At 59.9% G+C, this 56,728-nt stretch carries 57 protein-coding genes (2 of these 57 only partly in view); 24 read left to right on the forward strand and 33 right to left on the reverse strand.

The features are described from left to right. The 4 genes from ISN74_RS13425 to ISN74_RS13440 form a co-directional block, all read right to left on the reverse strand. Positions 1-936 carry the 5' portion of an aminopeptidase gene (locus ISN74_RS13425; RefSeq protein WP_229679276.1) on the reverse strand. It extends 162 nt beyond the left edge of the window, so 936 of the gene's 1,098 nt are visible here — the first part of the coding sequence; it begins with the start codon at positions 934-936; the stop codon falls past the left edge of the window. A 34-nt stretch (positions 937-970) separates the two neighbouring features. Then, complete coding sequence (locus tag ISN74_RS13430; RefSeq protein WP_188799718.1) at positions 971-1,363, reverse strand: hypothetical protein; 393 nt, start codon at positions 1,361-1,363, stop codon at positions 971-973. A 126-nt stretch (positions 1,364-1,489) separates the two neighbouring features. Further along, entirely contained in the window at positions 1,490-2,221 is a 732-nt protein-coding gene (locus tag ISN74_RS13435) for a histone (RefSeq protein WP_188799719.1), read from the reverse strand. A gap of 79 nt (positions 2,222-2,300) precedes the next feature. Then, the gene (locus ISN74_RS13440; RefSeq protein ID WP_188799720.1) at positions 2,301-2,909 is read right to left on the reverse strand and encodes a rhomboid family intramembrane serine protease; all 609 of its coding nucleotides are present in this window, start codon (positions 2,907-2,909) and stop codon (positions 2,301-2,303) included. 110 nt (positions 2,910-3,019) lie between these two features. Between ISN74_RS13440 and ISN74_RS13445 the strand changes: the two genes are divergently transcribed. Beyond that, positions 3,020-3,901 carry a PhzF family phenazine biosynthesis protein gene (locus ISN74_RS13445; protein WP_188799721.1) on the forward strand — a complete coding sequence of 294 codons (882 nt, stop codon included), beginning with the start codon at positions 3,020-3,022 and terminating at the stop codon, positions 3,899-3,901. Further along, positions 3,898-4,368, forward strand: coding sequence for a YaiI/YqxD family protein (locus tag ISN74_RS13450; protein WP_188799722.1), 471 nt, complete (start codon positions 3,898-3,900; stop codon positions 4,366-4,368). The genes ISN74_RS13445 and ISN74_RS13450 overlap by 4 nt, the downstream gene beginning before the upstream one ends. Here the strand turns inward: ISN74_RS13450 and ISN74_RS13455 are convergent. Further along, a complete protein-coding gene (locus tag ISN74_RS13455) occupies positions 4,365-5,333 on the reverse strand; it encodes an NAD(P)-dependent oxidoreductase (RefSeq protein WP_188799723.1) in 969 nt (322 codons plus the stop codon). The genes ISN74_RS13450 and ISN74_RS13455 overlap by 4 nt on opposite strands. A gap of 191 nt (positions 5,334-5,524) precedes the next feature. After that, positions 5,525-6,703, reverse strand: coding sequence for a BaiN/RdsA family NAD(P)/FAD-dependent oxidoreductase (locus ISN74_RS13460; protein ID WP_229679280.1), 1,179 nt, complete (start codon positions 6,701-6,703; stop codon positions 5,525-5,527). A gap of 95 nt (positions 6,704-6,798) precedes the next feature. On the opposite strand from ISN74_RS13460, the gene ISN74_RS13465 reads away from it, so the two are divergent. Continuing rightward, the gene (locus ISN74_RS13465) at positions 6,799-7,281 is read left to right on the forward strand and encodes a YajQ family cyclic di-GMP-binding protein (protein WP_188799725.1); all 483 of its coding nucleotides are present in this window, start codon (positions 6,799-6,801) and stop codon (positions 7,279-7,281) included. A gap of 86 nt (positions 7,282-7,367) precedes the next feature. Here ISN74_RS13465 and ISN74_RS13470 read toward each other — a convergent pair whose 3' ends face one another. The 3 genes from ISN74_RS13470 to ISN74_RS13480 form a co-directional block, all read right to left on the reverse strand. Then, positions 7,368-8,057: a DUF1345 domain-containing protein gene (locus tag ISN74_RS13470; RefSeq protein ID WP_188799726.1), complete on the reverse strand. Its 690-nt coding sequence runs from the start codon at positions 8,055-8,057 to the stop codon at positions 7,368-7,370. Positions 8,058-8,087: 30 nt separating this feature from the next. Continuing rightward, on the reverse strand, positions 8,088-8,363 hold the full coding sequence (locus ISN74_RS13475) for a GNAT family N-acetyltransferase (protein ID WP_188799727.1): 276 nt from the start codon (positions 8,361-8,363) through the stop codon (positions 8,088-8,090). Positions 8,364-8,441: 78 nt separating this feature from the next. Then, positions 8,442-9,518, reverse strand: a complete 1,077-nt coding sequence (locus tag ISN74_RS13480) for a 3-deoxy-7-phosphoheptulonate synthase (RefSeq protein WP_188799728.1) — start codon at positions 9,516-9,518, stop codon at positions 8,442-8,444. 271 nt (positions 9,519-9,789) lie between these two features. Between ISN74_RS13480 and ISN74_RS13485 the strand changes: the two genes are divergently transcribed. Both ISN74_RS13485 and ISN74_RS13490 read left to right on the forward strand, forming a co-directional pair. After that, positions 9,790-10,218, forward strand: a complete 429-nt coding sequence (locus ISN74_RS13485; RefSeq protein WP_188799729.1) for an FKBP-type peptidyl-prolyl cis-trans isomerase — start codon at positions 9,790-9,792, stop codon at positions 10,216-10,218. Positions 10,219-10,321: 103 nt separating this feature from the next. After that, on the forward strand, positions 10,322-11,089 hold the full coding sequence (locus tag ISN74_RS13490) for an SH3 domain-containing protein (protein ID WP_188799730.1): 768 nt from the start codon (positions 10,322-10,324) through the stop codon (positions 11,087-11,089). Positions 11,090-11,164: 75 nt separating this feature from the next. Here the strand turns inward: ISN74_RS13490 and ISN74_RS13495 are convergent, their stop codons facing one another. Next, entirely contained in the window at positions 11,165-12,724 is a 1,560-nt protein-coding gene (locus ISN74_RS13495) for a protein adenylyltransferase SelO (protein WP_425488855.1), read from the reverse strand. 152 nt (positions 12,725-12,876) lie between these two features. Between ISN74_RS13495 and ISN74_RS13500 the strand changes: the two genes are divergently transcribed. Continuing rightward, positions 12,877-13,083 (forward strand): hypothetical protein, encoded by a 207-nt coding sequence (locus ISN74_RS13500; protein WP_188799732.1) that lies wholly within the window; start codon positions 12,877-12,879, stop codon positions 13,081-13,083. A 15-nt stretch (positions 13,084-13,098) separates the two neighbouring features. Here the strand turns inward: ISN74_RS13500 and ISN74_RS13505 are convergent, their stop codons facing one another. From ISN74_RS13505 to ISN74_RS13520, 4 genes are all read right to left on the reverse strand, one after another. Beyond that, positions 13,099-13,818: a pseudouridine synthase gene (locus ISN74_RS13505; RefSeq protein WP_188799733.1), complete on the reverse strand. Its 720-nt coding sequence runs from the start codon at positions 13,816-13,818 to the stop codon at positions 13,099-13,101. Beyond that, complete coding sequence (locus ISN74_RS13510) at positions 13,815-14,879, reverse strand: class I SAM-dependent methyltransferase (protein WP_188800626.1); 1,065 nt, start codon at positions 14,877-14,879, stop codon at positions 13,815-13,817. Before ISN74_RS13510 ends, ISN74_RS13505 begins: the two co-directional genes overlap by 4 nt. 336 nt (positions 14,880-15,215) lie before the next feature. Next, a complete protein-coding gene (locus ISN74_RS13515; RefSeq protein ID WP_188799734.1) occupies positions 15,216-17,216 on the reverse strand; it encodes an OPT family oligopeptide transporter in 2,001 nt (666 codons plus the stop codon). Positions 17,217-17,334: 118 nt separating this feature from the next. Beyond that, a complete protein-coding gene (locus ISN74_RS13520; protein ID WP_188799735.1) occupies positions 17,335-17,865 on the reverse strand; it encodes a hypothetical protein in 531 nt (176 codons plus the stop codon). Between the two features lie 198 nt (positions 17,866-18,063). Here ISN74_RS13520 and ISN74_RS13525 point away from each other — a divergent pair, with 198 nt between their 5' ends. Continuing rightward, the gene (locus ISN74_RS13525; RefSeq protein WP_188799736.1) at positions 18,064-19,566 is read left to right on the forward strand and encodes a S10 family peptidase; all 1,503 of its coding nucleotides are present in this window, start codon (positions 18,064-18,066) and stop codon (positions 19,564-19,566) included. A gap of 164 nt (positions 19,567-19,730) precedes the next feature. Here ISN74_RS13525 and ISN74_RS13530 read toward each other — a convergent pair whose 3' ends face one another. Next, positions 19,731-19,931: an oxidoreductase-like domain-containing protein gene (locus ISN74_RS13530; RefSeq protein WP_188799737.1), complete on the reverse strand. Its 201-nt coding sequence runs from the start codon at positions 19,929-19,931 to the stop codon at positions 19,731-19,733. Positions 19,932-20,029: 98 nt separating this feature from the next. Here ISN74_RS13530 and ISN74_RS13535 point away from each other — a divergent pair, with 98 nt between their 5' ends. Then, a complete protein-coding gene (locus ISN74_RS13535; RefSeq protein ID WP_188799738.1) occupies positions 20,030-21,178 on the forward strand; it encodes a glycoside hydrolase family 18 protein in 1,149 nt (382 codons plus the stop codon). 113 nt (positions 21,179-21,291) lie between these two features. Here the strand turns inward: ISN74_RS13535 and ISN74_RS13540 are convergent, their stop codons facing one another. Both ISN74_RS13540 and thpR read right to left on the reverse strand, forming a co-directional pair. After that, positions 21,292-22,074: a class I SAM-dependent methyltransferase gene (locus tag ISN74_RS13540; protein ID WP_188799739.1), complete on the reverse strand. Its 783-nt coding sequence runs from the start codon at positions 22,072-22,074 to the stop codon at positions 21,292-21,294. Positions 22,075-22,165: 91 nt separating this feature from the next. Next, the gene (thpR, locus tag ISN74_RS13545) at positions 22,166-22,768 is read right to left on the reverse strand and encodes an RNA 2',3'-cyclic phosphodiesterase (RefSeq protein ID WP_188799740.1); all 603 of its coding nucleotides are present in this window, start codon (positions 22,766-22,768) and stop codon (positions 22,166-22,168) included. Positions 22,769-22,841: 73 nt separating this feature from the next. Between thpR and ISN74_RS13550 the strand changes: the two genes are divergently transcribed. Further along, the gene (locus ISN74_RS13550; RefSeq protein ID WP_188800628.1) at positions 22,842-23,642 is read left to right on the forward strand and encodes an SDR family oxidoreductase; all 801 of its coding nucleotides are present in this window, start codon (positions 22,842-22,844) and stop codon (positions 23,640-23,642) included. A 37-nt stretch (positions 23,643-23,679) separates the two neighbouring features. On the opposite strand, the gene ISN74_RS13555 is transcribed toward ISN74_RS13550, so the two are convergent. Beyond that, positions 23,680-24,180, reverse strand: a complete 501-nt coding sequence (locus ISN74_RS13555) for a DinB family protein (protein ID WP_203546613.1) — start codon at positions 24,178-24,180, stop codon at positions 23,680-23,682. A gap of 289 nt (positions 24,181-24,469) precedes the next feature. Here ISN74_RS13555 and ISN74_RS13560 point away from each other — a divergent pair, with 289 nt between their 5' ends. Then, positions 24,470-25,645, forward strand: a complete 1,176-nt coding sequence (locus ISN74_RS13560) for a YXWGXW repeat-containing protein (RefSeq protein ID WP_203546614.1) — start codon at positions 24,470-24,472, stop codon at positions 25,643-25,645. A gap of 172 nt (positions 25,646-25,817) precedes the next feature. On the opposite strand, the gene ISN74_RS13565 is transcribed toward ISN74_RS13560, so the two are convergent. The 4 genes from ISN74_RS13565 to ISN74_RS13580 all read right to left on the reverse strand — a co-directional run bounded on the left by ISN74_RS13565 (position 25,818) and on the right by ISN74_RS13580 (position 31,615). Beyond that, a complete protein-coding gene (locus tag ISN74_RS13565; protein WP_229679282.1) occupies positions 25,818-26,675 on the reverse strand; it encodes a DUF3014 domain-containing protein in 858 nt (285 codons plus the stop codon). 143 nt (positions 26,676-26,818) lie between these two features. Next, on the reverse strand, positions 26,819-27,796 hold the full coding sequence (locus ISN74_RS13570; RefSeq protein WP_188799741.1) for a sulfotransferase family protein: 978 nt from the start codon (positions 27,794-27,796) through the stop codon (positions 26,819-26,821). Positions 27,797-28,233: 437 nt separating this feature from the next. Then, positions 28,234-29,796, reverse strand: a complete 1,563-nt coding sequence (locus ISN74_RS13575) for a carbohydrate-binding protein (protein ID WP_188799742.1) — start codon at positions 29,794-29,796, stop codon at positions 28,234-28,236. Positions 29,797-30,241: 445 nt separating this feature from the next. Then, on the reverse strand, positions 30,242-31,615 hold the full coding sequence (locus ISN74_RS13580; protein ID WP_188799743.1) for a carbohydrate-binding protein: 1,374 nt from the start codon (positions 31,613-31,615) through the stop codon (positions 30,242-30,244). A 589-nt stretch (positions 31,616-32,204) separates the two neighbouring features. On the opposite strand from ISN74_RS13580, the gene ISN74_RS13585 reads away from it, so the two are divergent. The 5 genes from ISN74_RS13585 (at position 32,205) to ISN74_RS13605 (ending at position 38,452) form a co-directional block, all read left to right on the forward strand. Next, positions 32,205-32,705, forward strand: coding sequence for a VOC family protein (locus ISN74_RS13585; protein WP_188799744.1), 501 nt, complete (start codon positions 32,205-32,207; stop codon positions 32,703-32,705). Positions 32,706-32,768: 63 nt separating this feature from the next. Beyond that, the gene (locus ISN74_RS13590; RefSeq protein WP_188799745.1) at positions 32,769-33,422 is read left to right on the forward strand and encodes a glutathione S-transferase family protein; all 654 of its coding nucleotides are present in this window, start codon (positions 32,769-32,771) and stop codon (positions 33,420-33,422) included. A 134-nt stretch (positions 33,423-33,556) separates the two neighbouring features. Beyond that, entirely contained in the window at positions 33,557-34,792 is a 1,236-nt protein-coding gene (locus tag ISN74_RS13595) for an MFS transporter (RefSeq protein ID WP_188800635.1), read from the forward strand. A gap of 175 nt (positions 34,793-34,967) precedes the next feature. Continuing rightward, on the forward strand, positions 34,968-36,641 hold the full coding sequence (locus ISN74_RS13600) for a methyl-accepting chemotaxis protein (protein WP_188799746.1): 1,674 nt from the start codon (positions 34,968-34,970) through the stop codon (positions 36,639-36,641). An 8-nt stretch (positions 36,642-36,649) separates the two neighbouring features. Further along, entirely contained in the window at positions 36,650-38,452 is a 1,803-nt protein-coding gene (locus tag ISN74_RS13605; RefSeq protein ID WP_188799747.1) for a GGDEF domain-containing protein, read from the forward strand. A gap of 13 nt (positions 38,453-38,465) precedes the next feature. Here ISN74_RS13605 and ISN74_RS13610 read toward each other — a convergent pair whose 3' ends face one another. Further along, positions 38,466-38,840, reverse strand: a complete 375-nt coding sequence (locus ISN74_RS13610) for a hypothetical protein (protein WP_188799748.1) — start codon at positions 38,838-38,840, stop codon at positions 38,466-38,468. A 560-nt stretch (positions 38,841-39,400) separates the two neighbouring features. Here ISN74_RS13610 and ISN74_RS13615 point away from each other — a divergent pair. Beyond that, positions 39,401-40,090 carry a restriction endonuclease gene (locus ISN74_RS13615; RefSeq protein ID WP_188799749.1) on the forward strand — a complete coding sequence of 230 codons (690 nt, stop codon included), beginning with the start codon at positions 39,401-39,403 and terminating at the stop codon, positions 40,088-40,090. Between the two features lie 55 nt (positions 40,091-40,145). On the opposite strand, the gene ISN74_RS13620 is transcribed toward ISN74_RS13615, so the two are convergent. The 4 genes from ISN74_RS13620 to ISN74_RS13635 form a co-directional block, all read right to left on the reverse strand. Continuing rightward, positions 40,146-40,874, reverse strand: coding sequence for a 2OG-Fe(II) oxygenase (locus ISN74_RS13620; protein WP_188799750.1), 729 nt, complete (start codon positions 40,872-40,874; stop codon positions 40,146-40,148). Between the two features lie 96 nt (positions 40,875-40,970). After that, a complete protein-coding gene (locus ISN74_RS13625; protein WP_188799751.1) occupies positions 40,971-41,384 on the reverse strand; it encodes a TIGR02594 family protein in 414 nt (137 codons plus the stop codon). A 32-nt stretch (positions 41,385-41,416) separates the two neighbouring features. After that, positions 41,417-42,691, reverse strand: coding sequence for an MFS transporter (locus ISN74_RS13630; RefSeq protein ID WP_188799752.1), 1,275 nt, complete (start codon positions 42,689-42,691; stop codon positions 41,417-41,419). A 151-nt stretch (positions 42,692-42,842) separates the two neighbouring features. Beyond that, the gene (locus ISN74_RS13635) at positions 42,843-43,553 is read right to left on the reverse strand and encodes a transposase (protein WP_188799753.1); all 711 of its coding nucleotides are present in this window, start codon (positions 43,551-43,553) and stop codon (positions 42,843-42,845) included. Positions 43,554-44,693: 1,140 nt separating this feature from the next. Between ISN74_RS13635 and ISN74_RS13640 the strand changes: the two genes are divergently transcribed. Next, positions 44,694-45,806, forward strand: a complete 1,113-nt coding sequence (locus ISN74_RS13640) for a calcium:cation antiporter (protein ID WP_203546615.1) — start codon at positions 44,694-44,696, stop codon at positions 45,804-45,806. On the opposite strand, the gene ISN74_RS13645 is transcribed toward ISN74_RS13640, so the two are convergent. The 3 genes from ISN74_RS13645 to ISN74_RS13655 form a co-directional block, all read right to left on the reverse strand. Further along, positions 45,803-47,026 carry an SGNH/GDSL hydrolase family protein gene (locus ISN74_RS13645; RefSeq protein ID WP_203546616.1) on the reverse strand — a complete coding sequence of 408 codons (1,224 nt, stop codon included), beginning with the start codon at positions 47,024-47,026 and terminating at the stop codon, positions 45,803-45,805. The two genes, ISN74_RS13640 and ISN74_RS13645, sit on opposite strands and share 4 nt — an antisense overlap. Before the next feature lie 150 nt (positions 47,027-47,176). Further along, positions 47,177-47,635, reverse strand: coding sequence for a DUF3455 domain-containing protein (locus tag ISN74_RS13650; protein WP_188799755.1), 459 nt, complete (start codon positions 47,633-47,635; stop codon positions 47,177-47,179). Positions 47,636-47,752: 117 nt separating this feature from the next. Continuing rightward, positions 47,753-49,057 carry an alpha/beta hydrolase family protein gene (locus ISN74_RS13655; protein ID WP_188799756.1) on the reverse strand — a complete coding sequence of 435 codons (1,305 nt, stop codon included), beginning with the start codon at positions 49,055-49,057 and terminating at the stop codon, positions 47,753-47,755. A 365-nt stretch (positions 49,058-49,422) separates the two neighbouring features. Here ISN74_RS13655 and ISN74_RS13660 point away from each other — a divergent pair, with 365 nt between their 5' ends. From ISN74_RS13660 to ISN74_RS13675, 4 genes are all read left to right on the forward strand, one after another. After that, on the forward strand, positions 49,423-49,770 hold the full coding sequence (locus ISN74_RS13660) for a hypothetical protein (RefSeq protein ID WP_188799757.1): 348 nt from the start codon (positions 49,423-49,425) through the stop codon (positions 49,768-49,770). A 78-nt stretch (positions 49,771-49,848) separates the two neighbouring features. Then, the gene (locus ISN74_RS13665) at positions 49,849-50,391 is read left to right on the forward strand and encodes a Spy/CpxP family protein refolding chaperone (protein ID WP_188799758.1); all 543 of its coding nucleotides are present in this window, start codon (positions 49,849-49,851) and stop codon (positions 50,389-50,391) included. A 170-nt stretch (positions 50,392-50,561) separates the two neighbouring features. Further along, on the forward strand, positions 50,562-51,422 hold the full coding sequence (locus ISN74_RS13670; protein WP_188799759.1) for an alpha/beta fold hydrolase: 861 nt from the start codon (positions 50,562-50,564) through the stop codon (positions 51,420-51,422). A gap of 137 nt (positions 51,423-51,559) precedes the next feature. Further along, complete coding sequence (locus ISN74_RS13675; protein WP_188799760.1) at positions 51,560-51,961, forward strand: ExbD/TolR family protein; 402 nt, start codon at positions 51,560-51,562, stop codon at positions 51,959-51,961. Positions 51,962-52,001: 40 nt separating this feature from the next. Here the strand turns inward: ISN74_RS13675 and ISN74_RS13680 are convergent, their stop codons facing one another. Further along, positions 52,002-52,595: a class I SAM-dependent methyltransferase gene (locus ISN74_RS13680; RefSeq protein WP_188799761.1), complete on the reverse strand. Its 594-nt coding sequence runs from the start codon at positions 52,593-52,595 to the stop codon at positions 52,002-52,004. Between the two features lie 132 nt (positions 52,596-52,727). Here ISN74_RS13680 and ISN74_RS13685 point away from each other — a divergent pair, with 132 nt between their 5' ends. From ISN74_RS13685 to ISN74_RS13695, 3 genes are all read left to right on the forward strand, one after another. Continuing rightward, a complete protein-coding gene (locus ISN74_RS13685; protein WP_188799762.1) occupies positions 52,728-53,462 on the forward strand; it encodes a 2OG-Fe dioxygenase family protein in 735 nt (244 codons plus the stop codon). Positions 53,463-53,628: 166 nt separating this feature from the next. After that, positions 53,629-53,772, forward strand: coding sequence for a hypothetical protein (locus tag ISN74_RS13690; protein WP_188799763.1), 144 nt, complete (start codon positions 53,629-53,631; stop codon positions 53,770-53,772). Then, positions 53,769-54,641 carry an alpha/beta fold hydrolase gene (locus tag ISN74_RS13695; protein ID WP_188799764.1) on the forward strand — a complete coding sequence of 291 codons (873 nt, stop codon included), beginning with the start codon at positions 53,769-53,771 and terminating at the stop codon, positions 54,639-54,641. Before ISN74_RS13690 ends, ISN74_RS13695 begins: the two co-directional genes overlap by 4 nt. A gap of 76 nt (positions 54,642-54,717) precedes the next feature. On the opposite strand, the gene ISN74_RS13700 is transcribed toward ISN74_RS13695, so the two are convergent. Both ISN74_RS13700 and ISN74_RS13705 read right to left on the reverse strand, forming a co-directional pair. Beyond that, positions 54,718-56,310: a SulP family inorganic anion transporter gene (locus ISN74_RS13700; RefSeq protein ID WP_188799765.1), complete on the reverse strand. Its 1,593-nt coding sequence runs from the start codon at positions 56,308-56,310 to the stop codon at positions 54,718-54,720. Between the two features lie 109 nt (positions 56,311-56,419). Then, positions 56,420-56,728, reverse strand: partial view of a DUF3574 domain-containing protein gene (locus ISN74_RS13705; protein ID WP_188799766.1) — the 3' portion only. 144 nt of this gene lie beyond the right edge of the window; only the last 309 of its 453 coding nucleotides appear in the window; its start codon lies off the right edge, out of view; its stop codon occupies positions 56,420-56,422.

Consider the following 56,728-nt stretch of genomic DNA (forward strand, 5'->3'; position numbering starts at 1 on the left):
CACCCACTGGTCGTACAGGCCGAAAGGCAGCAGCGTTGCGTTATTGATGGGGCGCGCCACCCAGCCGTCGTAGCGATGATCGCCCGGCCAGTACTTGTCGCGCCAAACGGCGTAGCGCTCGCGGAAATCGGCAATGTCGTGCGCCTTATCCTCGGCCATGGCCTGTTCGCCCTCACCGCTGGCGTAGAGCGTCTTCAAGCGATCACGCAGGTCGAGCACCAATTGGGTAAAACCATCGTCCATCGCTTGCGCATGGTCGTCACCCACCGGCTCGCCTCGCGAGCGATGCCACTCTTTGAGCCCCTCACCCTGCACGAACATCGCATAGCTTTCATTGAAAGCCGTATCACCTTTCACGTAGATCAGCTGATGCGCGAGTTCGTGGAAGATGGTGCCGACCAGGTCGTCATCATCCCAGCGCATCATGCTGCTGAGGATCGGATCGGCAAACCAGCCCAGGGTGGAATACGCAGGCACGCCGCCGATATAGACATCATTGCCTTGCGCCTTCAGCTTCTCTGCGCTCTCTGTGGCTTTCTTTTCATCGAACCAGCCGCGATATGCCACGCAGCCGGCAATCGGAAAACACTGCAATACCGCATCGACCGAGAAGCGTGGCGTGGCAAAGACGTTCCACACCACATAAGGGCGGTGCAGTTCGACGTAATAGGTGTAACTGCGGTTATTCGGCAGGTGCAATTGCGCCGATGCAAATTTTCTCGCTTGCTGGGAAAGCTGCAAACGGGCTGCCAGCTTGGGATCTGTGGCTGGATCGGCAACCACCTTGCGTATCGATCGCCGCTGCAATAACAGGGAGCTTTCCCCGTGTGTGACATGTGCGTAGTAATCAAGATCGGCGCATGCGCCAATGACGGCGGCCATCACCGCACAGGAGATGATTTTGACGCCGGAAACAAGAATGCGGGGTCGATTCATCCCCGCATTCTGACCTAAGTGCGTTTAGCGGTGGTCAATGGCCGTAGTGACCGCCACCCGATCCATGCGAACCGCTGCCATGCCATCCGCCGCCATGCCCACCGGACCATCCACCACGTCCGTGCCAGCCAGGATAACCACGCCCGTAGTAGCGGCCGCGGCCATACCATCCACCGCCGTAGCAGCACCCGTAATAGCCACCCCAGTAGCCACCATAACCGTATGGGTAATAGCCGTAGTAGGGGTAATAGCCGTAGCCGTAGTAACCACCATAAGCAACACCAGGGTCTGACCCGTAATAGGCATCACCTACGGCCCCGTTGCTTTGTACGTAGCTATAACCGGGCGCGATATAACAGCCGGAGAGGGAGACCATCAGCACTGCCAGCGTCAGGGCGGCGAGCAGGCGTTTGATTGAGCGTTTCATGGCGGCAACTCCATGCAATCCACAGGACTTAAACTAGTCCTACTGTGGTAAATGAGCCCTGAGCAAGAAAACACAAGCCCCGCTTACCTTCCGAGCAAGCGGGACCGGAATCAGAACTGGCGAAACTCAGCCGTTGCCGCCTTTGTCTTGATCACCGCGCGCATGCGCCACATGGTTGTGCGCTATATCGGTGGAATGGTTGCCGTTGTGGTTGTTCGAAGAGCCGTTATCTGAATGCGGCGCGGAGGTGGCGCCCGGCCACGCTGGTCCTTTCTTGATGCGCTCCTGCTTGGCTTGCAGAAGAGCCTGAATATGAGCAACCGCTTCTTCCGGGCTGATATGCGCAGTCGTCGCCGGTGCGCTGGCGTCCTCTGATGGGTGCTCGGCAAAGGATTGCTTGGTGACGGGTTTCCGCGGCTCAGCCTTCTTCGGAGCAGGCTTTTTCTTAGGCGCTGCTGCCACCGGACGCTTGCTCACGGGCGACAGCACCGGAGCCACGGGCGCGGCAGAGCGCTTCGCGGATTTGCGGGCGACTTTCTTTACCGCGGAAGCCTTTTTAGCCGCGGCCTTTTTCGCGGGAGCCTTGCGCGCAGCGCCCCGCGATACGGGCTTGGATACCGAGGTTTTCTTCGCTGCTTTCTTTACGGCTTTCTTGCTCGCCACTTTCTTCGCAGCAGCCTTTTTCACCGTTTTGCCAACCACCCGCTTTGCCGCTTTCTTGCCGGCCGCGATTTTCTTTACGGCTTTTTTGCGTGCTGCAGGCGACTTGCGGGCCGCTTTCTTGCTACTTGAGCTTGCGCGTTGAGAGGTTTTGCGTGCCGCGGACTTCTTCGCGGCAGACTTGCGGGTCGTTGCCATGCGTGCGTACTCCGACGGGTGATCTGTGACCAGACAGTGACATCATCATGATGTATACGCCATGAGCAAGTGCCGGAAATCACATACCCGGCTGCAACAAAGCGCCTAGAAAACGCGGCAAAACCGGCGGATACGCCACCACGGTGAAGATCACGCCATAGGCCGCGCCCCACAGGTGCGCGCTGTGGTTGATGTTGCCCTGCCCGCGCTGATCCATGTAGATCGAATACCCCACGTACAACACCGCATAGATGATCGCCGGCACCGGCACGAACCACACCAGTATCCGCGCCCACGGCTCCAGCAGTACGTAGGCAAACAGCACGGCGGAAACCGCGCCGGAAGCGCCCAGGCTGTGATAGTTCGAGTTACGGCGGTTTTTCAGATAGGTCGGCAAGATCGAAATGATCAATCCACCCAGGTAGAACAGGCCAAATCCGAATGCACCCAGTATGGCGGTGAAGAACGATTCCATCACGCGACCGAAGAAAAACAGGGTCAACATGTTGAACAGCAGATGCATGCCATCAGCATGGATCAGGCCATAGGTGACCAGGCGGTAATACTCCTTTTTTCGCTCGATCGCAGGCGGCCAAAGGATCAGATCGTCGATCAGGCGGCGGTTGTTGAACGCCATGAACGAGACGATACAGGTGGCGGCCAGGATGATGAGCAGCGTAATCGGCATATGACGAATCTGACAATGTTTGGAATTTCGCCATCTTGACGTTCACGCGCCGCGTTGTCGACGGCTAGAATGCACGGCCAAGCCCTGCCTTGCCGTAGCTCCACCGCCGAATGAAACCCATCCGCTATATGCACCTGGATGTCTTCGCCGCCAGTCCCGGCGGAGGCAATCACCTTGGCGTCGTCACGGATGCCACCGACTGGAGCGACGCGCAGATGCAGCGCTACGCGCACTGGACCGATCTGGTGGAAACCACCTTTCTGCTCCCGCCCAGCGATACGAAAGCCAGCTACAAAGTGCGGATTTTCACGCCACAGAAGGAAATCGCCTTTGCCGGCCATCCGAGCGTGGGCAGTGCGCACGCCGTGCTCGAATGCGGATTGGCTGAGCCAAAAGATGGCGTGCTGTGGCAGGAATGCGGCGCCGGCATCCTGCCTATCCGCGTGGAAGGCAGCGGCCCACAGCGAAAACTATTACTGCTATCGCCCGAAGCGCGCGTGGTGAAAACCGGCCTGCATGCCCATCCCCTGCTCGCCGCCACGCTTGACGGCATCGGCCTCGGCAAGCTGCCGCCCGCATTGGTCGATGGCGGCCGCCGCTGGTGGCTGGCTGAATGTGCGGATGAAGCCAGCCTGCGCGCCTGGAAGCCGGACCATAGCGCCATCGGCGCCCTGGCCGTAGCCAGCGGCAGCATGGGGCTGTGTGCGTTTGCACGCAGCAGCCACCCCGATTACCAGTTGGTGGTGCGCGCGTTCCCGTCGGGTGTCGGTATTGTGGAAGATCCCGCCTCCGGCGCTGCCAACGGCCTGATCGCCGCCTATCTGCTCCACGCCGAACCCGAGGGCCCGCTGGCCGGCGGTTATTCGGTCAGCCAGGGACGCGAAATGGGCCACGATGCCTTGCTGATCGCACATATCGTCAACGGCAGCATCTGGATTGGCGGACTGACCAACACCGTGATCGATGGCACCCTGCACTGGAACGGCGTGTGAGCGAAGCTCCACGCATCTGGGTGGATGCCGACGCTTGTCCTGTCGCGATCAAGGAAATCCTGTTCCGCGCAGCGCAGCGCGCACAGATGTCGGTGACGCTGGTCGCCAATCACGCATTGCGCACGCCGCCGTCACCGTATATCCGCAGCATCCAGGTACCGGGTGGTTTCGACGTGGCCGATAACGAAATCGTGCGCCAAGTGATCGCAGGCGACCTTGTCGTGACGCAGGACATTCCGCTTGCTGCAGCAGTGATCGCCAAGGGCGCACTGGCCATCCACCCGCGCGGCGAACTCTATACAACGGACACCATCCAGCAGCGCCTGACCATGCGCAACTTCATGGAAGAGCTGCGCAGCACCGGCGTGGATACCGGCGGCCCTGCTGCCTTGCATCCGCGCGACAAGCAGGCGTTCGCCAACCAACTCGATCACTGGCTAGCGCAACGTCCTTCCACGAAGCCCTAGCTCTTGTTGCGTCGGTCCAGATTCGCACGACGTGCGGACACGCGCGCCAGTGCGGACAGATCCATGCCTTCCGCGCCATCGGCCAACGCTTCCAACAGGCTGTCACGCAACACGCCTGCCAGCGGCATCGGCACCTGCTCGGCATGCGCCGCTTCCTGCGCCAGCATCACGTCCTTCAGACCAAGCGGCAGGGCAAAACCCGGGGGTGTGAAGCGCTGCTCAGCCATCGCTTTGCCATAACCCTGATAAACCGGCGACGCGAACAGGGTGGTGCTTATCAATTCGATGAAATCAGCGGCGCTGACACCGTAGGCCTGAGTGAGCACGGAGGCTTCAGCCATGCTTTCGATCGCCGCGACAATCATGAAATTACCGGCCAGCTTGACCGCATTCGCGCGCTCCGGCGTATCGCCCATCGGCCACACCTTGGAAGCCAGCACGTCCAGCAACGGCCTGACCTTTTCAATGGCGCTGGCCTTTCCCGCGGCCAGAACATTGAGCTTGCCTGCGGCCGCGACATCCGGACGGCCGAATACCGGGGCCGCGACATATTCGAGGCCACGCTTTGCATGTTCTTCCGCCAGTTGCCTCACGAGCTCAATGGAAATGGTGGCGTGGTTGATATGAACCGTGCCCGGATCCATCGTATCCAGCAAACCGCTGTCCAATATGACTGCGCGAACCGATTGATCATTCGCTAGCATGCTATGCAACACATCGCCTTGAACGGCACGATCCGGCGTGCGCGCCACCTTCGCGCCCAGCGATGCTAGCTTTTCCGTCGCCGCTTCCGAACGGTTCCACACCGTGACGTTATATCCGGCCGCCACCAAGTTGCTAGCCATGGCACTGCCCATGGCGCCGAGTCCGATAAAGCCAACTTTCATACGCTGTCTCCGCTTGCAAGCATCTAGTTCACCATGATCGATGTTCAGTGTTTGCAAAATCGAGGCGTGCTTACGCATCTTATTGAGATGTTGAATCTTTCCTCATCGTCATTCCGGCGAAGGCCGAGGCGCTTCACAACAGCGAAGCTGGTCAATCCATGGCGAGTGCGAAGCGTGGATACCGGCCTTCGCTGGAATGACATTGAGGGAACATCAAGCCTGCAGAAAGGATGTGCACAATCCGCACAACTTTGCTTCAACGTGTCCTATCAGACCGCTTCGCCCGCTGCACGCCCCGACGCCCATGCCCACTGAAAGTTGTAGCCGCCAAGCCAGCCTGTGACATCGACGACTTCGCCAATGAAATACAGTCCTGGTATTAGCTTCGACTGCATGGTGCTGGACGAGAGACCATCGGTATCGACGCCTCCGAGCGTAACTTCGGCTGTACGGTAGCCTTCGGTGCCGCTGGCGACGATTGGCCAGTCGTGCAGCCGCGCGCCCATATCCTGCAGTTCCGCATCGCGATATTGACGCATGGGCTTGCTGCCGAGCCACAGCTCACACAAACGTTGCGCGAGACGCTTCGGTAGCAGATCACCAAGCACATTACGCAATTCAGCCGCAGGGCGCGCTGCACGCTGGGCTACCAGCCAATCGCCGATATCCTGCTCAGGTGACAGATCCATGCGCAGTTCGTCGCCCGGTTGCCAATAGGAAGAGATCTGCAGAATCGACGGTCCGCTGATACCGCGATGGGTAAACAGCAAGCCCGCACGAAAACTCCGCTTGCCAACGCGCGCCTCAGCGATCGGCAGGGCCATTCCGGCCAGATCCTGATAATGCTCCTGATGCTTTCCACTCAAGGTCAGCGGAACAAGTCCGGCACGCGTCGCCAACACATTGTGATCAAACTGCCGCGCCAGTTCGTAACCGAATCCGGTCGCGCCCATGCTGGGTATGGATAAGCCGCCGCTGGCGATCACCAGCGATTGGGCATGTACTTCGCCCTTGGCTGTGAGCACGCTGAAACCTTCATCGGTCTTGCGTACCTTCGCAACGGCGCAACTGGTTTCAATGAGCACGTTTGCCGCCGCGCACTCGTCCAGCAGCATGCGCACGATCAGCTTGGAGGACTCATCGCAAAACAGCTGCCCCAGTTCTTTCTCGTGATAGGCGATGCGATGCTTCTCGACCAACGCAATGAAATCAGTCGGCGTGTAGCGTGCCAGCGCGGACTTAGCAAAATGCGGATTGGCTGAGAGATATTGGGCAGGCGTGACGCCCAGGTTGGTGAAATTGCAGCGCCCACCACCGGACATCAGGATTTTCTTGCCCGGCTTGTTGGCATGATCCAGCACCAACACCCGCCGGCCACGCTGTCCGGCGGTTATCGCGCACATCAGGCCGGCGGCGCCGGCGCCGACGACCAGGACATCCACTTTCACGCGATCACCGTCATAAGTCCGCCGAATGAAACATCCATACATTATCTAACAAGTGATGCCTTAAACTTGCCGCCTGCCCTGCCAAGGACCCCGCCATGCCCTCTTTTGACGTGATCTCCGAAGTCGACAAGCACGAGCTGACGAATGCTATCGACCAGGCCAACCGCGAACTGACCAACCGCTTCGATTTCAAAGGCACGGATGCCAAGTACGAACTGGACAAGCTGGTGATCACCCAGGTCGCGCCCAGCGAATTCCAGCTACAGCAGATGCTGGATATCCTGCGCGGCCGGCTGGCGGCCAGGAAGATCGATCTGCGCGCGCTGGAGACTGCCGATCCGGAAGTCAACCTCGGCGGTGCACGACAGAAGATCACCGTGAAGCAAGGCATCGAGCAGCCCATCGCCAAGAAGCTGATCGCGATGCTGAAAGAAGCCAAGCTGAAGGTGGAAGCACAGATCAACGGTGAAAAGGTCCGCGTCACTGGCAAGAAGCGCGACGACCTGCAACTCGCGATGGCCTTGCTGCGCAAGGCCGATGTGGAGCTGCCGCTGCAGTTTGACAATTTCCGCGACTGAGTCCGCGGCGCCAGGCCAAATTTCATGTGATATCGCATCACTGATGGCCGTCATTCCCGCTTTCGCGGGAATGACGGCCATGCGGATTACGCCAATCCAGCGGCGATATTGACGCTCAACGCGATAATGAACACGTTGAAGAAAAACGCCACGACGCTGTGCAACAGCGCGGTGCGTCGCAAAGTGTGGCTGGTGATCTGCACATCGGACACCTGAAAGCACATGCCGACAACGAAGGCAAAGTAGACGAAGTCCCAGTAATCCGGTTGCTTGGTGCCCGGAAACTCCAGCCCTTCGTGTTGTTTGCCAAAATCGCCGTAATAGCCGTGTGCGTAATGCAGGGCATACATGGTGTTCATGAATAACCATGACAGCACGATGCTCAGCGCTGCCAAGCCCATCACCACCGCGCCACCGTTCTTGGCGGCGTGCAGTTCGGTAGACAGTGCTACCAGCACCACGCCAGAAACCGCGACGGCAACGCAGAGCGTGCCGCGACGTCCGGTGTCCTGAGCGTAGGCCTGCCGAGCCAGATGTTCCGCGCTGGCCCGTGTGAACATGCGCGCCAGCATGCTGAGGAACAGCAAAGCCCCAAGATCAAAACCCAATAGCAGCGCGGAGGCCGGCTTTACGCCGGATATCATCATCCCGCTGGATGCTGCGACAAATACAAGCGTGGACACTGTCAACCACGGCCGAGCGCGCACGAAACGCACGGGCGCCCAACGGCGGCGCGCTACGCGCGCGGCAGCCTTTTCTTCAGCCGACGTATTCATGGCGCTCCCAAGCTCCAGGTTTTGCGACGCTCACGCGAGCAGGCTCGAATAGTCCGGATGCCGCTCGATCCACGCGCGCGCATAGCTGCAAGCTGGCACCACCTTCCAGCCTCCACTTCGGGCCACCTCGAAAGCGGCGCGCACCAATTCGCTGGCAATGCCGCGACCACCCACTTCGGACGGCACGCCGGTGTGGTTGATGGTCATGACACGCTCGTGCAGGCTGTAATCAAGTTCGCAGGTGAAGCCATCCACGCGCGTTTCGAAACGATGCGCGGCAGTGAGGTGATGGATGTCGTAGGCCATGATGCGTTCCTGCCAAGCGGGAAGGCGCAAGCATAAAACGTCCTGCCCATACGCTGGGCAACATCACCCCTGATAACCTTACGCAGCGCGTGCCTCCGCTTGCCGCTCCCGGCGCACACGCACGGCTTTAGCCAGTCGCTCCAGCACCTGCACCGTGGTATCCCAGCCGATGCAGCCGTCGGTGATGCTCTGCCCGTAGACCAACTCGCAGCCCGGCACCAGATCCTGACGGCCAGCCACCAGATGGCTTTCCACCATCACGCCCTGAATACGCGATTCGCCCGCTTCCAGTTGTGCTGCGATATCGGCCACCACATGTGGCTGGTTTTCCGGCTGCTTGCCGCTGTTGGCGTGACTGGCGTCGATCATCAGGCGCTCAGCCAAGCCCGCCTTCGCCAGCGCAGCACAAGCCGCGTCGACATGCGGGGCGTCGTAGTTAGGCAACTTGCCGCCACGGAGAATGACGTGACAGTCCTCGTTGCCTTGCGTGGCGACGATCGCGGCACGTCCGCTTTTGGTCACAGATACGAAGTGATGCGGGCTGGCAGCTGCGAGCACGGCGTCGGCGGCGATCTTGATATTGCCGTCGGTGCCATTCTTGAAACCCACCGGGCAGGAAAGTCCGGAAGCAAGTTCGCGGTGCGACTGGCTTTCGGTGGTTCGCGCGCCAATCGCGCCCCAGGCCACCAGATCGGCAATGTATTGCGGGGTGATCAGATCCAGGAATTCGCTACCGGCCGGGAGACCAAGTGCATTGATGTCGCACAGCAGGCGGCGCGCCTGGCGCAGGCCTTTGTCGATATGGAAGCTCTCATCCAGATCCGGATCGTTGATCAGGCCCTTCCAGCCGACGGTGGTGCGCGGCTTTTCGAAATACACACGCATCACGATTTCCAGCGTATCGGCATGGCGCTCGCGCTCGGCGGCCAGTCGCTTGGCGTAGTCCAGCGCGGCGGCGGGGTCGTGGATCGAACAAGGTCCGATGACGACGGCGAGGCGATCGTCATCGCCCGCAAGGATGCCATGCAGCGCGCGGCGGGCATTGGCGACGGTCTCGAACGCCTGGGGGCTGGGCTGGCAATCCAGCATCACTTCGGCCGGGGTAGCTAGCTCTTTGATCGCGCGGATTCGTAAATCGTCGGTCAGGCTGGTCATGGGAAAACTCCTTGGTGTCTGATGCCCGGCAGCCAACAAAAAAGCCGCCAGGTGGGCTGGCGGCTTTTTTAGGAAAGTGGGTGATCTTGTCAGTTACGATCGCGCACCATGCTCCGCCGCCGGCTTCGGATAGCCATAAAACCAAAAGTAATAGCGGTGCGAGGCGATGATCATGGGCGTAGTGATACCACATCGAGGCTGTGATGCAAACTGCTGCGCGGCTCGCGGCAATCCGCTAACGTGCCGCGTTCTCTATTTTCGGAATTTTCCCATGTATCGCCCGCTCGCCCTCTTCGCCACCACTTTGCTCGCCCTGGCGGCGTTCGGCCCGCGATCGGTACATGCCGACGACGTCACCAAGTTGGTGATTACGGACCAAAAAGTGGGTACCGGCGTGACCGCCGAGGACGACGACACAGTAAAGGTCAACTACACCGGCTGGCTCTACAGCGCCAAGGCGCCGGACCACCGCGGCGCCAAGTTCGACAGTTCCGATGACAATGGCGAGCCGCTGAGCTTCACCCTCGGCGACGGCGAGGTGATTGCCGGCATGGAAAGTGCTGTCAGAGGCATGAAAGTGGGTGGTAAGCGCGAAGTGATCATGCCATCCAGCATGGGCTACGGCCGCCGCGGTGCGGGCAGCGACATTCCGCCCGGCAGCGCGCTGGTGTTCGATATCGAATTGCTCGGGGTGCATTGAGCCTTTCACGTGTCCGCGCTATGCAGGCTCGCTGTAGTGAGCCATGATGGGCAGACCTTAACGTCGCACGTCCACCAACCCGAAATTGCTGGAGGATTGCCCGATGAAACGCATACTGCGGTCCGTTCTGGTCGCCTTGATGATGATGGCCCCCGCCGCCGCGTTCGCCGCAGACGGTTATGTCATCACCAACGTCAATATGCGTGCCGGGCCCGATTCCCAATATCCGGCCATCCAGGTTTTGCCAGTCAACACCTGGGTTTCCGTGCAGGGCTGCACCACGGGATGGGCATGGTGCGATGTCATCAGCGGCCCCAATCGCGGCTGGGTTGCCGGCACCTATATCGCGTACATGTATAACAGCCAGCCGGTCTACGTTGCCGACTATGGCTCGCAGATCGGTATTCCGATCGTCTCGTTCGTGATCGCCTCGTATTGGGGCAACTATTACAGCAACCGTCCGTTCTACCGGGATCGTGCTCGCTGGTATGGACGGCCTATCGTGATCCGGCCTCCGGCACGCCCGCCGATGCGGCCACGTCCGCCCGTTCGTCCGCCGCCCGGCGGTAACCGCCCGCAGCCACCGGGTGGTGGAAATCGGCCTCAACCGCCTGGTGGTGGCAACCGGCCGCAACCACCAGGTGGTGGCAATCGCCCTCAGCCTCCCGGCAGCGGCAATCGGCCACAACCCCCTGGAGGGAACCGGCCACAGCCTCCCGGCGGCGGCAATCGTCCACAACCACCGGGTGGTGGGAACCGGCCGCAACCGCCAGGTGGCGGCAATCGCCCGCCGCCGTCAAACAACAACGGCAACCGTCCGTCGCCCCGTCCGAATCCGCAGCAAGGGAATAACGGAAACAATGGCAATTAAGCCATTGCTGCCGCGAAGCGGCTGAACTGACGTCACGGCTTTGATCGCATGCATCAAGGCCGTGACGGTTCGATATCAAGAACTGCAGGACAGCATCGAACACCCTGCGCGGGACTTCGCCCACTCAGGCCGTTTCTGCGCGTAGTGCTCGCGGCCCGGCTGTTCCTGATACGGATGTCGCAGCACCTCGAGCAAGTCGTGAATACCGGCGTAATCGCCAACGGCCGCGCGGTCGATCGCTTCCTGCGCAAGATAGTTGCGCAGCACGTAACACGGATTTGCCTCATGCATGCGTCGTCGCCGCTCTTCGGGCGAAAGCGGATCATCACGCAGGCGTGCCGCGTAATCCTGTAGCCAACGCATGAAATCGGTGGTCGCCGCATCGCGTTTCGCCGCATCGTAAAACGCATGCTGCACCGGTTCGAGCGTCGGCGATTGTGTATCGATATCGCTCAATGCACGGAAGAACAAAGTCATGTCGACCTCCGCCTGCTGCATCAGTGCCTGCAGTGTTTCCATGCGCGTTACGTCATCATCGCGGCATGCCGCCAAGCCCAGTTTCGCTGCGATGTCACGCTGCATCTGCTGTGCGTATTCGTCAGCATAACGATCTACTCCCGCCTGCAACGGCGCGACATCGCCAAACAACGGCGCCAGTGCTGCGGCCAACCGGCTCAGGTTCCACCACGCGACGTTTGGCTGCTGGCCGAAGCGATAACGGCGGCGCATTGCATCGGTGGTGTTGGGTGTCCAATCCGGATCGAAGTCGTCGATCCAACCATACGGACCATAATCGATAGTGAGTCCTAAAACAGACATGTTGTCGGTGTTCATCACGCCATGCACGAAGCCCACGCGCATCCAGTGCGCGACCATCCGCGCCGTGCTCGCACAGATCTCAGCGAACCAGTCCCCATAAAGCGTCTCGCCACTGCCCTGCAGATGAGAGAAATCGCGCCGGATGGTGAAGTCGGCCAGTTGGCGCAACAAGGCGATGTCACCACGCGACGTGGGCAGTTCGAAATGTCCGAAACGTATGAACGAAGGTGCTACCCGGCAAACGATCGCTCCAGGCTCGTCCTGTGGATGGCCGTCGTAGAACATGTCGCGCTCGACCGCGTCACCGGTCAGCACCAGGCTGAGCGCACGCGTCGTGGGGACCCCGAGGTGATGCATGGCCTCGCTGCACAGAAATTCGCGAACCGAGGAGCGCAGCACGGCACGCCCATCCGCCCCCCGCGAGTACGGTGTCGCGCCGGCGCCCTTGAGCTGAAGCTCCAGTCGCTCGCCCTGCGCCGTGAGTACTTCACCCAAAGAAATCGCACGGCCGTCGCCGAGCTGACCGGCCCAGACGCCGAACTGATGGCCGCCGTAGTTGGACGCCCACGGCTGCATACCCTCCATCATGCCGTTGCCGCCAAATACCTGGGCAAACAACGGATTGGCGATATCGGCTTTGCTCAAGCCCAGCGCCGAAGCTACCTCGCGTGACCAGGCGATCACTCGCGGCGCGGCGACCGGACTGGGATCTACACGCGAATACATCGCGCCATGCACCTGACGGGCGCCTGGGCCATGGTCGGGGTCACCCGGCAAATCTCGGATGAAGGTGTTATCGAATGTCAAAGAAGTCAGGGACATAAAGAAGCATATTCGGGCAAATTGTCGCCAAGGCAAGACTCATGGCAGGGGTAGCGTAAAGATCTTCACGTTCCCTATACATTCACGTTTGATCCTTGCTAGAGTGCGTTCGCGGCTGCGCAGGGGTAGCCGATGGAGTAAACAATATGCACATGCTTCTCGCTCGTTCCGCCTTCTCGCGCGGAATGCAGCTGGTAGCAGGGATGCTCTCAGTAGTTATCACGCAGGATGCCCCCTCCGAACGTCGCCGTAACGCGCCATCGGAATTCAATTTGGTTTCCTGGACGTCCAGCGCACGATCCCGTCGCGAAGACGAACTGGCCCGCTTCCGCCAGAACCAGGCCCAGCCGTGATCCATGCCCGGTCCGTTACGTACGGACCGGTTCGGTGCTTTCGAAAATCTGCGCTATCTCGCTAGCGTCGAGAGGTCGCCACGTACCCGCCGCAAGCTCACCCAGCTCAAGGCCACCTACCGCACTGCGATGCAGCGCCTCGACGTGATTGCCGGTGGCCGCAAACATTCTGCGCACCTGATGATAACGGCCTTCGGTAATGCGCAAGCGCGCCTGGCGCGAGGAAAGCACTTCCAGCGATGCCGGCAGCAAGGGCGTCGTTTCCGATTCCAGCATCAGTGTGCCGCTGGCGAACAGTGCCTGCTCATCACCGGAAAGGTCTCGCGCAAGTGTCGCCTCATACACCTTGCCGATATCCGCGCGCGGCGAAATGATCCGGTGCAGCAAGGCACCGTCGTCGGTGAATAGCAGCAGGCCCGATGTATCGCGATCAAGCCGGCCAACGGTGGACAAGGCAGGACTGCGCGCGCGATAGCGCGGCGGTAGCAGGTCGTACACCACACGTCCCAGATCCTTGCGCGAACAGGTGACACCGAGCGGCTTGTTCATCATCAACACCAGCCCCGTGGGCGGATCGAGCGGCTCGCCGTCGATGCGTATCTGTGCGTGTTCCACCTTGTCATCGGCATACAGCACTTCGCCGTCAGGATCGGTGATGCGCCCCTCGCGGAACATCCACGCAACATCCTTGCGGTTGCCATAACCTAGATTCGCAATCAGCCTGACCAGCCTCATCCACGTACACCTGTTGCTTCGATCACCTTGAAACCATCCTGCACAGCTACGGCTCGCACCTGCTGGAAGTGCGCAGCCAATGTCGACTCATAAGGCAGATGGCGATTGGCCACCAGCCATAAACGGCCCTGAGGCACCAGCGCATTGGCGGCACGCGCGATGAAAGCACGACCAAGATCAGGCAGATCCGCCCTGCCCTGGTGAAACGGCGGATTGCTGACAATCGCGTCGTAGCGCCGCTCGATACCGGTAGTGACATCATGCCAATGCACGGCAAATGCCAGCTCGCGTCCGCTTTCGCGTAGCGCGCGGGCCGTGTTGAGCTTCGCCGGCTCCAACGCACGTGCTTCCGCTTCGTAGAGATCGAGCGCCGTGATATGCGGACAACGGGCGATGATTTGCGTCGCGAGGAAACCATACCCCGCGCCAAAGTCGGCCACGTGTCCGTGCAGATCTTCCGGCAAATGCGCGGCGAGCAAGGCGGATGCGGTATCCACGCGATCCCATGCAAACAGCCCGGGCCGACTGAAATAACCAGCCGCGTTCGGCTGCGGCCGATCCAGCGCCAGCCACGTATCGAGCAAGACACGATCGATGGATTGCGCCTGGGACACTCCCCAGAACACGCGGCACTTGTGCTTGGAAAGATGACTGACCGATCCCAGCAAGGCCTCCAGATCGGCTTGCGCAGACTTCGCGCCCTCTGCATTGGGCACACATGCCAGCACCACACCACCGCCCTCGGCATGCATGACCGCACGCGCGAACAAGGCGCGTGACTCCTCGCGCTGCCGAGGCGGCAACACCAATACGCACTTGAAACGTGCATCGGGCATGGCTTCGCCAAGAGTCAATCCGCTACGAGCCAAGGCATCGGCGAACGGCTTGAAGCTCTGCTCGCACAACCAGCCTGGCTGTGCCATCTCACGCAGGCGATAGCTATCGCGCGCGCGCAGGAAAAGCACATTGCCATCAAGGGGCCATTGCAACGACCCGTCCGAAAAGGGAAGAAAAAGCGCATCCAGCACCGCATCGGGCGCGGACGCATGGATACCGACCATGGTCAAGGCGGATGCATCCGGTGGGAATCAGGGTGCGTATTGTACGCGCTACCAGCTGATTTCTCTTCAGATACAGATAGCTGCACATCTCTATCGCAATGCCCGACCTTGCCTCACCGTCATTCCGGCGAAGGCCGAAATCCACGGTCAGTACGAAGCATGGATTCCGGCCTTCGCCGGAATGACGGTGAGGGGAAATGCGCCCTTCAAGACGCCGACGGGCCGAGGCTTGGAGCACGATGCTGAGCGCTCTACAAGCATGGGGCATTACACACTGAGCGCCTCTCACACCACCCCCTCTCCGATAGGGAGAGGGGTTTGATGCAAACCAATCTCTCAGGCCTTCTGGCCGAGTCGCGCAATCCAGCGATACATCAGGAACGTCACTGCTGCAAAGGCAATGCCGCCAATCCAGATTGACGCGTTCTCAAAACTGTCACCCACCAGCGCCAGCGGCGCCGACTTGCCGGAGAACACCACGATCGCCGCAACCACCACGCCGATGATGCTCTCGCCCACGATCAGACCCGACGCCAACAGCACGCCAAGCTGCTTGGTGGCTTCGGCTTTCGGCGTGCGATCTGCGCGCTTGTCGAAGTACCAGCCGACGATAGCGCCGACCACGATCATCAAGGTGGTGGAGGTGGGCAGATAGATGCCCAGGCCCACGGCCAGCGGTGGCAGGCGTACGGACTTGGTGGTGGCGCCCAGGATCGCGTCGAGCAAGATGATGGCCACGCCGATCACGGCGCCCACGCCGATCAGGCTCCAGTCGATGTTGTTCTGAATCACGCCCTGTGCCAGCGCAGAAATCAGGCCCGCCTGCGGCGCAGGCAATGCATGCGCCGGATCGGCGCCCGGCGCACCGAGGAAACCGTAAGCGTGGTTGAGCAGATCCAGCACTGGCGGGATGACGATCGCGCCGGCAATCACGCCGATCACGAGCGCAACCTGCTGGCGCCACGGAGTGGCATCCACTAGCTGGCCGGTCTTGAGATCCTGCAGGTTGTTGTTGGCGATGGCCGCCACCGCAAACACCACCGAGGTGATGAACAGCGCAAAGGCGACCAGTGCTTTGCCCGAATCTGCGGGTAGATCCGACTTCACGCCGGCCACGAGCAGCAGCGCGGCGATGATCACCACCAGGATGCCGATACCCGACAACGGACTGTTGGAGGAACCGATTAGCCCAGCCATGTAACCGCACACGGTCGACACCAAAAAGCTCAGGATCAGCACGAACACTACGCCGCCGATCACCAGCAGCGCGGTATGCGAGCCCAGGCCGCTGGTAACGCTGAAGTTACCGAGCAACCAGGCAATCGGCAGCATGCAGATCAGCACGATCAGGCCGACGATGCCGATCGGCATGTCCTGTTCGGTGCGCGGCAGCGTTGCACCCTTGCCTGCCTTGCGCACGCGCGAAGCCGCCATGGCGGAGGCGAGACCACTGACCACCGGCTTGACCAGCTTGGCCAACGTCCAGATGGCCGCCACACCGATGGTGCCGGCACCGACGAAGCGCACGTAATGACTCCACGCACCCTGCGCGACGTCCGCCACAGCACCCGCGGCCGGGTGCAGCAACGTGAAGTGCGGCACGGCCCAGCCCCAGCCGATCACTGCACCCAGCAGCATGGCGATGCCAACCCACAAGCCAACCAGGTGACCCACCGCAAACAGCGCAAAGGACAGACTGAAATCGTAGCCGCTGGCGGCGCCGCGATCACCGATGCGGAAGTACTGCACCACATCGCTGGCAAAGATCTTGGTTTCCACGACGATGTAGAACACCGCCGAGACGATCGAGCCGATGACAACCGCCATCAGGCCGCTGGTGCCACCTTCGACCGACGCCGACTGGGAAGCTTCGGCGTGCTCGCCCGAACCGACCTTCAGCACCTCCGCACAGGCCACACCTTCTGGATACGGCAGATCCGAGTCGGTCACCAGCGCACGGCGCAGCGGGATGGTGTACATCACGCCCAGGATGCCGCCTGAGGCGCAGATGCCGAACGAGATCCAGAACGGGAAGCCGGTCCACCAGCCCACCATGATCAGGCCGGGCAGCACGAAGATGATCGCTGACAACGTGCCAGCGGCCGAAGCCACCGTCTGCACGATGTTGTTTTCCTGGACCGTCGAGTTCTTCATGGCGCGCAGGATGGCCATCGAAATCACCGCCGCCGGGATCGACGTGGCGAAGGTCAGGCCGGCCTTCAGGCCGAAGAACACGTTGGCCGCGGTGAACACGAGCGTGATCACGATGCCTATGATCAGGCCACGGATAGTGAGTTCGGCGCGCGGTTCGGCGCCGGGTCCAGGTACTGCGTTCACGGGCGGTCTCCCCAAACTTTCCAGCTAACAAGATAGCGTGGATCGCGGGGCTGATGTTGGCCGACGTGTACCCGAATGAGCGTAGGCGCCCGCTAGCGGGCGCTTGGTAGCGCCCATTTCAGCGTGGATGCTGGGCGAATTTCTGCAGATCCCCGCGCAATTGGATTGCCATGTCGTTGGAGCCATCGGCTAACAGCGAGGGCAGCGTCTGCGCATAGCCCTGGTCCGTTGCGCCACCGGTCACGGGCGCGGACACATGTACCTTGTAGTCGTGCTGGGTATCGAAACCACGCGCCCAGATCGAACAATGCAGGGTCATATCCAGCCCCAGCTCGCCCGGTGCTTTCTCTTCGTCGACGCGCAGCGCCGTATCCAGCGCGGAGCACGTCATGACCAGATCTTGGAAGTAACTCGGCTGCAATTGGGCGCCAAGTTGCGACTGCACCGCCCTGGCCAGATCCGGCGACGGCTCCAGGATCAACTTGTGATCGAGCCCGCGCACTTCGAGCTTGTCCGGGCCGCCCGCCACCGTGAGCCACGGCGCCATGCCGGGCTTGACCAGATCGCCGATCGGCGCCGGAGCGTGTACAACCTGACCCCCGCATGCACTGAGCAGTGCTGCGGCCGCGATAAGCAGCGTGCGTTTCATCCAGAACTCCCCTTTACTGAGCTGCAGAATCTAATGCAGCGCAGCAAGCGCTTCAACGCCTGATCCGCCTCCATGCGACGCAGTGCTCCCTCTATGCCTTTGGGCACAATGCACTGGCGTGTGTCTTGGTTAGTCTGTAACGGCCTGCGGGCTTTGTCCGCGCAGGCAAACTCTTCTTCGTATGTCCAAGGAACTGTTGTGCGCAAGATTCTGCAATCTGCCCTGCTCACCACCCTTATCGTCGCTACCTTTTCCCCCGCCTACGCTGGGGATGATGCCAAGGCAACACCGGCCCTGGATGGCACCAGTGCAGACGGCTTCCATCTCCCGCCCTTTCCCGCCGACGCGCATGTGAACCAATCCGTCGAGGTTGACGGCCACACGCTGAAGTACACCGTCACCGTCGGCACGCTGCCGGTGCGCGACGAGAAGGGCAACATCACCGGCCAGGTGGTATTCACCGCCTACACCATGCCTGGCAAGAACCGGCCTATCACCTTCGCGCTCAATGGCGGCCCCGGCGCCTCATCGGTTTACCTGAACTTCGGCGCCATTGGCCCGAAGCGGGTGAACTTCGGCGTAGACGGCGCCAATCCTTCCGATCCGGCGGTGTTGCACGATAACCCTGGCACCTGGATCGGCTTCACCGACCTGGTCTTCATCGACCCGATCGGCACCGGCTACAGCCGCGCACTGGTGCCCGACGACAAAGCCACCAAACTGTTCTACAGCACCGATAGCGATATCACCTATCTCTCGCGCGTGATCTACGACTGGCTGGTGAAAAACGGTCGCATGGAATCACGCAAGTATCTGGTGGGTGAAAGCTACGGCGGCTTCCGTGGTCCGCGCATCACCGAATACCTGCAGACCGAGCTCGGCGTGGCCATGAATGGTGTAGTGCTGCTTTCGCCCTATCTTGACGCGAGCGCATCGGACAACGAAAACGTGTCGCCGCTTCCCTGGATGCTCACGCTGCCCTCCATCGCCGCCGCGCATCTTGAACGCGAAAACCAACTGACGCCCGAGGCGATGGCATCGATCATTGCCTACACGCGTGGCGATTACGTCACCACCTTGCTGAAGGGGCGCACCGATCCCGCCGCTACCGAAGCGATGATCCAGAAAGTGACCGAACTGACCGGCCTCGATCCGGTATTCGTCAAACGCTCCGGCGGTCGCCTGGAAACGCAAGCGTATCTGCGCGAGGCGTACCGCGCCGAAGGCAAGCTCGGCAGCCGTTACGACTCCAATGTCACAGCCTGGGATCCGTTCCCCTACGCGCCGCATCAGGTTGGCGGCGATCCGATTCTCAACGGCATCATCGCGCCTACCACCACGGCGATGGTCAACTTTGTCACGCAGACCGTGGGCTGGAAGTACGACGGGCGTTACAACGCACTGAGCTTTGACGTGAATAAAGCCTGGCACGAGGACGACGATGCTAACCAGGGCTCGGTCAGTCAGTTGCGCGAAGCGGTGGCCAACGACCCGAATCTGCACGTGCTGATCGCCCACGGCTGGGACGATCTTTCCTGCCCGTTCATGGCCTCGGTGCTGATCGTCGACCAGATGCCAGCCATGGGCGATCCCACGCGCGTGCAAGTCAAGGAATATCCCGGTGGCCACATGTTCTACACGCGGCCGACCAGTCAGTCGGCCTTGCTGCAGGATGTGAAAACGCTTTACGGCGTGCGTTGATTGTCCATCCGACCTTCTACGTATTCCGGCGGCCGCGTGTTTGTTCTGAACATCCATCTAACCGATCGTCATCCCGGCGAAGGCCGGGATCCATGCGTGTGATGGAAATGGATCCCGGCCTTCGCCGGGATGACGTTACGGCAAAACGGACCGCTCCCCCAGACTTAAGGCTCAACGCCAGGATGACGCTCACGCCATGCCGCCAGTTGCTCGCGGTAATGCTGCCGTGCTTCCTCGTAGTAATCGAAGATGCATGGATCGCAGCCATTCCCACAGCAATCACCCGGATCGGGCTCGACTGGCGGAGTCGGCGGCGGATCATCGCGCAGCCATGGGTTGTCGGAAGCAGGAATATCGTCGTTCATAAGCAAACAAGGTCTGACACTATCAACATGGTAGCCCGGCCCCACCCTTCAAGCCCGCTTTGCCAAACCGCAACCACCCAGTACCTGGAGCACGCCTGATGCGAAAGTCACCTTTGCGCCAGCCACGCCGCCTGATCACCGGCCTGCTGTTACCACTTGCCATGCTCGCCGCCAGCAGCAGCGTGATGGCGCAATCCACGCCTTCGTCATACCGCGTCGTCGGCTACGCCAATGGCTGGAACCCGGTGCAAACCAAGGATGTGGGCAAGATCGACACGCTGATCTTTGCTTTCGCGCATCCGCAAGATGGCAAAGTCACCATCGCCCAGCAAGACGTGAAACACCTGCAGGATCTGATCGCACTGAAAAAGATCAATCCAAAACTGAAGGTGGATATTTCGGTGGGCGGATGGAGCGTGGGCGGATTTTCCGAAGCGGCCAGCACCGAAGCAGGTCGTGAGCAGTTTGCCGATAGCGCCGCTCAACTGATTGCCGCGCAGCACGCGGATGGCCTCGACGTCGATTGGGAATACCCGGGTCATCACGAATCCGGCATCAAGTCCAGCCCGCAGGACAAAATCAACTACACCTTGCTGCTGAAGGCGATCCGCGCCAGCCTCGATCGCGTCGGTGCCGCGCATGGCCGCACCGGCACTAACCACTACACGCTCAGTGTCGCGATCGCCGACGGTCCGTTCGTCGACAACGTCGATATCGCTGCTATCAATCCGTATCTGGATTGGTTCAACCTGATGACCTATGACTTCGTCAACGCGATGACACCGACCACCGGTCATCACACTGGCCTGCACGCATCAAAGCTGATTGCGGGTGATGGGCGCACCACCGATCGGGCGGTACAACAGTTCCTCGCCGCTGGCGTCGCACCGAAAAAACTGCTGATCGGCGCGGCGATCTACGGTCGCGAATTTGCCGATGTGAAGCCTGATCACGATGGCCTCTACCAAACCTTCGGCCATTACCAAGGTGGCCACAACTGGCCGGAACTGAAAGCTGACTTCATCAACAAACACGGTTACGTGCGCTATTGGGATGCCGATGCGCAAGCACCATGGCTGTGGAACGCGCAGACGCGTCGCTTCATCACTTACGACGACCCGCAATCGATTGCCGCAAAGATGGCGTACATCAAGGCGCAGCACCTTGGCGGCATCATGTATTGGGAGCAGTCGGCAGATCCCAGCGATGAGCTGGTGGATGACATGTGGAAGGGGTTGAACGACTAACCGTATCCCGTCGCCCCGGCGAAGGCCGGGGCCCAGCGACTTGGATGCAGAGAAAAGCACTGGGTCCCGGCCTGCGCCGGGACGACGATCAGATGTATTCCACTAAAACCACGTCAACCCGGTTTGCGGAACCGGAACATGAACTGATCCGTATGGCCGCGTATCGATGAATCAAACACCTTGATCGTGTGCGGGTCGTTCGGATTGCGCAGCACATTGCTCTCGCCCGCAAACACAAAGCCCACCGACTCCACCTGCTTCTTCACGATCTCCGGATCGATACGATGCAAGGTGTCGGTATCGGCCATGCCCGAACCCGCCGGAGCAACATGGTCGATCACCACGAACAAGCCGCCGGGCTTCAGTGCCGCATACACCTGCTTGTCGAAGGCAACCGGATCGACCTTGCCCATGAAGGCATCCGGATAATCGTGATAATTCTGCGAAGTAAAGACGATATCGACCGGCTCAGGCACACTCAGCTGCGCAGCGGGCTGCTGGAGGATGGTGATATTCGGGTAATGCGAATCAGCTGCGATCTTTTGGGTCGCGGTAACATCATCGGCGTCTTCCTTGGCATATTCGTTTGGCCACAAGGCATAGACATGTCCTTGCGTGCCGACAATGCTGCTGAATACGCGCGTGAAGTAGCCTGAGCCCGGAATCAGTTCCAGCACTTTCTGACCCGGCTTCACTTCACTGAACACCATGACATCGGTGATCTTGCGGCGTGCATCGTTGCTGGCATCCTGCCCGCGCGCCGGATCGGCAACAGCTGCTTTGACGTACGGCGGTACGTAGTACAAGGCGTGCATGTGATTTGCCTGCGGCGTCTGCGCCAGTGCTATCCCCGACAGACTCAGCGCTGCAAGCAAAGCGATGGATATCGAACGCATGACGAACTCCTGTATGAAGGGTGAGCCATCGCGCTGATTGTGCCCCTCGCTGTCGCGCGTTCATACCTGACCTTTGGGCCATATTTCCGTTTCAGGCAGAAAGAAACCAATGGCCGAGGATCTGGTAATTGCCCTTCCCCACCACGTTATGGATCAGCACGAATTGGTCGACGTGCCAGGCGATGGGCTCAACCGGTACCGGCTCAGGCAACTCGCACCGCGCGTAGGCGAGCGTGACGTGCGGCGTGTACTGGCGTTCAGCGCGCCGATGCAAGCCAGCCTGGACCAGCGCCACGCCAAGGTCCTGCCACAATGCCAGTAGCAAGGGCGGGACCGTCGTGCAGCGCATGACGCAGGGCGGCTCCCGCCCGCGAAAGCTCGCCGCGTAATCCAACGACCAATCAAAGGACGAAGCGTGTAGACCGTTCGCTGCAGCGCTTGCCCGCTCGATCGCCTCATCCGGCAACACGGGATAGTCGCCCAGAAAATTCAAGGTGGCATGGAAGCGTTCCGGCTTGCCCCAACGCGCACGCAACTCAGGATGCTGATCTTGCAGCCAGCCAGCAAGCCGATGCAGGCGCTGGCGCACGCCGCCTTCGGGCATCAGGGCAAAGAACAGGCGATGTGTTTCAGCACGCGCCTTCGGCACCGACCTCAAGAGACTGTGCTGTGCAGCAGGTGGATTCGCATGCATGGCCGAAGCGTACTCCAACGCTCGCGTAGCCGTGCGTTACGCTTGCGGTTTGATGCCCGAAGGTGCCCAGGCCATGCCAAAGATTCCAGCCATGACAACCTACGACGCTCATCCCATGCATGATCGCGTCGTCCTGATCACCGGCGGCGCACAAGGCGTCGGCCGCGGCATTGCGCAGGCCGTGCTCGGAGCAGGCGGCTCCGTGATGATCGGCGATCTGGACAAGGAAGCAGGTGCCGCCTGCCTGCAGGAGTGGCAGGTTGGCGATCGCGCGGCCTTTCGCCAGCTCGACGTTTCGCGCGAAAGCAGCGTACGTCGCTGGGTCGATGCGGCCCTTGCGCGTTTTGGCCGCATCGACGGCCTAGTCAACAACGCCGGCATTGCTGATCCGTTACGCGAGCCCTTGCACACCCTGCCGCTGGAAAAATGGAATCGCTACATCAACACCAATCTCACCGGCGCATTTCTCTGCAGCAAGTACACGCTGCCGGCGCTGAACAAGGCCAACGGCGCGATCATCAACATCGCTTCCACGCGAGCACTGCAATCCGAACCGGATACCGAAGCCTATGCAGCGAGCAAAGGCGGGTTGGTGGCGCTGACTCACGCGATGGCAGTAAGCGTAGGTCCGTCGGTCCGCGTCAACGCCATCCTGCCCGGCTGGATCGTCACCGATGCCTGGCAGAAACCGCAGAAACGCCACACACCGAAATTGAGCCGCATCGATCACCAGCAACATCCGGCTGGACGCGTCGGCACGCCCGAAGATATTGGTGCGCTGGCGGTTTATCTACTGAGTTCAGCCGCCGGTTTCGTGACGGGCCAGCATTTCGTAGTGGACGGCGGCATGACGGTCAAGATGCAGTACGCGTGAATCCGTACTGCATCAACACAATCGACTGCTAGCGCGATCAACCTTCATCGCGCAGGAACACTGGCAGGTCTGTGGTCGGTACGGGCGCGGATAGGCCATACATCATCATGACGACGTGGCCGCGATGATAGGTCGCATGATTGATCACGTGCAGCAGAATATCACGGCGACACATCGCCCCTTCGCGACCACCGATGAACGTGAAGCGGATGGTCTCATCGCCAGCGGCCTGATCCAGCGTTCCGGCAAAGCGGATATACCAGTCGTTGAGCCGCACTTGGTTTTCCCGAAGCGACTCGAAGTCTGGGCAATCCTCGGGATTGCGGGAGGTGAAGCCGTGCGGCACGCCTTCCAGGTGCGCTTTCCAGACCTGATCCATGGCGTTCACATGGTTCAGCGTGCGCAGCAGGCTGCCGAAGACGATCGGCTGGGAACGCACAAGATCCGGCTCCGGCACGCCCGCCAATGCCTGAAAAATCAGCCGATCGGCCCACGCCCGATAGCGTGTGAGCATCTGCAGATCCTGAACAGGATGCATGTGATCTATCCTCGGAAAAACGATTCACCATCGTAACCGCATATTTTTGCCGCGCCATGCACATCAATCCGCACGGATTGGCGTATATGAACGCGTACGCGCCTTGAGTTTGTTTATCCACGATTTGGTTTGCAGCAAAGTCAAACAACACAACACCTTGGGAGTGCTACGCAAGCATCGGGCGCAAGTTGTCCGCTGAACAAAGATGAACTTGTCAGTTTTTTCCTGTATGTGGTCGCACGTTTTCTCGCGTTTTCTCTTGTACGGTGCACGCCGAGGAGGAGACACCATGAAAACAATGACTTCCACGCAATATATTTCGACGAGACGCACCTGGCTTGTGCGTTCCGCCGCCGCTTTATTCGCTGCTGCCGCCGCGCTAACGGCGCTCCCGCAGCAAGCCAATGCCGGCGTCTTCATCGGCGTTGGCATTACCGTCGGCTTTCCGCCTCCGATATTGCCCGTGTACGTGCAACCGGCGATCCCTGCTCCCGGCTATATCTGGACGCCGGGTTATTGGGCATGGAATGGCTACGCGTATTACTGGGTGCCCGGTACCTGGGTGCTGGCGCCGTTCTATGGTGCGCTGTGGACGCCTGGCTATTGGGGCTGGGTTGGCGGCGTGTACGCCTTCCATCCCGGTTACTGGGGCACGCATGTCGGCTTCTATGGCGGCGTGAATTACGGCTATGGTTATGGCGGTGTCGGTTACGTCGGCGGCCACTGGGGGGCGGGCGGTTTCTATTACAACCGCAGCGTGAACCAGTTTGGCGGCGTGCACATCACCAATGTCTACAACCAGACGGTGGTGAACAACACCTACATCAGCCGCACCAGTTACAACGGCGGCCAAGGTGGCCTCGCCGCACGTGCCACACCACAGGAAATGGCTTATGCCCGCGATCCGCATAATGTTGGCCCGATCGCAGCACAACAGCAGCAGATGACTGCTGCCAGCCACAACCAAGCGATGCTTGCGTCGGTCAATCACGGCAGCCCGGCGATTGCAGCCACGCAGCGCCCGGGCGTGTTCAGCGGTGCGGGCGTTGTAGCGGCTCGCGGTGCCGCAGTCGGTGCGGGCGCAGCGGGTGCTGCCATGGCGGCTGGCCGATTCACGCCAGCGGCCGCGAACGCTCAACGCGTCAACAACAACATGGCGCTCCGTTCGGCAAGCTTCGCCCCCCATGCCAACACGGCGGGTGCAGCACGGCCTGCCAGCTATAACAGCGCCGCCTACCACTCGGCAGCGGTGAATCGCCCCAGCTCAGCTAACTACAGCGCGCATACGCAGAGCACCTACCACCCGCAAGCAACGAGCTACCGGCCGCAAGCACAGAGCTATCACGCGGCTGCACCGCAGTACCACGCACAATCCCGGCCCGCGCCAGCGCCACGAGCAGCGGCGCCTCGCGGCGGTGGCGGCGGTGGACATCCACAAGGCGGTCACGATTCACGCCACACGTGAGTCGTAGCGCCACTTCCACCATCGGGTGAACTCAAAGCCCCGGAGCAACGCTTCCGGGGCTTTTCTTTTACGCTGATCAGGCAGTCGTCTTTCTTGCCATGAACCATGTCACGGCATGTTGCGAGCGCACGACCTTCACGTGACGCTTGCGCAAGAAATATGGCAACCCTGATCAGTGCGCAAGTTCGCCGCCGGTGAGCAGGGTACGGATCATGTGCAGCTTTGCTTTGAACTGCTGCTCGTTGGCCGGTCCCATCCGCAGCATCAGCTTCTGGCCATTGGACAGCGATTGCAGTTGCGGATCGACAAACAGATATCGCGAACCTGACTTCGTCAGCGCAATCGGATCATGCAAATCAGGCGCCGCAAGCATGTCGTCGATGGCCGCGACCAATCGGTCGTTGAAATAGCCGTGCGGATAGCCAAGCTCACGATAAGCCTGCTGGAACAAGGGATAATTGTGCCGATACCACGCAACCAGCGCGTGCGGATCGACACTTTCCAGCACCGCGACGTACGGATCGTAGCGACCCGCATTGCTGGCATTGATCACGGTAATACCGTTGGCCTGCGCAGTCTGCAGGCTGCCCTTGGGCGTACGCAGCGGCAGGATATAGCTGCTACCCATGCTGTGGCGTGGGAGCGCATCAATCGTGGCGACCGTACGCGAAATGATCTGATTGGGCACAAGCAACGAATGCAAATCACCGCCGCTTGCCAGTGATGCCAAAGCGCTGATCACGCTGGCATCGCTTTCGGCGAGCGCAGGCAGAGGCGCCGTGGACGCTGCAGCGGGGCTCGATTCGGCTTGCGTGATGGGATGTTGGATGGCAGCGGCAGATGCGCTGCTGGCCGGTGCGCTTGATGATGCTGGCGCGGGCAAAGTCTCCAGCGTGTTGCCCTGCGTCTCCTTGGGATGCATGGCCATCCGGACCAGGTACACGCCGGCCACGACAATGGCCAACAACACGATGATCGCCACAAACCAACTGGCGTACGACGCCTGCTTCCTGTGATTTCTCCGGTTCACGATCCTGCCTATTTCACAATGACCCGTAGATTGTGACAGGCAGGAAGCCGATTTGTTCGATCACAGCGCAAGGCACGGTTCAGTGCGCGGCGTGAAGACCGCGAACGCAGCTATCAAGCACACACGCGGAGCTTGCGAGGTTATCAGGCGACCCGAATTTGCCCATCGGCCAAAGTGGTTACGCCGATTCCGGCCTCTGCCACTTCGGTCTCCGACGTACGAATCGGCAGTGGCGCCAGGAAGCTGTCTTCGCGGTTGAAAGCAAGACTGCTGGCCGCGTACAGCTCCTCGTACGAGGACAGACGCTCACGCAGTGATTCGCGTAGTTGCGGACCGAACAGGCTATCCACCTTGCTTTCGGTTTGATGCGGCAAGCCACTGAGCGCATCGCGCTTCCAAGGCTCGGCCTTGGGATCGGCGATGTTTTGATAACACGCCTGATCCAGCTCGACCTCGCTTGGCAGATTCAGGAATGTACACAAGCGCTGCCATTCCTCGGCCGGGTTGTGCATCAGGTCTTCGAGGAAGACGAAATGATGGTTGCGCACGCCGATGCGCGAACGATGTATTTTCGCCGCGAGATTCCAACGTCCAACCCATTGCGTCAGACCGCCGCTGAAGGATTTGTTGTTGTAGCGCAGCTCGGCGTCGGTGATCGAGGCCAGCACATCGATGCCGGGGCGGATCACATGGATCACGCGCGCATTTGGAAGATAGCGCTCGATCTCCGGCAGATAATGCAGGTGGTGCGGCGTCTTCTCGATCCACATTGAACGCCCACCCTGCTCGGCAAGGCCATCCAGAATGTCGATGAAGCGCGCCACGCAGTCGTCCTGAAACCAGGGCGCGCGGGAAAGCGGCTGCCCTTGACCCAGCAGGCTCTGCTGCAGCTCCATGAATTCGTGGCGGCCATAGCGGCGGGTCAGCCCCAGAAGGCGCGCCAGGTTCCGGCGACGCGGTTTACCGGCACCTTCATCGCCCAGGCGGTAATGCAAGCCGCCGAGCAGTCGGGGAAAGAAGCCAGTTTCCGGAAGAGTGAAGACTTGCGGGTGACGGGCCAGCATGGCCTGCACGATAGTGGTGCCCGACCGTGGGCATCCGACGACAAAGGTTCGTTGCATGAGCAGCTTGCGCCCCCCGCTTTTTATTGACTACTTAAATACTTCGTACTGCTTCGGCGCAGCTCGAACCATTCAACGTGTCAGGTTACCGTAAGTTGACGCAACTTACACACATCCATCATGTGTGTCCACATTATTGCGCTCGATTTACAGAACTTAACGCCCCAAACATGCTGCGCAGCAACAGACGCCCCTTTTTCCCCTGAACCGAATATCGGCAAGCAGCCAACACCTGTGCTGCATGCTTCCAGAACATCTTTTTGCGACCCGTGGCGACATTACTCCAACACAGAGCTCGCGCAAATCATTCAGGGCTTGCCTCCCAACCCATTAACAAAAAGCCACCGGCACTCCGTACCGGTGGCCCGCTCTGCCCATCGTCATCCCTGTTGCGGATCGGGCATGCCTCCCGATCCGCAACAGTTTCCCCCTGCTCTTTACTTGCCTAGATCCTTCAGGACCTCGTTGGTGTAACCCAGGATCCCCACACTGGGATACGAGTTACAGGTCGACGAGGCCGAACCTGCCGCACACGGCGTGTCGCGATCCAACGACCAGAAGTGCACGCCAGCCAGACCGTTGGCGGTGGCGTAGTTGGTGATCGTGTCGATATCGGCCAGCGTGGTGATTTCACCGGATGTATCGTTCTGCCCGATCATCGGCGTCAGCTCGATATGGCTGGCCGGGACGTTGTAGTACTGCTCGAGGTTCGCGACGGCCTGAACTGCGGATTGGCCCATTTCGCAGGCGCCACTCACCACGACGCAGTTCGAGCTGCTCGCACTGCCATAGTCCATCACCATCAGGTTGACGGTGTAGTGAGTCAGCGCGGGCGTCGCCTGGATCGCTTGTACCACCCACTGACCCAGTTCATTGACGGTACCCGTGCCGCTGTCCGGCCCTCCCAGCGAGGCGACGGTGAAGGAGAAACGCAGGCTCGGATACGCCGACTGCGCCGCCGCCGCATCCGCTACGAGCTGCTGAACCTCCGCCTGCGTCTGCCCGCCTTCGATATCGAAGTCCACGCCGATCATCTGCGAGGTGTAGTACTCGGCAATGAAGCTCTCAAAAGCGGAAGCCGAAGAGCAAGTGAACACGCCATCCGCACCACCGGTGGAAACGATGTAATCCAATCCTGCGCTGGCGAGTGAATTGGCTGCACCTGGTGTGATGTTGGCGCTAATGAATTCCGACGGCGTCACGCCTGCCCAGCTCTCGCTGCCACACTCACCGGTGGCGAAGGCGAGGGAAATCGCTGGCAGTTGCGGCACTTCGGTTGCGTACAGACTGCCGCTACCCACAACCGGAATCAGCGTACCAGTCACCTCGGTCGACATGGCATACGTATTCCAGTTCATGTTGATGCTCATGTCCTTATAAGGACTGAACACGAATCCACTGGGTGTGGGCGTTGGTGTGGGCGTCGGAGTGGGTGTGGGCGTCGGAGTGGGCGTTGGTGTTGGCGTCGGAGTGGGTGTCGGCGTCGGAGTGGGCGAGCCACTGCACGCACCGATCGAGGTCCACGGCGCGCCACTGCCGGCCGCGCCATTGTCGGTTGCCGGATTGTTGCCCTGCGTCCAGAAGTTCGCTTCGTAATTGACGCCGCTCTCGCTGACCAATGCGCCGCCGTTGTAAGCGGTGGTCGAAACCCAGGCCGGATCGCAGCCAGGCGATGGCGTCGGCGTGGGCGTCGGGGTCGGTGAGCCACTGCATGAACCCTGCGATGTCCAGGGTTCTCCACTACCGGATCCGCCATTGCTTGTCGCCGGGTTATTGTCCTGCGTCCAATAATTCGCGACGTAATTGACACCGCTCTCACTGACTTCATTGCCAGCGACATAGACGTTAGTGGAAACCCACGCCGCGGCACAGGTGGACTGCGCGTGCACAGCCTGTACCGGCACTAGGGTGAGCACACCGGTCGACAAAGCCGCTCCGACCGCGGTACTCAACGAACTCAACGCCAGCGTGGACCACTTGGTTGATTTCTTCACTTGCATGGGACTGTCTCCAAGGTTGGATTGAACCGCAACAGGTGAGGAACATCGGCGTACTCGTGACTGCACTCCCTACAATCACGCGGGGACATGCGCCATCGCGCATCCATGCTCGATACTGCGTGTAGTGGGGTTTGCTTTGAATCAAAAGCGCGGCGCGAACCGGTAAGCCGATGCGCGCGTCACATGTACATACCTGCTGCGGACCGAACACTCTCCGCCGGCAGCAGGATCCCCTGCTCCGTTTTGTAAAATCTGAAAATGCGTCCTGGACTTTTAGACTCGCCGCGTGCGTTTCCTATCCGCACACGTCTCCCACAAATCAAGCCTTCGCGTGTTTGCTTCGTGAGCGGTGCATCCATGCACCGCGAAAGCTCTGAATAAATCAGTGCTTCCTTCGGAACAGACCGAGCGCAAGGCACATGGTTGTGCCTTGCGCGATCGAGCCTTACTTGCCGAGATCTTTCAGAATTTCATTGGTGTACCCGAGTACGCCTACACTCGGATACGAATTACAGGTCGGCGAGGACGAACCGCTCGCCGCACACGGCGTATCACGATCCAGCGACCAGAAATGCACACCGGCAAGGCCATTGGCGGTCGCGTAGTTGGTGATCGTGTCGATATCGGCCAAGGTGGTGATTTCACCGGAGCTATCGTTCTGACCGATCATCGGCGTCAACTCGATGTGGCTGAACGGGATGCCATAGGTGTGTTGCAAGTTCACCACCGCCTGGATCGCCGACTGGCCCATTTCACAAGCGCCATTCACCACCACGCAATTTGCCGATGACGTCGTGGAATAATCCATCGCCATCAGGTTGATGGTGTAGTTGTTGATCGCCGGACTCGACGCCTGAATGGCCTGCACGACTTCAGCGCCAAGCGAATTGACTCCACCGTAGCTGCCATCCGACGCCCCTAGCGTCGCAATCGTGAAGGAGAAGCGCAAGTTCGGATACTGCGACTGAGCCGCCGCAGCGTCGGCAACGAGCTGCTGGATCTCTGCTTGAGTCTGTCCGCCTTCAATATCGAAATCCACACCAATCATCTGTGGCGTGTAGTACTCGGCGATGAAGCTTTCGAATGCCGATGGCGAGGAACACGTGAACACGCCGGCCTGACCACCGGTGGAGATGATGTAATCCAGCCCTGCGCTGGCCAGGGAGTTGGCCGCACCCGACGTGATATTCGCGGAAATGAATTCCGACGGCGTCACACCGGCCCAGCTTTCGCTACCGCACGCGCCCGTAGCAAACGCAATGGTAAGCGCCGGCAGCTGCGGCACTTGGGTTGCATACAGACTGCCGCTGCCCACGACCGGAATCAGCGTACCGGTCACCTCCGTCGACATGGCGTAGGTATTCCAGTTCATATTGATGCTCATGTCCTTATAAGGACTGAACACGAATCCGCTGGGTGCCGGTGTTGGTGTCGGCGTGGGTGTAGGGGTCGGTGTAGGAGTTGGCGTGGGTGTAGGAGTCGGGGTTGGGGTTGGAGTTGGCGTCGGTGTAGGAGTCGGCGAACTACCGCACGCACCTTGCGAGGTCCACGGTTCGCCACTGCCCGAACCACCATTGTTGGTGGCTGGATCATTGCCCTGTGTCCACCAGTTGGCGACGTAATTGATGCCGCTTTCACTGGCAACGTCGCCCGCTGTATAGATTGCCGTTGCACTCCAGGCGGCAGCGCATGTCGTCTGTGCATGCACGGTCTGCACCGGCGCGACAGTAAGCAAGGTGGTGGACAGCGCCGCGCCCAGCGCGGTACTCAGCGAACTCAAAGTCAGGGTGGACCACTTCGTCGACTTCTTCACTTGCATAGGACTGTCTCCAGGCTGGATTGAACCGCAATAGGTGAGCCACATCGGCGATTTCACGACCGCGTTCCGGCCAGTCATGTGGGGACAGTCGCCATCACGCATCCATACACGTTCCTGCTTGTCATGCACTACGCACTTGCCAAAAAGCGGAGCGAGTATCTGCCTCTCATGACAACGTTGTCCAGCATGTTTGGCCGCTCTGACCACGCCAGAACGTGATTCACCTCGCAAAGAAGAAATTGCCATATCTGCAGCGCGTCAATTCACGCCGCGTATACACATCAACACGTGAAAAAAGGCTCAAAAACGCAGGTTTTTATCGCTGCAACGCAACACGTAAAATGTAGCTGTCGCGCGCACTTTATTAAGAATCAGCGCACGCATTCCACGCTACTTTGCCTTGCCGCGCCTGTTCAAAGCGCAAACGACAGTTCGCTGCAAGGCATGTTTTGCCAGCACCTGAAAACAGACACCCATGACAACGATAGCCACCTCACGACATGCGGCTCACGCAGAAAACGTGTCGAATGGCGAGGATCTTGTTCGTCGCCCATACGAAAGCCGCTACCCCGACAACAGGAGATCTGCCGTGAATTCGCGATTCCAGCGCATTACCCCGTTCCTCTGGTTCAACGACAACGCCGAGGAAGCCGCGCATTTCTATGTGTCGGTATTTGAGAACTCGCGCATCCTCAGCAGCACCCGCTATGGCAAGGAGGCAGCGCGTGCAAGCGGCCAGCGGGAAGGCTTGATCATGACCATCGCTTTTGAATTGGATGGGCAAAAGCTCACTGCACTCAATGGTGGCCCATCTTTCAGCTTCACACCGGCGGTATCACTGGTGGTGAATTGCCACTCACAAGATGAGGTCAACCATTATTGGAACCAGCTCTCCAGCGGTGGCGATCCTGCCGCGCAGCGATGCGGCTGGCTGAAGGATCGCTTTGGCCTTTCGTGGCAGATCGTGCCGACACAGCTGATCGATTACCTCAGCCAACCCGATCCGGCGAAAGCGCAAAAGGCGATGCAAGCCATGCTGAAGATGAAGAAGATCGATTTGGCTGTGCTGCAGGAAGCCGCAGAGGCTTGAGCATGTGTGCGATGGTCAGGCAACTGCATCGCGACCAATGATTTTCCCTAGAGGAGCCTCACGATGACCATCACGATCACTGCCTTTGAACGGTCGCCCGATGGCGGCATGGGACTGGCGCGCGATACACGCGTTCGCTGGGCGCTTGAAGAAGCGGGCCAACCCTACGAGGTTCGCCCTGTTTCGTTCAGTGCGATGAAGGAGCCCGCGCATCTGGGCCTTCAACCTTTCGGCCAGATTCCGACCTATGAGGAAGGCGATCTCACCCTGTTCGAATCCGGTGCGATCATCTTCCATATCGCCGAGCGCCACGGGGGGCTGCTGCCGGACGATGCCAATGCGCGGGCGCGTGCGATCACATGGATGTTTGCCGCGCTCAACTCGGTAGAGCCCCCGATCCTTGAACTCGTAACCGTCAGGTTTGTGGAGGGCGACAAGCCCTGGAGTAAGGAGCGCCTGCCTCTGATCGTGGATCGCATCCGCCATCGGCTGGGCCAACTTTCTGTTCGGCTGGGCGATGCCGCCTGGCTCGATGGTGCATTCAGCGCGGGCGATCTGATGATGGTGTCGGTGCTGCTCAGGGCGAAACCATCGGGCATCCTGGGCGAGTTTCCGACGCTGGCTGCCTATGTCGCCCGCGGCGAAGCGCGCCCCGCATACCAGCGGGCTTTCGCCGCCCAATTGGCCTTTAACACCGGCAAGCCACCAGCCAGCTGATTGAGCTTCGTCCTGGGCTCGATGTCATCGTCCGCGTTTAGGAGCAACCGCAATGACGCGGCGCACCATACAGGCGTATAATAGGCCACGTCCGGGTTCCCCCTCCGGAATGATCTACCGAGTTGCGTACCCCTATGGCCGATGCCTCCCGCTCCCCCGCGACCGATCACGGTCGCCAGTCCGGCGTACTGCTGTCGATTCTCAGCACCGTCGCATTCACCTTCATTGCCTACCTGACCATCGGGCTATCGCTGGCAGTATTACCTGGTTTCGTGCATACCAATCTCGGGATGAGTGCGATGCTGGCGGGCTTGGCGATCAGCGTGCAGTACGTCGCAACTCTGCTCAGCCGTCCTCACGTCGGACGCATGGCTGACGCCAAGGGACCCAAACGCACCGTGATGACCGGCCTGACGCTTTGTGCCGCCAGCGGTGCATTGCTGTTGCTGGGTGCGCTGGCTTCAAGCTGGCCGTGGCTCAGCCTCGGCCTGATCTTTCTCGCCAGGTTGGCACTCGGCTGCGCGGAAAGCTGCGTCGGCACCGGCGCCATCACCTGGGGCATGGGCCAGGTGGGTCACCATCACACCGCTCGCGTGATCTCCTGGAACGGTGTGGCCACCTATGGCGCGATCGCCGCCGGCGCACCGCTGGGTGTGATGATCGATCACCACTACGGCTTTGCCGCCATCGGCGCAGTCAGCCTGCTGCTGCCGTTGGTTGCGCTGCCGCTGGCGCGGCTCAAGCGGGCCACCACGGTCGAGGCAGAAGAACGCTCGCCGTTCCGTACCGTGGCAGCACGCGTGGTTCCCTATGGCATCGGGCTGGCGCTGGGTTCGATCGGCTTTGGCTGCATTGCTACGTTCATCACGCTCTTCTATGCGTCGCACGGCTGGGACAATGCGGCGTTCGCACTCACAGTATTCGGCGTGGTGTTCGTCGGGGTGCGCTTTATATTCGGCCGCACCATCAACTGGCTGGGTGGCTATCGTGTCGCAATGGCCTCGCTGGCCATCGAAGCGATCGGGTTGATCACCTTGTGCCTGGCCACCAACACGCACATGGCCACCATGGGTGCAGCGATCGCCGGCCTGGGCTTCTCGCTGGTGTTTCCTGCACTGGGCGTTGAAGCGGTGCATCGCGTGCCAGCGCATAGCCGCGGTTCGGCACTCGGCGTGTATTCGGTATTCATGGATGTCGCGATGGCGCTCACCGGCCCCTTTGGCGGCTGGATCGCCAGCGGCATGGGCTACAACGCTATCTATGGACTGGCCGCTGTCGCCGCCGTCGCTGCTGTGATTCTGGCGCTGGTGTTGCAGGCGCAGGCAGCACGCGAAGCTTCCATGACGAAGGCGGTGCCCGCCGACTCGTGAAAGCGGGATAGTCAGCGGCGCCGCAGAGCCATCTCGGCACCCTCTCGCACGGCTTCGCCAACCAAGTGCCACAAAAACGTCAACCAATTGAAATATAAGATTTTTTCTTCAACTTTCCACTCAAGTTGACGCGACAGCCGCCGACCAAGAGGCATCCCCTTCCCCAAGGTGCGTCATGTCTCGTTCGTTTTCCGGCCTATTTCGGGTCACCTTGCGCCGAATCTTGCTGCTTCGTCTCGCCGGCATTCTTCTTCTCCTGATCGCCACCGGCGCTTTGTGCAGCATGGAACTGATGCGCGCGGATCAGCGCATCCAGTCGGTGGTTGGCGACACGCTCACGCCGATCTCCGATGTCGGCCGCATCCAGAGCGATTTCAACAACGACTTCCAGGCACTGGCGCACGCGGTGCTGATGCGCCTGCCCTCCGCTGCCGACGACGCCGCCACGGCGATCAAGAGCAACCGGGTCGATATCGATCGCTATTGGAAGCCGCTGCTGCAGAGCGGCCTCGGTGTACAGCAGAAGCAGTTGCTGTCCGTCGCCGCCGAACATCGCAAGGATGCCGAACAGGCGATGGACGATACGCTGACCCTGCTGCAAGCAGGTCAGTTCGATATCGCCCAGCTCAAGCTCGCGACCGATGTGCAGCCGGACCTGGTCCCTCTACAGAGCGACTTCACCAACCTATTCGAAGGCGCGCTGACCGACGGCAAAGCGCAAGCTCTCACCCAGCACGCCACCAACCAACGCGGCCTGTTTGTCATGCTTGCGGTATTTGCAGGCGCCTTGTTACTGGCGAGCCTGAGCGACGGCATGCTGATCCGCGCGCTCGGTGCGCGCCTGCGCTTGGCTTCCGGCGTCGCGCAGCGCATTGCACGCGGTGAACTGGGTCAACCTGTGACCGTGGGCCGCGATGACGAGATCGGTGACCTGCTGCGCGCACTGGTAACGATGGATATCCAGCTCGCCGATGTCGTGCGCCAGGTTCGCAGTGGCGCGGCGCAGGTCCAGGACGGTGCATTAACGCTGGAACAAAACACCCATGCCTTGAGCCAGCGCACCCAGTCGCAGGCAGCAAGCCTGGAACAAAGTTCTGCATCCATGGAAGAAATGGCAGCCAGCGTCGCCGAGGCCGCCGTGATGGCGGACCAGGCAAGCCGGGTCGCCAGCGATTCACGCAAGCTCGCGGAACAAGGCCAGCAAGTGGTCGCACAAACCGTGACCGCCATCGACGCCATCGACCGCTCCAGCCAACGCATTGCCGATTTCGTGGGCTTGATCAACGAGGTCGCGTTTCAGACCAATCTGCTTGCACTCAACGCTGCCGTGGAAGCTGCACGCGCTGGCGAGCATGGACGTGGCTTTGCGGTGGTCGCGGCCGAAGTGCGCCAACTCGCGCAACGCTGCTCGGCGGCTGCACGCGAAGTCAAGCAGTCCATCGAGGAAAGCGCCGAAGCCCTGCTCGATGGCCGCACCTGCGCGCAACACTCGGGCAAAGCCCTGGTCAGCATCGTCGCGAGCGCAGCAGAAGTCTCTGAAAAAGTTGCGGGCATGGCACTGTCCGGTCGCGAACAAAAAGTCGGTATCGATCAGGTCAACCTGGCCGTGGCCGGCATGGATGCCATGACCCAGGAAAACGCCGCGCTGGTCGAACGCACCGCCATGATGAGTCATGCGATGCGGCGCAGCGCTGAAGCACTGCTTCAGCAAATGGAATTTTTCCGCATCGGCACCGAAATGGATCACGAGGCAAACGCAGCCAACCACCAAGAAAGCGATTCGATCCGACGGATAGGACAACATCAAGCGCAGCCGGAACCGTCTGCCGAACTGGACGAGGCCGCGTAGCGCCCGCCATGGTCTTCGTGCGCGACAGTGCCCGACTTGCTTCACTGCTCGATCGGGCTCAGAAAAGCCTGCATGCGGTATTTCAGCCGCTGGTCAGGCTGGACACGATGGAGATCGTCGCGCACGAAGGTCTCGCCCGTCCCGACAAACATTTGGGTGGGATTACCACGCCGGAGTTGCTGAATCTGGCACGCCTGGAAGGACGGCTCGGCGAATTCGAACTGGCCGCCGCATGCACAGTATGTGGCGCATTCGTGGCTCAAAAAGCGCCGGGCCGGCTGTTGGTCAATCTCAGCGCGCAGGCCTTTATGCAGAAGTCGATCAAGCCCGACGATCTGATTGCAGCGCTCGGCACCGGAGGCATGGATCTGAGCCGCATCACGATCGAACTGACCGAGCGCGATATCGTGGATGAACCCGCGCGATTGGCGCATGCGCTTGGCTATCTACGTGCGCACGGCGTGCGTTTCGCACTGGATGATTTCGGCAACGGCCACTCCAACTTCGAGATGTGGAATGAGATCCATCCGGAAGTGGTAAAAATCGACCGCTATCTGATTCATGGCTTGGCCAAAAGCGCGGAACGGCTGGCTATCGTACGTGCGCTGTGCCAGGTCGCGGAAACGCTGGGAGCGGATCTGGTCGGCGAAGGCGTGGAAGAAGCGGACGACCTGCGCATGCTGCGCGAACTCGGCATCTCTTATGCGCAAGGCTTTCTGCTGGGGCGTCCAGCAACGCGCGTCAGCGACCATGTCGACGAGACCGTGATTGCCGTCTTGAACCATCCCGTCATCGCCGTACCACCCCGCCTGCAAGGGCCGGTGACGCAACGCCCCATGCACGTTGGCCATCTGGTGATCGAAGCACCTGCACTTACCGCGCAAGACAGCAACCACAACGTGATCACCCTGTTCGCTCGCATGCCCGAGCTGCACGCACTGGCGGTAGTGCAGGATGATCATCCGATCGGCATCATCAACCGACGCATCTTCAGCGAACGCATGGCGCAGCCTTATACGCGCGAGCTGTACGGCAGAAAAAGCTGCACCACTTTCATGCACGAAGCACCGCTGCTTTGCGACGTACGCCAATCGCTGGAAAGCATGGCCGATATCCTGCGCGGGCAAGACCAACGCTATCTCAGCGATGGCTTTGTCATCACCCGAGACGGACTTTATCTGGGCCTTGGCACCGGCGAATCGCTGGTGCGGCGCGTGACTGAACTTCGCATCGAAGCCGCACGCTACGCCAATCCGCTGACGTTCCTGCCGGGCAACATCCCGGTCACCGAACACGTGGCGCGATTGCTGCGCGCGGAAGTTCCTTTCACCGTGGCCTACGTGGATCTCAACCACTTCAAACCTTTCAATGACCAGTACGGTTATTTCCGCGGCGACGAAATCATCCGCCTGCTGGCTGGCATCCTTACCGCGCAAGTCAATCCACGCAGCGATTTCGTCGGCCACATCGGCGGCGACGATTTTCTGCTGATCTTTCAGAGTGAAGACTGGGAAGCCCGCTGTCGGCAGATGGTGACGCTATTCAACCAACGTGCCCAAGGCTTGTTTGCCGACGAGGACATCGCTCGCCAGGGCATCGTCGGTGAAGACCGCCACGGCAACACGCAGTTCTTTCCGCTCACGACCGTAGCGATCGGTGCGGTACGCGTCACACCGCCGTTTCCTGGCCGTCCCGAAACGCTGGCGACACTGGCTGCTCGCGCCAAGCGCCACGCGAAGCGTGCGCAGGTCGGTTTCTATCTACTTACCGGTGAAGCACCTTGGCCGGCGCAAGTCGAGGCGTCATCGTGATGACACCCGTTGCTCAACGCGCGTGCAGCCAATGCACATAGATGCCGTCCCTCCGGTCATCTTCCCGGAATCCTTCACGGCCTTCGACGACCGTACCCCATACCGTGCGCGCGACACCGGCCTGAATGCGATCCACACGCACCTGCTCGCCCTGCGGAATCAGAAAACGCGTTTCTAGCACCATCACCTGATCGCTTTCCCACACCAACGTCGCGTGCCGGCCGGTGCTCGCGCCCCAACCCACATGGAGCTGCACATTGATCGCCGTAAACGCGCCGCGGTTATCCAGCTTCCAACCGTCGGTCTTGCTCAGCAGGCGCTGAAGATGGGGATCGTCCCAATCCACCTCGTGCTTAGTCGGCTGCGAATTGGGTTTGAAATGGCTCATGCAGGCATATTTCCAGGTCAGATCGACGCCACCGCGCCATCACTCGCACACAACACCATCGTGCAGTCCCTGCCAACCGCAGGAGCGTTTCCTGCGGGTCTACCGAGCCGACGTGCCGTGTTCCGTCCGGGGGACCGGGACATGGCAGTATCGAAATAATGGTCTTTAATAGCTGGCGTGCTTTAGCGTCTTATCGGCGCTGCACCGGTTTTCTTTAGGGCGAATTGCGTGCGGCTGTCTTCGCATGAGATTTAGGGCTCATGGGGGCTGTTTGCAGCCAACTGCGTCCAAGAGCGCCTCCGTGGAATAAATCCACAGAAGTTAAGGTCTTGTGTAAAACCCGGGGTTTAGCCGCACACTTTGTGGCCTAAATGCCAAGCGGATGTCGGCGAATCTCGCCGCAACGCACAAAAGACCCGCTCTTTTCCGGCCAATCCCGCGCCAAACCGCGGCAGAACAGCGCTGCGTCCGAATGCCGCAATGCACGCTGAACTCCCGAATCGTCCGCGCTAACGTCAACCCTACGTTTCAGAAGCAACGTTCACAGCTCGGGGGAGTTGATGGCGAAGCACGGAACACATCGCATCGAGCAACTGATCTTGGTGCATTGGCCTGCAGGCACGCTGCTGTGTGTGAGCGCTTGGCTGGGCATTCGCTATGGCTCCGGCGCGCAGACCGCCGTCCATATGACGATTCTCTGGCTGGCTCTGCTCGCCTGCTGGTTCCTCGCAGCGCTGTGTTGCGTAGGACATCGGCAGCGTATGCGCCGCCTGATGGTCCATGACCAGCTGGCCGACTTATGCAACATGCACTGGCGCGCATTCGAAAACCAGGTTGCCCAGGCCTTCCGCTACCGGGGCTATGCCTTGGAGCAGGCAACTACCGTCGAACACTTCGGCCACGATGACCACAATGGTCTGGATCTGGTTGTACGCAAGCATGGTCTGACCACGCTGGTGCAATGCAGGCATTGGCGTAATCGCAACGTCGACGTGAAGGACGTTCGCGAAATGTACAACCTGATGAAATATCACCAGGCCGCTGGCGTGAAAATCGTCGCCTGCGGCGATTACACCGAGGATGCGTGGAAATTCGTCGCCGGCAAGCCGTTCGAATTGATCTACGGCGAAACGCTGTTGGCCATGCTCGCCGACGCACAGTTGCCGATTGACCCAAGTGTTGTCCCATTTCGGGCTCCGGCATCACCGCCGCCGATGCATCATCGTCCTCGCACCGCCGCACATCCCTAACATCAAAACGCCGCGTCAAACGCGGCGTTTTTACACCCGGGACCAAACGCCACCGTTACGTTGCGTCGTGAAAGATGATACCTGCGGTATGCCGATGCCCCGCGCGAACTTCGCTCACACCGTGGCGCATCGTCACCCGGTAGATACCCTTCGCCCCACGCACCGGCCGGTGATGCACGGCAAAGATCACCGCGTCGCCCTGCTGCAACGGCACCACTACCGGCCGTGTTTGCATACGTGGGCGCTGCTCAGTCAACACAAACTCGCCGCCAGAAAAATCCACTCCCGGTCGCGAAAGCAGAATGGCCATCTGCAGCGGAAAAACGTGCTCGCCGTAGAGATCCTGATGCAGGCAGTTGTAATCGCCCGCCGCATATTGCAGTAGCAAGGGTGTTGGCCGCTGTTGCCCGGCGGCATGACAGCGATCCAAATAGTCGGCATGGTCGGCTGGGTAGCGCGTCTCGATGCCCATCGCTTCGCTCCAGCGATTGGCAATCGGTGCGAGATGCGGATAAAAACGCGTGCGCAGCTCCTGAATCAGGCCGGGCAGCGGATAGCTGAAGTACTTGTATTCACCACGGCCGAATCCATGACGAGCCATCACCACTCGACTCCTGAAGTGACTGTCGTCGGTATAGAGCGCCACCAGCGACTGACATTCATCGGCACTTAGCAAGCCGGGAATCATCGCTGCACCGGATGCATCCAGTTCGCGGCCAAGGCGCGACCAATCGACAGCCCCAAGCCTGTCCTGGCGAATCGACATGTCATCCAACCGTTTCATGGATTTGCTCTGCTTTCTTCTTCGTTACAGAAAGACGGACCGTAACGAATGCACTGCACGTGCACACCCCGTTTCTTGCGAATACAAAGCGCCTTGTCAGCCCTGCGCATCGGGCCAGCGATAGCCAAGTACCGTCTCCAACGGATACGCAAGCTCGCGTACTTCTTCCAGTTGGTTGCCACCAAACAGATAAATGGATTGGGCATCGTGCGAGAGATAAAAGCCGACATGCCCCTTCCAGCCTGCCGGATCATCACGCGTGAGTACCACCACGCAACCGTAAGCAGGCTGCTCCAACGCCACACCCCAATCCAGCCAGGATCGCGCCAACGCCGATTCGGTACCACCAATACCGACGCTGCCAAAGCACCAATTAACGAACGACGAACACCACGAAATCTTGTCGTCATAACCGACCAGATTGGTATGGCCGTTATATTCGACAATGCGCGGATTGCTCTGGCCTGGGCCGAAGCGTCTGACCCCACGCTCGGCCAATGCTATCGGCATCCAGATTGACTCGCTGTCGTGATGACAATGACTCACGATCCAGTTTGCCCTTCCTGCTTCGGCGTGACCATCAGCGCAAGCATGGTCAGCACGGCCGCCGCAGAGAGGTAGTAACCCACATAGGCAAGCCCATACGTCTTGGCCAACCAGGTCGCCAGGTACGGCGCCAATGAAGCGCCAAAGATGCCCGCCATATTGAAGGCCAGCGAAGCGCCGGTGTAACGCACCGCCGTAGGAAACATCTGCGCCAGGATCGTACCCAGCGGACCATAGGTGATGCCGACCACACACATCCCCACCACCATGAACAGCATGCCACTGTGGGCAAACAGCGATGCGTAGGCCAGCCCGAAGACAAAGATCAGCACCGTCGCCAGGATCATCGTAAAGCGATTGCCGCGGCGATCTGCCAGCCATGCGGAGAGCGGGATGAACGCAGCAAAGAACAGCACGCCCACCATCTGCACGATCAGGAACGTTTCGCGTGAATAGGCCAGCTTGGACGTAGCCCAACTCAATGCGAACACCGTCATCAGGTAGAAGATCACAAAGGTGGCCAGCGCCGCGAAAGTGCCAGCAACCAGTGCCCGTGTGTGCTGGGTCAGCACGGTAAGCATCGGCACGCGTACGCGCTCCTGCTGTGCCATGGCGCGGGCAAAGGCCGGGGTTTCGGTAAGCCGCAGACGCATCCACAGACCGATGATCACCAGCACCGAACTGGCAAGGAACGGCACACGCCATCCCCACGCAAAGAAAGCGGTGTCACCCATCTTTTCGGTCAACCACAGGAAAAGGCCGGTCGCAATAAAGAAACCGATCGGCGCGCCAAGCTGCGGAAACATGCCATACCAGGCGTGCTTGCCCTTGGGTGCGTTCTCCGTCGCCAGCAACACGGCGCCACCCCATTCACCGCCAAGGCCAAGCCCTTGCCCAAGACGGCAGAGCGAAAGCAGCAGCGGCGCGATCACGCCGATATGGGCATACGTGGGCAGCAAGCCGATCATTACCGTGGAAATGCCCATGGTCAGCAAGGCTGCCACCAGGGTAGCCTTGCGCCCAACGCGATCACCGAAATGCCCGAACAGCGCCGATCCGATCGGTCGCGCGATGAAAGCTAACGCGAAGGTTGCGAATGATTGCAGCGTTGCCGAAGCTGGATCTGCCGCCGGAAAGAACAGCTTTGGAAAAACCAGCACCGCCGCAGTGGCATAGATATAGAAATCGAAAAACTCGATGGTGGTGCCGATCAGGCTGGCGAACAGAACCCGGCCCGGTGAATTGACCGGCGTAGTGACAGCGTCCCGCATTTTTGAGATACCCACTGCTGGAGATCGCCCGATTCTGCCAGAGGCCGAGGCTACGCGGGGCAGATTTTGCCATCCGAAACCGCGTGCCTGCGCGATCAGTCGATGCGATCATTCATAGCATGGGGCGTTTCTGCGGAACCGAGCGAAGGTTCTAGTCACCATTCATGGCCACTTCCCGATCGCGCCTCGGCCGATGCGGGGGACGCGCCCTGGCATACCGACCAAGCGCACTTTCCACCCAATCCTGAAATGCCGGTGACCCCAGTGCACGTTGTTGCTGGATATAGGTGCGAATCTCCTTCAGGCACTCGCTGCTGATATCGTGGGCAAAAAGCTGGCGATACGCACGCAATTGCTCTTCTTGCTCGCTACCTAGCACAACGTATTGCGAGTGCGGAACGATCAAGGGATCACTGTCACCCAGCGCGTTGCAACCGTAGCTGGACCATGGGTAACCCGACGGCTCACCGACCAATCCTGCTCGAACCGGATTGAGCTCGATGTAGCGGTAGCAAGTAAGCAGATATTCATCGGCATCGACGAGACAGGATTTGTAGCGCCCTTCCCATAACGTCCCGGTTCGCCGATAGGTAACGTTGATATAGCTGACGTAGTTTCGACCCAGTGCCTGCATCATGTTTCCTATCGCACCTACGGTCGACGGCGTTACCAGTAAGTGCACATGATTGCTCATCAACACATAGGCATGAACCGCACATTGCCAGCGCCGGCTGGCATGCAGCAGCTGGTTCATGTAGCAACGATAGTCCGCTGGCGAGAAAAAACATTGCATGTGTCCGTGACCGCGCTGGATCACATGCTGTGGCACGCCGGCAAGGTCAAACCGTGGCGATCGTGGCATCGGGTAGCCTCCATGCAGCGACATGGGGCGAGGCCGGACATGCTCACACGGCCTGAAGCACTCCCAAACGTCGCGCGCTGTTACGAATCAAAACGCAACAATGTCAACCAATCATCCCCCTCCAGCATATCTAGGGCACATCCATGGTCCTTGCCCTAAACGCTTTGCTCCATGACTTGGCTTGCACGGATTGGGTACTGATAAACCGGGCCATTGACACCACAACGGCGCCTGTATGAAACACTTCTTGCCTTGAGGCTTCTTACCATCAGTTCCGCGCCGCACAGGTTAGTGTGCATACGCATGCGTTCCATAAGCCAGCAGCCTCATGCTTGTTACAGAAGACTCTGCACGCATTCGTTGACACCCAAAGGGCAGCAACACCTAAAACAGCGTATACCGCCATCCGGTGTAGACGGCGTGACGAAACAGCACAAAATAAGCGCTTTTTTCATGCCCTTGCCTCATATCGAAAACATCGTAAATAGCCACGCTTCTGTATGGTCATCCATGCGCTAACGGGGACAGGTTGAATAACGGGGACAGAATGCTTTACGCGATCATCTCATCGATGGCTGGCAGGCAAAATCCCAAGGCAACCCATGTGTCCTCCTGTACACATCAATAAGTGGACATCCATCAAACATCCGGCCACGCCAGATCGAAATTAGTGATCGCTTCCAGATCGGCGACCAGCTTGATCGCCGTTTTTTGGATCGTGGAAAAATGCAACACGCGGTCGTGCGCCATGCACCCAGAATGCGCTTGCGAGACCATCGACAAGCACACACCGCACGGCAAGATTGCCATCGCGTGAACTCGCCTCAGGTGTGCATGAAAATGTGCCGCCAATCGCATGCTCTCGCTCATCGGTCACATTTCTGTTTTGCGTTTCGTCATGTCGGCAGCGCTGACACTCGCCATCCCTGTCAACGTCTGGAACCGCCTCAACGTTGGCGCCTGACACCCTGATCCATACGCCTTGCCTCCAGTCGAAAGCGCTTTTCCGGCCTCCGGCGAGCTTTTCGAGCTTGCAAGCTGCAGACCTACATCCTTGGAAGACTCGCCAGTTCCCCGCACAGGCGGTTGACCACTTACACTCCTGGCTAGATTCCGGCACAGCAAACAGGATCAGGAACCATGCGGATAGCGATGACCTCCATGCGCCCCTTTATCGGCTGGCTTACGGTCGCCTTCTTCCTGCTGTTCGGCGCCGGCTGGCTAGGCAATCTCCACCCTGCCATGGCGGCCGGGCTGTTCCTGTGGCTGTTCCTGGTGATTGTGTGGGTGGCCTTCGGCGTCGTCCACGAGGCGGAAACCCTGGCCGAGATGCTGGGCGAGCCGCTGGGTACCCTCGTGCTCACCCTGTCCATCGTGATAATCGAAGTGGTGCTGATCTCGGCGGTCATGCTGAGCTCGCCGGGCAGCGCCACGCTTGCGCGCGACACCATGTATGCCGTGCTGATGATCGTGCTCAATGGGGTGGTCGGACTCGGCCTGCTGATGGGCGGCATAAGGCATTACGAGCAGACCTACAACCTCAAAGGTGCATCGGCTTATCTCTCGGTGATCATCCCGCTCACGATCATCGCGCTGGTGTTGCCCGACTTCACCACCTCCACACATGGCGGCACGCTGTCGCCAGTGCAGTCCGTGATGTTCTCGTTGCTCACCATTGGCCTGTACGGTGTTTTCCTGTGGCTGCAAACCGGGCGGCACCGTGGCTACTTCGTGGCGCCTGATGCACAACCTATCGATCCGAAGGAAATGGAGCACCATCGTCCCGAGGCCATCGACAAAAAACAGCTACTGATTCATTTCGTTCTGCTGCTGGTAAACATCCTGCCCATCGTGATTCTGTCCAAGAGCATGGCCAAGATCCTCGATTACGGCATCGAAGCCACCGGTGCACCAGCAGCGCTTGGCGGCATCGTCATCGCCACGCTGGTGTTTGCACCGGAGGGCATTTCCGCCCTGATCGCGATTCGCGCCGATCGGCTGACCCGAGCCATCAATCTTTGCCTGGGTGCGGTCACTTCGACCTTGGGGCTGACCGTGCCGGCTGTACTCGGGATCAGCCTTTATACCGGCCACCCGGTGCTACTGGGGTTGGCGCCGTCCAGCATCGTGATGCTGATAGCCACGCTGATCCTCAGCTCGATTACCTTCTCCAACTCTCGCACCACGATGCTCGAAGGCGCTGTGCACCTGTCGCTGTTCGTGGTGTTCCTGGTGCTGGTATTCAGTCCTTAGCCACCGGCCCCGGCAAACAGCTTCAGGTCGATCGCGTTGGCCATCGCTTTGTAGCCAGCATCGTTGGGATGCAAGTCATCGCCGCTATCGTAGGCAGGCAGGAATCGGCCAGGGTGCGCAGGATCGCGAGTGACCTTGTCAAAATCGATGACCGCATCGAACGCACCCGAATTGCGAATCCATGCATTCACCGCCTGACGTTTCGATTCGCCTTCCGATGTGTAATAGGGCCACTCCGCCCGCGCAAACGGGGTCAGCGTCGCGCCGTAGACCTTGATGCCCTTGGCATGTGCACGGGCAATCAATGTCTTCATGCCGTCGATGATCTGATTGGCAGAAACATCGTCCTTAGGGGTTGCTGGCTGACTGGCCCCGCCGATGTCGTTGATGCCTTCCAGCAACACAATCCAGTGCACGCCTGCCTTTTCCAGCGCGTCGCGGTCGAAGCGCGATAGCGCACTTGGACCAGCACCGTCATTCAGGATCCGATTGCCGCTGATACCCGAATTGACGATCGCAACCGACGCCGTTTGCTTGGTTGCCTGCAGGCGCGAAGCCAATACGTCGGGCCAGCGGCGATTGGCGTCATTGGTCGACTGATAGCCATCGGTAATCGAATCGCCGAAGGCCACCACGGTCTGCGCCGGTGCGGCGGCCTTCACTTCGACATCCGTGAGAAAGAGCCGGCTGTGAAGCTCCTCGGCATCGGGTAGCTCTGCAACGGACGTCGCATCACCACTGTCCGTGACATAGGTGGTCGCCTGCGCATCGCCATGCATCGTCGATGGGCCTGTCGCAGTCGGCAAGTACATGCTGATGGCGAGCTCCTGCAAGGGAGCAACGTTCATCGCTAACGGATCGCTCAATACGCTTTCACCTTTGGCCAGCGTCACGGTCGACTGGCCGTGGAAGGTCAGTGCATGATCGGTACCGGGCTGGATCGCTGATCCGCTTGCATGCAAGGCCACGTGTACCGGTCCGATGACGGTGGGCCCGGTGCCGTCGAGATTGGAGAGACGCACCCGCAATGCGGAACCGCCGATGCTGGTGCGTATCACTTGGCGCACGGTCTGCGTTTTCAGCTTTGGGCCGGCACTATCCGGCACCGCGCCCCAGGTATCAACCCATTGCCCGCCATCGGTCGATGCGGCCCATGTCACCGCGGCAATCGAACTGCATAACAGGCCGATTGCGGCCCGCTTCATCATCGCACTGCGCATGTATTCACCCCAGCCAAGGCCTACGTTGAAACGGCAGCACGATCTTCCAGCGGAAGTGTGCGGTAAACCGCAATCTAGCCGTGTGTCATCGCGTGGCAAATAGGCCGATCGTCACAATCGCCTTGGTGTGCATGCGTCATGCGTGCCCGATCATCCGCGGAAAAACAGATACACCGCGCTATAAGGCACACGCACTTCGTTGCCTGCGTGACTGGCATCGCAACCCGATGAAGGCGCCACACCGCCTTCGGTACGCGTACGAACGATGTACTGCACTGTCGCCATCGTGCCGCTTCCGCTGTGCGATTTGGCGTGCAGCACCAGCCACGCCACTGCGCCTGCATCCGGCGAAGGCGATACGTTCAAGGGCTCACCAACGACGGTGCTGCCATCGTTGGCCTGCCAGCTTGGCCCGGCGAAATGCTTGCCGATCACCTGTCCTTTAGCATCCAGCAGACTGGCATCCGGTGCCTTCAGGCTCCACGCATAGGCGCCGTTTATCGTCTTGCAGGTATAGATCTGCACACCCTTGCCGAAGGCTTCGATGGCCGGAGATTTGGCCGGTGCTCCCTGGGCATGCACGGCACCTGCCAGAGTGGCCAATAGCATGGCAAAACACGTTAATGATTTTTGCACGGCAAATCCCCTTTGATGGTATGCGCAAGCATGGTGCGTGATCCGACGCAGGCTATCTTATCGGCCAAATATGAAATTTGACGTGTCGCCTCATTTCGAACTGATCGCCTGGATAGCGGCCGGCTGACCGAACTTGGTCGCCAGCCAATCGAACAAAGTGGCATGCCACAGGCTGGAAGCGCCGATCTGGCAGTGCTCGCTGCCGCCCGAGATACGATCGAAAACAACGCTGGTCACGCTGCGCGCGCCGGTCAAGCTCTTCTGGAACGCATCCGCCTGCCCTGCTGGCACGAAGTGATCGTCCGCGCCAGAAAGAATCAGCACATCCGCCTTGATGCGCGATGCGACCGGCGCCAACGTATAAGCCTTGAACGCGTCCAGCACCTCGAACGGTCCTTTCGCACCAAATACCCACATGCCGTTCTGCACTGACCATAGAGCACCCGGATCGCTTGGCCCTTGCTTGGCCAGCATATTCAGCACGCTGTTGTAACCGTGTTTGCGCAGCCAGAAGACAAACGGTGGGACATTGCGCGAAGCAATCGCGCCACCATCGAAAAACACGTCATAGGCCACCACGCCGCTGATGCGCGGATCGAATGCCGCCGCACGCGGCGCGAGATAACCGCCCATGCTTTCGCCAATCAGCACGATGTTGCCGGAGGTAGGATGCGATGCAAGGAAGGTATCGAGCACGGCACCGTTCGGCTTCTCCCATTGCGGCGTAAAGGTGAGCCCCTGCTCGCGAAGCACCGAACCCTGGCCCGGCCCTTCATACGTCAGCACGGGATAACCACGTTGCAACGCTGCGGCGACGATATGGAAATACATTTCTTCCATGGTGCCATCGTAGCCGCCGACAACAACCAGCAGCGGCTTGCTCTCCGAACCGGCCGCCCCCGGGTAATAGACGGCGTTCAAGTGATACGTGCCGTAAGGCACCTTGATGCGTTCGTACTTGACACCGAGTACGTCAAGCCCCTGATAAAACGCGTCGACATTTTTCTTCCATGCTTCAGGTCGCCGCGCATCATTGGGCGGCAGGAAGAATTCTGCCGAGCGGTAGTAGTTGTGGGCACGCAGCAGGGCATGGCCTTTGGACGTCGGATCGGCGGTTCGATGCGCAAGTGCCATCGCGCGATCACCCGCTGCCATCCATCTGTCATACCAGCCTTGCGCATCGCCGGCTTTGAGCCCGGCAACCGCCTGCCCCACTTCGCCGGCATCGCCACCGACAATGGCAATGTCATTCAAGGCACGCGAGGTCTCGAAGTTGTACGTCTGATCCGTAAAGTAACGAGGATTGCCAAGATCCTCGGGCGGCCGATCCAGAAAATGCCAGATAAAGGCAGCGATGATCAGAATGATCGCGACAGCGAAAAAGCGATTGCGCATGGTTCCACCTGCTCGGTTTATGCGGATGTCATGCGGGCGTTGCTCCAGCCCGCATCATACGGGCTGATTGTGGGATTTGCTGGCGCGCCAGCCAGTGACAGCTGTCAATCACTTGTTATGCATTCTGCAACCGATGCGCTGATGCAAAGCAGGATTCGCGCTTAATGAACCGATCCCCATACGGCTTCGCGCCTTGAATAAAACTCCACACAATTTGTCATAGACTCTGCCCACGGCGATCGGTAGCGGTGAGCCAGATGAAGTAGTCGCTGCCGGCCATCGCCGCGTGGATTTTCACTTTCGCAGGCACGCGACGCTGGCCCGGTGCATGCGGCAAACGCTCCATATTTGAGGAGGGTAAGTTGATGACTCGCGCCTCTCGCACCCCGGTTCTTCGGCAATTGGCCGCTCTGGCGATCGCCCTGGCCATGATTGCGCCTTCGATGCCGGTACAGGCTCAGTATTACCGCCGCCCGGGTCCGGGCTGGCATCGCCCACCGCCGCCCCCGCCGCCCCGCTGGGATCGCCGCCACGGCGGTGGTGGTGGTGGCGCTGGCGTAGCCATCGCTGCAGGCCTGCTTGGCGTCGTGGCGGGTGCCGCGATCGCCAATTCCGCTGCCAGCGCGGCAGCGCCGCCTCCGGGCGTGGTGTATCAGTACTCGGCGCCGCCTCCGCCCCCGCCGCCGGGCGTGGTCTATTCCCCGGGATATTGAGCATCCCTGCGTGTCCAGCTACTTCGCGCCCTTGTCGGGCCGTCCTCAGCTTGTACTCATGAACCGGAGCTTCCCATCATGAAAAATCTCATTCGCAAGGCTGCCTTACCTATCGCGCTGTCGCTTGCCCTGCTCGCTGGCACTGCCGCAGCGCAGAGCACCGCGCCCGCTTCCTCCTCGTCTTCCGCCACCGCACCCGCCGCAAAGAAGTCGCATATGCAGCGGCGCATGGATGAAGTGGAACAGCAAATCGACGATCTGCACTCCGAGCTGAACATCACCGACGCCGAGTCGTCCCAGTGGGACGCTTACGCCCAAGTGATGCGTGACAACGCGCAACGCACCGGTCAGGCGCTAAAGGATCGCCACCAGAAAATGGAAAGCATGAATGCCGATGACTCCATGAAGTCCTACGCGCAGCTCGCACAGCTCAATGCGGACAACATGCAGAAACTCTCATCCGCCTTCAGCGCGCTATACACCGTGCTTTCGCCCGAACAGAAACAGACAGCCGACGAACTGTTCAAGAATCGTCCGCCACGTGCGCGTGGTGGCGGCCATGGGACGAAGGGGGGCCAGCCGGCCAGCGCATCGTCGTCGGCTTCGTCATCCGGCACCTGAGCGGTACGTTTTAAAAATATACGAAAGGCCAGAGGTTTCCATGCCTCTGGCCTTTTGCTTGTTTGCTTACCGCAAGAGGCGGCTTGTTCAACGCCGAATCAAGACGCAAGCCCTGTTAATCACGGGTCAGCACAGGGCACAATCCACGCAGGTAATGATGGAGGGTGACCATGGCGACCGAAGGCAACGTCGTGCTTGCCGATGGCAGGAACATGACCTTTGCCCAGTACGGTTCGCCTGATGGCCACCCCGTACTCTATTTCCATGGCACTCCATCATCACGGCTGGAGCCGCTGCTGATCGGCGACGATACGTTCGTGCGGCTGGGGCTACGCATCATCGCGCCAGACCGTCCCGGCATGGGCCGCTCCAGTTTCCAGCCGCATCGCAGCTTTACTCACTGGCCGGTCGATGCGATCGCGTTGGCTGATGCATTGGGCCTGGGCAAGTTCTCCGTGCTGGGCAATTCCGGCGGTGGCGTCTATGCCGCGGCATGCGCTGCGCGCATCCCCGAGCGCCTGCACAGCGCCGTCATCGTGTCAGGCGCATGGCGCATGGACCAATCCCAGGTCCTTGCCCACCTACACTTCATGACGCGCCTCGCATGGCGCCTGGCCAAGCATGCACCGATGCTGCTGGGGCTACTGCTGCGAAGCATGGCGGCCAGCGCTGGCAAGGATCTGACGCAGATGAAAAGTATCCTGCCCCAACCCGATTACGACGCTTTCGAATACCCGGGACGCTACGAAGCTTTTGGCTACATGTTTCGCGAAGCGCTGCGCCAGGGAACACGGGGAGCTGCATGGGATATGCGCCTGTACGTGCACCCACTCGGCGTCCGCCTGCAGGATATCCAGATGCCGTTGCATGTGTTCCATGGCGAGAAGGACGCCAACGTCCCGATGGCACTGGTACGCGAAACACTCATCGCGATACCGACGGCCAAACTCACCACCTACCCGCATGAGGCGCATCTTTCGACCCTGTGCAACCGGTTTGACGACATCGCCCAGGCATTGCTTGAAGGCTGAGCAAGGCTGCCACGCCAGCTATCGGTACCACCCTCTATCCAGGCGCCAAACACCGGAATAAGCTGGAGCCGCCCGGTTCCCCATCACCTGCCGGGCAACGACATCGACATCAACACGCTCGTCCGGGAGGAAGAACTATGGCTTTCTCTGCAGGTGCATCTCGTGACGTCATGGTCAACATCAACGTCACACCGCTCGTCGACGTATTGCTGGTACTGCTGATCATTTTCATGATCACTTCGCCCATCGTGATGCACAAGGCAGCGATGGATCTTCCACAAGCCTCGCAGAAATCCGCGCCGGATCCTACTAAGCCCATCCATCTGGCCATTCATTCGGATGGCCAGATGTATTGGAATGATGCGCTGATCACCGAACGACAACTGGACACCCAACTTGGCATCATGTCTGCACAGGCTACGCAACCTGCCCTGCAGATAGATGCTTCCGACGATGTGGCCTATGACACAGTCGCCCGCGTGCTGTCCAAAGCCAAAGCGCATGGTGTCTCCCGTATCGACATGCTGGGTACGCGTTAAGCTGGTCAAATGACTGGAGCGCCCCGCATGGGGCGCTCTTTTATCTGCCAGACCTGCGAACGATCAGCCGATGAACAGGCTTTCCTGACGACAGGTTGATCTCTTCCTTGTCGTACAGCATGTCGTTGCCCACACAAGCGTCGCGCACCAGCGACGGATTGAACGAGGCATACAACCGTTGATGCTTGTCGCGCTGCGACGCGCCTTCGGTGACTCGCCAGCTTAGGTAAAGGATGCCACCGGGTTCAAGGATACCGAGCAGGCGCTGCACCGCCGGCGCAATCTGGTCGGGTTCCAGATGCATGATGACGGTCTCGCACAGCACATTGCGAAAGTGCGCCGGTGGCACGCCATCCAGCTCCGGCAATACTGCCCGCACGAAGCGCAACTGCGGATGGCGAGCCCGTGCTTGCACCAGCAACCCTTCCGATGCGTCGTAACCAATAGTCTCAAAGCCATGAGAGTGCAACCAGGCTGCATCCCGGCCAGAGCCACAACCGATATCAGCTGTGAGACCTGGCGAAAAATAGCGAGTCAGCCACGCATACATATCCTCGGGCGGTGGCTGCCGCTCCCACTCGTCCGCAAAACCGCCTGATTCGTTGTCGTAGGCGCGAAGCGTCTCTTTGTCCATAAACACTCCACGTGACGTGCGGATCGAAGCGGGGGCTAAAGACTAGCGTCTGAGCCCACTACAAGCCAATGCCCGCAAATGGCCACCTCTCGCCCCATGCGCTGGCCCAATCCAAGCTCCTATAATCACGCCATGCCTACGTCGCTCAACTCGCCTACCCCTTCGCTGTTCGACGCCGTACAACGTGACGGCTTCTGCTTCGTCACTGCAGACACCATGCAGCCACTGCTGCAATCTGCCGGTGGTTTGTCCGACTGGACACACTTTGCGGAAAGTTGGAACCGGCTTGGGCCCGATCCGTATCTTGCCGCAAAAGGTCGCTTCCGCCGTAGGCGGCACGCCACGTTCACCGCACGCGCGAACGGCACCATCGAACTCGCCCCGCATCAGCCGCACTTTCAATCGCTGCAATACAACGCGCTACAAGGCGATATCGAACGCTGGTTTGAGCCGATCGAACCTGCGATGGCAAACGGAGCCAGCCTTCGCACCATCCTCACGTTCTGCAACGGCTTCTTCAGCTCGTTGGCGTTCGGCATATCACAGTGGCATGTGGAAGTGCACCAATTCCGCATCGAAGCCAACACTGGCGAAGCTGGTGAACCTACACCAGAAGGCAGTCATCGGGACGGCGTGGATTTTGTTCTGGTGTTGCTGGTGGACCGGCACAACATCGCCAGCGGCACAACGTCCATCCATGCCCCGGATGGAAAACCCTTGGGCGATTTCACCTTGACGCGCCCGCTGGATTCGGCGTTGATCCACGATCCACGCGTGTTTCACGGGGTAACGGCGGTGACGCCGCTAGCTGCAGGCGAAGAGGCGCATCGGGATGTGCTGGTGGTGACATTTCGGGCGAAGCCGTAAGCCTTGAAGCGACGTGATTCCATGCTGGGAATAAAAAGATCCGGGTTCCGCTGACCCAGCCTTCGCGTCCGGCAGGTCACCCCAAATCACTAAAGATTTCGACAGCGCCGCCTCATGGCCAATGGTCTCCTACGTCTACCCACCGGGTCACCAAAGAGACAACACCATGAACCAGAAAACCTGTGCAGCCTGTGACTACCCCCTCGACGAAAATGCCATCCAGGTCAAGGTCGGTAACCGCACTGTGGAAGTGTGCTGTGAAGAATGCGCGCAGAAATTGCGTGAAGCCAGCAAGGAGCAGGCGCCATGAACAGCAAAGACTTTTTCAGTCATCAACACAAGGCCGAAACGCCGTCCGGCACGATCAACTATGTTGAATACGGCAAAGGTCCGGTCGCCCTGTTCGTACATGGCGTGCTGCTCAACAGCTATCTGTGGCGTCATCAACTCACGCAGCTCGGAGAAATTCGTCGCTGTATCGCCGTTGATCTGCTAGCCCATGGCGATACGGAGATCGCCGCCGGGCAGGATGTGTCGGTCACGGCCAATGCGCACATGCTGGCCCAATTCCTGGATGCATTGAAGATCGACAAAGTAGACCTTGTCGGCAATGACAGTGGAGGAGGCATCTGCCAGATCTTTGCGGCGCTTTACCCGGAACGAATTCGCAGCCTCACGCTGACCAATTGCGATACGCACGACAACTGGCCACCCGAACCGTTCAAGCCATTTGTTGCCATGGTCGCCGCAGGTGGCCTGCCGGATACCTTGAAAACCATGCTGGCCGACAAATCGGTTTATCGTTCGCCACAAGCACTGGGGCCAGCTTACGAGCACCCGGAAGCGGTTACCGACGACACCATCGAAACCTATCTTCGCCCCTTCCTGCGCTCACCCAAGCGGACTCACGATATCGAGCGCTTCGTCAATGCGTTCGACTGCCGTCATACCGTCCAGATCGAAGACCAGCTCAAGCGCCTGCAAGCCCCGACGTTGGTCGCCTGGGCGACGGACGATATTTATTTTGATGTGAAATGGTCGCACTGGTTGCAAAAGACCATACCGGGCACAAAGAAGCGTCTCGAATTCAATGCCGCGCGCATCTTCTTTCCGGAAGAGCGACCGGAAGATTTCAACAAGGAACTTAAAGCACATTGGACCGCCAGCGCAGCGGCCTGAAAGCCCAGTTTGGGTTACCCCGGACTTGATCCGGGGTAACCCAACATTTCGCGGTGTTTTGTTGGGTTAGGCAGAACTAACCCAAACTGCCCTCACCTTCACGGCGAGAAAGGGACAGCACTGCGAGCACGAGTGCCAACACCAGATAAGCACCGGCAAATTGCAGCGCAATCGCGCGCGAGGTCGGATCGAGTGCCCATGGCAGATACAGACTCCCACCCGGCACTACAGAGTGAATCACACCGAATAACGTCAAGACGCCGCCAAGCACTAAAATGCATGCTGAGCGCAACGGTTTTCCGTCAATCATCGCGACGACGAAACTGGCCCAGATCATCGATGTGATGATGAAGCCGTTCCCGAGCACATTGATCACCGCCAGCTCGGAAATACCTTGCGACGCGTCGTTGTAAAGCGCAATGAAATGTTCGTGCGGCACATAGTTGGGATCACCGAGTTTGATCACTACCATGTCCGCAATGGCGGGAAAAAAGCTGAAAACCACCGCTCCGGCATAACGCGTTGGTGTCGCCTCGAACGCCTGGGTGGTGATGCTGATGGCGACAAAGATCAGGATGGGGGCTAGCACCGCGAGTGGCAACATTTCCACCAGATTGGACAGATAGCCGAGCATGCCGCCAAGTCCGACCACGAGTCCCGTGATGAGCACATAGCCCGTGCGGGCGCCCATCGCGCGGTAAGCAGGCTGACCGATGTAGGGCGTGGTTTGCGCAACGCCACCACAGAAACCGGCAACCAGCGTTGCTAGCGCTTCCACCAGCAGAATATCGCGCGTGTTGTAGTCATCACCCGCGGCGCGTGCGCTTTCTGTGACGTTGATACCGCCGACCACCATCAGCAAGCCGAACGGCAGAATCAATGGCAGATACGGAATCGTAAGCGGCAGGCCATGCACCCACTGCAAGGTCGGCCACGGCAGAGCGAAACGCCACTGCCAGGCAGCCATGGCGTGATAGCCATGCCCCAACCAACCTATTCGGCCAAGTACTTCGTACAACAGCAAGCCAATCACGAACGCCACCAACACACCGGGCAGATTCCACGGCATGCGGCCGCGGGCCACCAAGGCATAGAGCACGACACCCAGCCCCGCAAAGCCCACCAACGGCACCTTCATAATTTCCAGCAACGGCAGAAAGCCCATCAATACCAGCGCGATGCCCGCGATAGACCCAAGCAAACCCGCGCGTGGTACATGCCGCTGCACCATCGGCCCGAAGAACGACAACACGGTTTTGAGAATACCCATCACCACCAGTGATGCCATGCCAAGTTGCCAGGTAGCTATCGCTGCAGCGTGTTCATCCATGCCGGCTTGCTTGTAGCTCAGGAAGGCCGGCCCAAGCACCAGCAACGCCATGCCGATGCTGGTCGGCGCATCGACGCCGAGCGGCATCGCCGTGGTATCAACGTTGCCTGTGCGCTTTGCGACGCGACGCGCCATGAAGAAATAAGCAAGGTTGCCCAGCAACACGCCAAGCGTAGTGCCAGGGAGCATGCGGGTGTAAATCAAATCGGCCGGGAAACCGAAAATGCCGATCAACGCCGTGGCGAGAAAGGCCATCACAGACAGGTTGTCTACCAACAGCCCGAGGAAACCGTTGAAGTCGCTGCTTACGAAGATCGGGGCTTTGCTTGGTGTGTTCACGCAAGTCTCTATGAGTTGTGCGAGATAACAATGATCGCTGCAACGCGTGGAATGACAGCAAGGCTAGACCTGACTTTCACACCTGATACGTGATGCGACAAACGGCAAATCAAAACGACACATCCGCGGGCTGCGTCACCCGCAACACCGACTGATCTCCGGTGCGCTGCTTCCACGCCGCGCGGATCGCCTCGATCTTGCTGCGGTTTTCAGGCGTATCGGGATAATCGATCACCAGCAACTTGGAATGCAGGCGTTCCGGCTGCGTCTCCTGCTTCCCCTGCCATTGCCCATATACGTCGATCACACTCAGGCCATCGGGAAAGCGCGGCGTGACCTCTTTGTCGAGGAAAGCGCGCCACTGGGATTCGCTGATGCCTTGGCTGGGCTGGTCGGCAGGTCCGAGACCGAAATACAG

This window comes from Dyella caseinilytica (assembly GCF_016865235.1).
In the GTDB taxonomy this organism is placed as follows: domain Bacteria; phylum Pseudomonadota; class Gammaproteobacteria; order Xanthomonadales; family Rhodanobacteraceae; genus Dyella_B; species Dyella_B caseinilytica.

Coding starts and splice junctions, on each gene's coding strand:
- ISN74_RS13490 (WP_188799730.1), top strand. CDS start 10,322: ATGAAACGCATACTGCGGTCCGTTCTGGTCGCCTTGATGATGATGGCC.
- ISN74_RS13570 (WP_188799741.1), bottom strand. CDS start 27,796: ATGCAACGAACCTTTGTCGTCGGATGCCCACGGTCGGGCACCACTATC.
- ISN74_RS13505 (WP_188799733.1), bottom strand. CDS start 13,818: ATGAGGCTGGTCAGGCTGATTGCGAATCTAGGTTATGGCAACCGCAAG.
- ISN74_RS13500 (WP_188799732.1), top strand. CDS start 12,877: ATGCACATGCTTCTCGCTCGTTCCGCCTTCTCGCGCGGAATGCAGCTG.
- ISN74_RS13440 (WP_188799720.1), bottom strand. CDS start 2,909: ATGCCGATTACGCTGCTCATCATCCTGGCCGCCACCTGTATCGTCTCG.
- ISN74_RS13695 (WP_188799764.1), top strand. CDS start 53,769: ATGAACAGCAAAGACTTTTTCAGTCATCAACACAAGGCCGAAACGCCG.
- thpR (WP_188799740.1), bottom strand. CDS start 22,768: ATGCATGCGAATCCACCTGCTGCACAGCACAGTCTCTTGAGGTCGGTG.
- ISN74_RS13610 (WP_188799748.1), bottom strand. CDS start 38,840: ATGAGCCATTTCAAACCCAATTCGCAGCCGACTAAGCACGAGGTGGAT.
- ISN74_RS13655 (WP_188799756.1), bottom strand. CDS start 49,057: ATGCGCAATCGCTTTTTCGCTGTCGCGATCATTCTGATCATCGCTGCC.
- ISN74_RS13680 (WP_188799761.1), bottom strand. CDS start 52,595: ATGGACAAAGAGACGCTTCGCGCCTACGACAACGAATCAGGCGGTTTT.
- ISN74_RS13475 (WP_188799727.1), bottom strand. CDS start 8,363: ATGGCCTACGACATCCATCACCTCACTGCCGCGCATCGTTTCGAAACG.
- ISN74_RS13605 (WP_188799747.1), top strand. CDS start 36,650: ATGGTCTTCGTGCGCGACAGTGCCCGACTTGCTTCACTGCTCGATCGG.
- ISN74_RS13675 (WP_188799760.1), top strand. CDS start 51,560: ATGGCTTTCTCTGCAGGTGCATCTCGTGACGTCATGGTCAACATCAAC.
- ISN74_RS13455 (WP_188799723.1), bottom strand. CDS start 5,333: ATGCGTAAGCACGCCTCGATTTTGCAAACACTGAACATCGATCATGGT.
- ISN74_RS13650 (WP_188799755.1), bottom strand. CDS start 47,635: ATGCTATTGGCCACTCTGGCAGGTGCCGTGCATGCCCAGGGAGCACCG.
- ISN74_RS13625 (WP_188799751.1), bottom strand. CDS start 41,384: ATGCCGATAGCATTGGCCGAGCGTGGGGTCAGACGCTTCGGCCCAGGC.
- ISN74_RS13580 (WP_188799743.1), bottom strand. CDS start 31,615: ATGCAAGTGAAGAAGTCGACGAAGTGGTCCACCCTGACTTTGAGTTCG.
- ISN74_RS13690 (WP_188799763.1), top strand. CDS start 53,629: ATGAACCAGAAAACCTGTGCAGCCTGTGACTACCCCCTCGACGAAAAT.
- ISN74_RS13530 (WP_188799737.1), bottom strand. CDS start 19,931: ATGAACGACGATATTCCTGCTTCCGACAACCCATGGCTGCGCGATGAT.
- ISN74_RS13445 (WP_188799721.1), top strand. CDS start 3,020: ATGAAACCCATCCGCTATATGCACCTGGATGTCTTCGCCGCCAGTCCC.
- ISN74_RS13435 (WP_188799719.1), bottom strand. CDS start 2,221: ATGGCAACGACCCGCAAGTCTGCCGCGAAGAAGTCCGCGGCACGCAAA.
- ISN74_RS13470 (WP_188799726.1), bottom strand. CDS start 8,057: ATGAATACGTCGGCTGAAGAAAAGGCTGCCGCGCGCGTAGCGCGCCGC.
- ISN74_RS13685 (WP_188799762.1), top strand. CDS start 52,728: ATGCCTACGTCGCTCAACTCGCCTACCCCTTCGCTGTTCGACGCCGTA.
- ISN74_RS13595 (WP_188800635.1), top strand. CDS start 33,557: ATGGCCGATGCCTCCCGCTCCCCCGCGACCGATCACGGTCGCCAGTCC.
- ISN74_RS13575 (WP_188799742.1), bottom strand. CDS start 29,796: ATGCAAGTGAAGAAATCAACCAAGTGGTCCACGCTGGCGTTGAGTTCG.
- ISN74_RS13635 (WP_188799753.1), bottom strand. CDS start 43,553: ATGCCACGATCGCCACGGTTTGACCTTGCCGGCGTGCCACAGCATGTG.
- ISN74_RS13665 (WP_188799758.1), top strand. CDS start 49,849: ATGAAAAATCTCATTCGCAAGGCTGCCTTACCTATCGCGCTGTCGCTT.
- ISN74_RS13535 (WP_188799738.1), top strand. CDS start 20,030: ATGCGAAAGTCACCTTTGCGCCAGCCACGCCGCCTGATCACCGGCCTG.
- ISN74_RS13550 (WP_188800628.1), top strand. CDS start 22,842: ATGCCAAAGATTCCAGCCATGACAACCTACGACGCTCATCCCATGCAT.
- ISN74_RS13465 (WP_188799725.1), top strand. CDS start 6,799: ATGCCCTCTTTTGACGTGATCTCCGAAGTCGACAAGCACGAGCTGACG.
- ISN74_RS13485 (WP_188799729.1), top strand. CDS start 9,790: ATGTATCGCCCGCTCGCCCTCTTCGCCACCACTTTGCTCGCCCTGGCG.
- ISN74_RS13480 (WP_188799728.1), bottom strand. CDS start 9,518: ATGACCAGCCTGACCGACGATTTACGAATCCGCGCGATCAAAGAGCTA.
- ISN74_RS13555 (WP_203546613.1), bottom strand. CDS start 24,180: ATGCATCCTGTTCAGGATCTGCAGATGCTCACACGCTATCGGGCGTGG.
- ISN74_RS13520 (WP_188799735.1), bottom strand. CDS start 17,865: ATGAAACGCACGCTGCTTATCGCGGCCGCAGCACTGCTCAGTGCATGC.
- ISN74_RS13560 (WP_203546614.1), top strand. CDS start 24,470: ATGAAAACAATGACTTCCACGCAATATATTTCGACGAGACGCACCTGG.
- ISN74_RS13660 (WP_188799757.1), top strand. CDS start 49,423: ATGACTCGCGCCTCTCGCACCCCGGTTCTTCGGCAATTGGCCGCTCTG.
- ISN74_RS13645 (WP_203546616.1), bottom strand. CDS start 47,026: ATGCGCAGTGCGATGATGAAGCGGGCCGCAATCGGCCTGTTATGCAGT.
- ISN74_RS13640 (WP_203546615.1), top strand. CDS start 44,694: ATGCGGATAGCGATGACCTCCATGCGCCCCTTTATCGGCTGGCTTACG.
- ISN74_RS13615 (WP_188799749.1), top strand. CDS start 39,401: ATGGCGAAGCACGGAACACATCGCATCGAGCAACTGATCTTGGTGCAT.
- ISN74_RS13670 (WP_188799759.1), top strand. CDS start 50,562: ATGGCGACCGAAGGCAACGTCGTGCTTGCCGATGGCAGGAACATGACC.
- ISN74_RS13600 (WP_188799746.1), top strand. CDS start 34,968: ATGTCTCGTTCGTTTTCCGGCCTATTTCGGGTCACCTTGCGCCGAATC.
- ISN74_RS13620 (WP_188799750.1), bottom strand. CDS start 40,874: ATGAAACGGTTGGATGACATGTCGATTCGCCAGGACAGGCTTGGGGCT.
- ISN74_RS13590 (WP_188799745.1), top strand. CDS start 32,769: ATGACCATCACGATCACTGCCTTTGAACGGTCGCCCGATGGCGGCATG.
- ISN74_RS13510 (WP_188800626.1), bottom strand. CDS start 14,879: ATGGTCGGTATCCATGCGTCCGCGCCCGATGCGGTGCTGGATGCGCTT.
- ISN74_RS13430 (WP_188799718.1), bottom strand. CDS start 1,363: ATGAAACGCTCAATCAAACGCCTGCTCGCCGCCCTGACGCTGGCAGTG.
- ISN74_RS13540 (WP_188799739.1), bottom strand. CDS start 22,074: ATGCGTTCGATATCCATCGCTTTGCTTGCAGCGCTGAGTCTGTCGGGG.
- ISN74_RS13630 (WP_188799752.1), bottom strand. CDS start 42,691: ATGCGGGACGCTGTCACTACGCCGGTCAATTCACCGGGCCGGGTTCTG.